At 67.2% G+C, this 56,308-nt stretch carries 47 protein-coding genes, 3 tRNA genes and 2 pseudogenes (1 of these 52 cut by a window edge); 19 read left to right on the top strand and 33 right to left on the bottom strand.

Annotated features, from left to right (window positions below):
• Window positions 1-1,466 carry the 3' portion of an asparagine synthase B gene (gene asnB, locus AC5P7R_RS00260; RefSeq protein WP_478436302.1) on the top strand. 226 nt of this gene lie to the left of the window's left edge, so only the last 1,466 of its 1,692 coding nucleotides appear in the window; its start codon lies off the left edge, out of view; it ends in the stop codon at window positions 1,464-1,466.
• 123 nt (window positions 1,467-1,589) lie between these two features.
• On the top strand, window positions 1,590-2,978 hold the full coding sequence (locus AC5P7R_RS00255) for a cation:proton antiporter domain-containing protein (RefSeq protein ID WP_021204135.1): 1,389 nt from the start codon (window positions 1,590-1,592) through the stop codon (window positions 2,976-2,978).
• Between the two features lie 82 nt (window positions 2,979-3,060).
• On the opposite strand, the gene AC5P7R_RS00250 is transcribed toward AC5P7R_RS00255, so the two are convergent.
• Window positions 3,061-5,391, bottom strand: coding sequence for a penicillin acylase family protein (locus AC5P7R_RS00250; RefSeq protein ID WP_495213690.1), 2,331 nt, complete (start codon window positions 5,389-5,391; stop codon window positions 3,061-3,063).
• A 123-nt stretch (window positions 5,392-5,514) separates the two neighbouring features.
• Between AC5P7R_RS00250 and bfr the strand changes: the two genes are divergently transcribed.
• A complete protein-coding gene (gene bfr / locus AC5P7R_RS00245; RefSeq protein WP_005415872.1) occupies window positions 5,515-6,003 on the top strand; it encodes a bacterioferritin in 489 nt (162 codons plus the stop codon).
• Window positions 6,004-6,365: 362 nt separating this feature from the next.
• On the opposite strand, the gene AC5P7R_RS00240 is transcribed toward bfr, so the two are convergent.
• From AC5P7R_RS00240 to AC5P7R_RS00230, 3 genes are all read right to left on the bottom strand, one after another.
• A complete protein-coding gene (locus tag AC5P7R_RS00240; protein WP_021204133.1) occupies window positions 6,366-6,788 on the bottom strand; it encodes a hypothetical protein in 423 nt (140 codons plus the stop codon).
• Window positions 6,789-7,004: 216 nt separating this feature from the next.
• Window positions 7,005-9,248 (bottom strand): DNA topoisomerase IV subunit A, encoded by a 2,244-nt coding sequence (parC, locus tag AC5P7R_RS00235; protein ID WP_021204132.1) that lies wholly within the window; start codon window positions 9,246-9,248, stop codon window positions 7,005-7,007.
• A 59-nt stretch (window positions 9,249-9,307) separates the two neighbouring features.
• Window positions 9,308-10,189 carry a helix-turn-helix domain-containing protein gene (locus tag AC5P7R_RS00230; RefSeq protein ID WP_026346921.1) on the bottom strand — a complete coding sequence of 294 codons (882 nt, stop codon included), beginning with the start codon at window positions 10,187-10,189 and terminating at the stop codon, window positions 9,308-9,310.
• 172 nt (window positions 10,190-10,361) lie between these two features.
• Here AC5P7R_RS00230 and emrR point away from each other — a divergent pair, with 172 nt between their 5' ends.
• The 4 genes from emrR to emrB are packed head-to-tail and all read left to right on the top strand — an operon-like array spanning window position 10,362 to window position 15,082.
• On the top strand, window positions 10,362-10,805 hold the full coding sequence (gene emrR / locus AC5P7R_RS00225) for a multidrug efflux system transcriptional regulator EmrR (protein ID WP_019659100.1): 444 nt from the start codon (window positions 10,362-10,364) through the stop codon (window positions 10,803-10,805).
• Entirely contained in the window at window positions 10,802-12,295 is a 1,494-nt protein-coding gene (gene emrC / locus AC5P7R_RS00220; protein ID WP_346483495.1) for a multidrug efflux transporter outer membrane subunit EmrC, read from the top strand. Before emrR ends, emrC begins: the two co-directional genes overlap by 4 nt.
• 11 nt (window positions 12,296-12,306) lie before the next feature.
• On the top strand, window positions 12,307-13,488 hold the full coding sequence (emrA, locus tag AC5P7R_RS00215; protein ID WP_478436308.1) for a multidrug efflux MFS transporter periplasmic adaptor subunit EmrA: 1,182 nt from the start codon (window positions 12,307-12,309) through the stop codon (window positions 13,486-13,488).
• A 7-nt stretch (window positions 13,489-13,495) separates the two neighbouring features.
• Window positions 13,496-15,082, top strand: coding sequence for a multidrug efflux MFS transporter permease subunit EmrB (gene emrB / locus AC5P7R_RS00210; RefSeq protein ID WP_019659097.1), 1,587 nt, complete (start codon window positions 13,496-13,498; stop codon window positions 15,080-15,082).
• A gap of 111 nt (window positions 15,083-15,193) precedes the next feature.
• Here emrB and AC5P7R_RS00205 read toward each other — a convergent pair whose 3' ends face one another.
• From AC5P7R_RS00205 to AC5P7R_RS00195, 3 genes are all read right to left on the bottom strand, one after another.
• Window positions 15,194-15,472, bottom strand: coding sequence for a hypothetical protein (locus tag AC5P7R_RS00205; protein WP_019659096.1), 279 nt, complete (start codon window positions 15,470-15,472; stop codon window positions 15,194-15,196).
• Window positions 15,473-15,795: 323 nt separating this feature from the next.
• Window positions 15,796-15,880, bottom strand: a tRNA-Leu gene (locus tag AC5P7R_RS00200).
• Between the two features lie 50 nt (window positions 15,881-15,930).
• Window positions 15,931-16,830, bottom strand: coding sequence for a LysR family transcriptional regulator (locus tag AC5P7R_RS00195; RefSeq protein WP_021204128.1), 900 nt, complete (start codon window positions 16,828-16,830; stop codon window positions 15,931-15,933).
• A gap of 99 nt (window positions 16,831-16,929) precedes the next feature.
• Between AC5P7R_RS00195 and AC5P7R_RS00190 the strand changes: the two genes are divergently transcribed.
• Complete coding sequence (locus AC5P7R_RS00190; protein ID WP_087803314.1) at window positions 16,930-17,676, top strand: sulfite exporter TauE/SafE family protein; 747 nt, start codon at window positions 16,930-16,932, stop codon at window positions 17,674-17,676.
• A 56-nt stretch (window positions 17,677-17,732) separates the two neighbouring features.
• Here AC5P7R_RS00190 and AC5P7R_RS00185 read toward each other — a convergent pair.
• Window positions 17,733-17,817, bottom strand: a tRNA-Leu gene (locus AC5P7R_RS00185).
• A gap of 204 nt (window positions 17,818-18,021) precedes the next feature.
• A tRNA-Leu gene (locus tag AC5P7R_RS00180) sits at window positions 18,022-18,106 on the bottom strand.
• A 359-nt stretch (window positions 18,107-18,465) separates the two neighbouring features.
• On the opposite strand from AC5P7R_RS00180, the pseudogene rnr reads away from it, so the two are divergent.
• The 3 genes and pseudogenes from rnr to rlmB all read left to right on the top strand — a co-directional run.
• Window positions 18,466-20,694, top strand: a pseudogene (gene rnr / locus AC5P7R_RS00175) (ribonuclease R); the annotation flags it as partial.
• A gap of 85 nt (window positions 20,695-20,779) precedes the next feature.
• The gene (locus AC5P7R_RS00170; RefSeq protein ID WP_111097784.1) at window positions 20,780-21,274 is read left to right on the top strand and encodes a GFA family protein; all 495 of its coding nucleotides are present in this window, start codon (window positions 20,780-20,782) and stop codon (window positions 21,272-21,274) included.
• Window positions 21,275-21,367: 93 nt separating this feature from the next.
• A complete protein-coding gene (gene rlmB, locus AC5P7R_RS00165) occupies window positions 21,368-22,111 on the top strand; it encodes a 23S rRNA (guanosine(2251)-2'-O)-methyltransferase RlmB (RefSeq protein ID WP_019659091.1) in 744 nt (247 codons plus the stop codon).
• A gap of 82 nt (window positions 22,112-22,193) precedes the next feature.
• Here the strand turns inward: rlmB and AC5P7R_RS00160 are convergent, their stop codons facing one another.
• Genes AC5P7R_RS00160 through AC5P7R_RS00150 form a run of 3 tightly spaced genes read right to left on the bottom strand, consistent with a single transcriptional unit; the run spans window position 22,194 to window position 26,829 of the window.
• Window positions 22,194-23,633 carry an efflux transporter outer membrane subunit gene (locus tag AC5P7R_RS00160; RefSeq protein ID WP_456115420.1) on the bottom strand — a complete coding sequence of 480 codons (1,440 nt, stop codon included), beginning with the start codon at window positions 23,631-23,633 and terminating at the stop codon, window positions 22,194-22,196.
• Complete coding sequence (locus tag AC5P7R_RS00155; protein WP_134729469.1) at window positions 23,630-25,588, bottom strand: MacB family efflux pump subunit; 1,959 nt, start codon at window positions 25,586-25,588, stop codon at window positions 23,630-23,632. Before AC5P7R_RS00155 ends, AC5P7R_RS00160 begins: the two co-directional genes overlap by 4 nt.
• Window positions 25,585-26,829: an efflux RND transporter periplasmic adaptor subunit gene (locus AC5P7R_RS00150; protein WP_188250066.1), complete on the bottom strand. Its 1,245-nt coding sequence runs from the start codon at window positions 26,827-26,829 to the stop codon at window positions 25,585-25,587. Before AC5P7R_RS00150 ends, AC5P7R_RS00155 begins: the two co-directional genes overlap by 4 nt.
• A 204-nt stretch (window positions 26,830-27,033) precedes the next feature.
• On the opposite strand from AC5P7R_RS00150, the gene AC5P7R_RS00145 reads away from it, so the two are divergent.
• The 3 genes from AC5P7R_RS00145 (at window position 27,034) to AC5P7R_RS00135 (ending at window position 32,382) form a co-directional block, all read left to right on the top strand.
• Window positions 27,034-27,762, top strand: a complete 729-nt coding sequence (locus tag AC5P7R_RS00145; RefSeq protein WP_019659087.1) for a response regulator — start codon at window positions 27,034-27,036, stop codon at window positions 27,760-27,762.
• Window positions 27,763-27,768: 6 nt separating this feature from the next.
• Window positions 27,769-29,178: an ATP-binding protein gene (locus AC5P7R_RS00140; protein ID WP_021204122.1), complete on the top strand. Its 1,410-nt coding sequence runs from the start codon at window positions 27,769-27,771 to the stop codon at window positions 29,176-29,178.
• Between the two features lie 177 nt (window positions 29,179-29,355).
• On the top strand, window positions 29,356-32,382 hold the full coding sequence (locus AC5P7R_RS00135) for a ligand-binding sensor domain-containing diguanylate cyclase (protein WP_021204121.1): 3,027 nt from the start codon (window positions 29,356-29,358) through the stop codon (window positions 32,380-32,382).
• A gap of 95 nt (window positions 32,383-32,477) precedes the next feature.
• Here AC5P7R_RS00135 and rnt read toward each other — a convergent pair whose 3' ends face one another.
• The 15 genes from rnt to AC5P7R_RS00060 form a co-directional block, all read right to left on the bottom strand.
• Entirely contained in the window at window positions 32,478-33,062 is a 585-nt protein-coding gene (rnt, locus tag AC5P7R_RS00130) for a ribonuclease T (protein ID WP_005408782.1), read from the bottom strand.
• 186 nt (window positions 33,063-33,248) lie between these two features.
• On the bottom strand, window positions 33,249-33,770 hold the full coding sequence (locus AC5P7R_RS00125; RefSeq protein ID WP_227854349.1) for an HvfX family Cu-binding RiPP maturation protein: 522 nt from the start codon (window positions 33,768-33,770) through the stop codon (window positions 33,249-33,251).
• Window positions 33,771-33,801: 31 nt separating this feature from the next.
• Entirely contained in the window at window positions 33,802-34,557 is a 756-nt protein-coding gene (locus AC5P7R_RS00120) for an HvfC family RiPP maturation protein (RefSeq protein ID WP_111097779.1), read from the bottom strand.
• Window positions 34,550-35,425 (bottom strand): HvfB family MNIO-type RiPP peptide maturase, encoded by an 876-nt coding sequence (locus AC5P7R_RS00115; RefSeq protein WP_227854350.1) that lies wholly within the window; start codon window positions 35,423-35,425, stop codon window positions 34,550-34,552. The genes AC5P7R_RS00120 and AC5P7R_RS00115 overlap by 8 nt, the downstream gene beginning before the upstream one ends.
• Window positions 35,412-35,768 (bottom strand): hypothetical protein, encoded by a 357-nt coding sequence (locus tag AC5P7R_RS00110; protein WP_021204117.1) that lies wholly within the window; start codon window positions 35,766-35,768, stop codon window positions 35,412-35,414. The genes AC5P7R_RS00115 and AC5P7R_RS00110 overlap by 14 nt, the downstream gene beginning before the upstream one ends.
• A 259-nt stretch (window positions 35,769-36,027) precedes the next feature.
• Complete coding sequence (gene phoU / locus AC5P7R_RS00105) at window positions 36,028-36,735, bottom strand: phosphate signaling complex protein PhoU (protein ID WP_005408787.1); 708 nt, start codon at window positions 36,733-36,735, stop codon at window positions 36,028-36,030.
• A 65-nt stretch (window positions 36,736-36,800) separates the two neighbouring features.
• A complete protein-coding gene (pstB, locus tag AC5P7R_RS00100) occupies window positions 36,801-37,631 on the bottom strand; it encodes a phosphate ABC transporter ATP-binding protein PstB (RefSeq protein WP_005408788.1) in 831 nt (276 codons plus the stop codon).
• A gap of 19 nt (window positions 37,632-37,650) precedes the next feature.
• Window positions 37,651-38,514, bottom strand: coding sequence for a phosphate ABC transporter permease PstA (gene pstA / locus AC5P7R_RS00095; protein ID WP_005415894.1), 864 nt, complete (start codon window positions 38,512-38,514; stop codon window positions 37,651-37,653).
• Complete coding sequence (gene pstC / locus AC5P7R_RS00090; RefSeq protein WP_019659079.1) at window positions 38,514-39,482, bottom strand: phosphate ABC transporter permease subunit PstC; 969 nt, start codon at window positions 39,480-39,482, stop codon at window positions 38,514-38,516. Before pstC ends, pstA begins: the two co-directional genes overlap by 1 nt.
• A gap of 82 nt (window positions 39,483-39,564) precedes the next feature.
• Window positions 39,565-40,653, bottom strand: coding sequence for a phosphate ABC transporter substrate-binding protein PstS (gene pstS / locus AC5P7R_RS00085; RefSeq protein WP_019659078.1), 1,089 nt, complete (start codon window positions 40,651-40,653; stop codon window positions 39,565-39,567).
• Between the two features lie 409 nt (window positions 40,654-41,062).
• Window positions 41,063-42,079 (bottom strand): phosphate ABC transporter substrate-binding protein PstS, encoded by a 1,017-nt coding sequence (gene pstS, locus AC5P7R_RS00080; RefSeq protein ID WP_019659077.1) that lies wholly within the window; start codon window positions 42,077-42,079, stop codon window positions 41,063-41,065.
• A gap of 222 nt (window positions 42,080-42,301) precedes the next feature.
• The gene (locus AC5P7R_RS00075) at window positions 42,302-43,513 is read right to left on the bottom strand and encodes an OprO/OprP family phosphate-selective porin (protein WP_021204115.1); all 1,212 of its coding nucleotides are present in this window, start codon (window positions 43,511-43,513) and stop codon (window positions 42,302-42,304) included.
• 196 nt (window positions 43,514-43,709) lie between these two features.
• Window positions 43,710-44,399, bottom strand: a complete 690-nt coding sequence (gene nth, locus AC5P7R_RS00070; protein WP_021204114.1) for an endonuclease III — start codon at window positions 44,397-44,399, stop codon at window positions 43,710-43,712.
• Window positions 44,399-44,752 (bottom strand): hypothetical protein, encoded by a 354-nt coding sequence (locus AC5P7R_RS00065; protein WP_005408795.1) that lies wholly within the window; start codon window positions 44,750-44,752, stop codon window positions 44,399-44,401. Before AC5P7R_RS00065 ends, nth begins: the two co-directional genes overlap by 1 nt.
• Window positions 44,753-44,756: 4 nt before the next feature.
• Window positions 44,757-45,539, bottom strand: a complete 783-nt coding sequence (locus AC5P7R_RS00060; protein WP_134729477.1) for an enoyl-CoA hydratase/isomerase family protein — start codon at window positions 45,537-45,539, stop codon at window positions 44,757-44,759.
• A gap of 168 nt (window positions 45,540-45,707) precedes the next feature.
• Between AC5P7R_RS00060 and AC5P7R_RS00055 the strand changes: the two genes are divergently transcribed.
• The 3 genes from AC5P7R_RS00055 to AC5P7R_RS00045 all read left to right on the top strand — a co-directional run bounded on the left by AC5P7R_RS00055 (window position 45,708) and on the right by AC5P7R_RS00045 (window position 48,289).
• Window positions 45,708-46,409 carry an FKBP-type peptidyl-prolyl cis-trans isomerase gene (locus tag AC5P7R_RS00055; protein WP_019659072.1) on the top strand — a complete coding sequence of 234 codons (702 nt, stop codon included), beginning with the start codon at window positions 45,708-45,710 and terminating at the stop codon, window positions 46,407-46,409.
• Between the two features lie 177 nt (window positions 46,410-46,586).
• The gene (locus AC5P7R_RS00050) at window positions 46,587-47,390 is read left to right on the top strand and encodes a CoA pyrophosphatase (protein WP_058979482.1); all 804 of its coding nucleotides are present in this window, start codon (window positions 46,587-46,589) and stop codon (window positions 47,388-47,390) included.
• Window positions 47,387-48,289: a sulfurtransferase gene (locus tag AC5P7R_RS00045; protein WP_478436311.1), complete on the top strand. Its 903-nt coding sequence runs from the start codon at window positions 47,387-47,389 to the stop codon at window positions 48,287-48,289. The genes AC5P7R_RS00050 and AC5P7R_RS00045 overlap by 4 nt, the downstream gene beginning before the upstream one ends.
• Before the next feature lie 443 nt (window positions 48,290-48,732).
• Here the strand turns inward: AC5P7R_RS00045 and AC5P7R_RS00040 are convergent, their stop codons facing one another.
• Window positions 48,733-49,299, bottom strand: a complete 567-nt coding sequence (locus AC5P7R_RS00040) for an N-acetylmuramoyl-L-alanine amidase (protein ID WP_021203541.1) — start codon at window positions 49,297-49,299, stop codon at window positions 48,733-48,735.
• Between the two features lie 72 nt (window positions 49,300-49,371).
• Here AC5P7R_RS00040 and AC5P7R_RS00035 point away from each other — a divergent pair, with 72 nt between their 5' ends.
• Both AC5P7R_RS00035 and rlmKL read left to right on the top strand, forming a co-directional pair.
• Complete coding sequence (locus tag AC5P7R_RS00035; protein ID WP_019659068.1) at window positions 49,372-49,899, top strand: alpha/beta hydrolase; 528 nt, start codon at window positions 49,372-49,374, stop codon at window positions 49,897-49,899.
• A gap of 145 nt (window positions 49,900-50,044) precedes the next feature.
• Window positions 50,045-52,183, top strand: a complete 2,139-nt coding sequence (gene rlmKL, locus AC5P7R_RS00030; RefSeq protein ID WP_227854351.1) for a bifunctional 23S rRNA (guanine(2069)-N(7))-methyltransferase RlmK/23S rRNA (guanine(2445)-N(2))-methyltransferase RlmL — start codon at window positions 50,045-50,047, stop codon at window positions 52,181-52,183.
• Window positions 52,184-52,338: 155 nt separating this feature from the next.
• On the opposite strand, the gene AC5P7R_RS00025 is transcribed toward rlmKL, so the two are convergent.
• The 5 genes and pseudogenes from AC5P7R_RS00025 to AC5P7R_RS00005 form a co-directional block, all read right to left on the bottom strand.
• Window positions 52,339-52,668 carry a DUF3325 domain-containing protein gene (locus AC5P7R_RS00025; RefSeq protein ID WP_019659066.1) on the bottom strand — a complete coding sequence of 110 codons (330 nt, stop codon included), beginning with the start codon at window positions 52,666-52,668 and terminating at the stop codon, window positions 52,339-52,341.
• Complete coding sequence (locus AC5P7R_RS00020; protein WP_180832768.1) at window positions 52,665-54,293, bottom strand: PepSY-associated TM helix domain-containing protein; 1,629 nt, start codon at window positions 54,291-54,293, stop codon at window positions 52,665-52,667. Before AC5P7R_RS00020 ends, AC5P7R_RS00025 begins: the two co-directional genes overlap by 4 nt.
• Window positions 54,290-54,604 carry a DUF3649 domain-containing protein gene (locus AC5P7R_RS00015; RefSeq protein ID WP_021203544.1) on the bottom strand — a complete coding sequence of 105 codons (315 nt, stop codon included), beginning with the start codon at window positions 54,602-54,604 and terminating at the stop codon, window positions 54,290-54,292. Before AC5P7R_RS00015 ends, AC5P7R_RS00020 begins: the two co-directional genes overlap by 4 nt.
• A gap of 243 nt (window positions 54,605-54,847) precedes the next feature.
• Window positions 54,848-56,134: a DUF445 domain-containing protein gene (locus tag AC5P7R_RS00010; protein WP_227854352.1), complete on the bottom strand. Its 1,287-nt coding sequence runs from the start codon at window positions 56,132-56,134 to the stop codon at window positions 54,848-54,850.
• 62 nt (window positions 56,135-56,196) lie between these two features.
• Window positions 56,197-56,308, bottom strand: a pseudogene (locus AC5P7R_RS00005) (IS110 family transposase); the annotation flags it as partial.

Here is a 56,308-nt window from a genome sequence, read left to right as displayed (position 1 = left end):
TGAACGGCGAGATCTACAACCACCAGCAGTTGAAGGCCACGCTGACCACCGCCTACGACTTCCAGACGGGTTCGGACTGCGAGGTGATCAACGCGCTTTACCGCCAAGGCGGATCGCCGGCGCAGTGGCTGGAGCAGCTCAACGGCATCTTCGCCTTCGCGCTGTGGGACCGTGATGCCGGCCGAGTGCTGGTGGCGCGCGATCCGATCGGCGTGGTGCCGTTGTACTGGGGCCACGATGCCCAGGGCCGCCTGCGCGTGGCCTCGGAAATGAAGGCGCTGGTCGATACCTGTGCCGATGTCGCGCAGTTCCCGCCGGGCCACTATTTCGACAGCGCCAGTGGCGAGCTGGTGCGCTACTACCAGCAGTCGTGGCGCGCCTACGCTGACGTGCAGGGGCGCCAGGCCGATCTGGCCGAACTGCGCCAGGCCTTCGAGCATGCGGTGGAACGCCAGTTGATGAGCGACGTGCCATACGGCGTGCTGCTGTCCGGTGGCCTGGACTCGTCGCTGGTGGCGGCGGTGGCTGCGCGCTATGCACGTCGCCGCATCGAGGATGGCGGGCAGACCGAAGCCTGGTGGCCGCGCCTGCATTCGTTCGCGATCGGCTTGAGGGGCTCGCCGGATCTGGCTGCCGCTGCCATTGCTGCCGAAGCGCTGGGTACCGTGCATCACGGCTTCGAGTACACCTTCGAGGAAGGCCTCGATGCGTTGCCGGAAGTGATCCGCCACATCGAAACCTACGACGTCACCACCATCCGCGCCTCGACGCCGATGTTCCTGCTGGCGCGGCGGATCAAGGCGATGGGGGTGAAGATGGTGCTCTCCGGCGAGGGCAGCGACGAGATCTTTGGTGGCTACCTGTATTTCCACAAGGCGCCGGATGCGCGTGAATTCCACGAGGAGCTGGTGCGCAAGCTCGACGCGCTGCACAACTACGACTGCCTGCGTGCCAACAAGTCGATGATGGCCTGGGGCGTGGAGCCACGCGTGCCGTTCCTCGACCGCGAATTCCTCGACGTGGCGATGCGCTTCGATGCCGCGCACAAGATGGTGGGCGCCGGCTTTGGCGGTCGCCGCATCGAAAAGGCGGTGCTGCGCGAGGCGTTCGACGGCTACCTGCCGGACAGCATCCTGTGGCGGCAGAAGGAACAGTTCAGCGATGGCGTCGGCTACGGCTGGATCGACGGGCTGAAGGCACATGCCGAGGCGCAGGTGAGCGACCGTGTACTGGCTGCGGCCGACAAGCGCTTCCCGCACAACCTGCCGCAGACCAAGGAGGCGTACTACTACCGCCACCTGTTCGAGCAGTTCTTCCCCAGCCGCGCAGCCGCAGAGACCGTGCCGGGTGGCAAGTCCATCGCCTGTTCGTCGCCGGCGGCCATTGCCTGGGACGCCAGCTTCGCCGCGGCTGCAGATCCCTCGGGCCGCGCGATCGCCGGCGTGCACGAGCAGGCACTGGCGTAATGCTTCCGCCGGGCACGGCCCGGTGCTACCGAGCGATGGTAGCGCCGGGCCATGCCCGGCGGGCACAAACGACTTAATCCCCTCCGTCCCCTTTTTGTATGATCGCCCCCTGCGCATTGGGGAATGTTCATGGACGCACAGCGCGGGGGGCACCCGTCGCCGACGAAGTGGGGATGGCGCTACCTGGCCTGGGCTGGGGTGCCGTTGCTGGCCGGCGTGCTGCTGGCGCGCTATGCCGGGCCGGCCGCCCCCGAGGCGGTTGCGCGTACCACGGTCGCTGCCGAAGGCAGCTGGGCACGGCATCTGGCGTCACCGCTGGGCCTGTTCCTGCTGCAGCTGCTGGTGCTGTTGCTGGTAGCCAAGGGCGCCGGTGCGCTGCTGAAGCGGCTGGGGCAGCCGGCGGTGATCGGCGAGATGGCCGCCGGCCTGATGATGGGGCCGCTGGTGCTCGGCAGCCTGCTGCCGCAGCTGCAGGGTGCGCTGTTCCCGGCCAGTTCGCTGGGCCCTCTGGGCATGCTCAGCCAGCTGGGCGTGCTGATGTTTCTGCTGGTGGCCGGTGCCGAACTGGACCTGGCGGCACTGCGCGGCCGCCGGCGTTTCGCCTTCACGGTCAGCCATGCCGGCATCGCGGTGCCGTTCGTGCTCGGCGTCGCGTTGGCGATCTGGCTGTACCCGCAGCACGGCCCGCAGGGCGTGGGCTTCACCGCATTCGCGCTTTTCGTTGGCATATCGATGAGCATCACCGCGTTCCCGGTGCTGCTGCGCATCCTCGCCGACCGTGGCATCACGCAGACGCCGCTGGGCCAGACCGCCATCGCCTGCGCGGCTTTGGGCGATGCCACCGCATGGTGCCTGCTGGCACTGATCGTGGCGGCGGCACAGGCCAGCGGCTGGCTGCCGGCCAGTCTCAATCTGCTGTGCGTGGTCGCCTTCGTGGTGCTGATGCTGGGGCTGGTGAAGCCGTGGTTCGCTCGCCAGGAGATTGCGCCGGGCCGTGAGGGGCGCTGGCTGCTCGGCATCCTGCTGCTGTCGCTGGGTAGTGCCCTGATCACCGAAATGCTGGGCATCCACGCGCTGTTCGGTGCGTTCGCTGCGGGCGTGGCGGTGTCGTCCAACGCGCAGCTGCGCGGCCTGTTGATGGCCCGCGTCGAACCGTTCGCGGTGACCCTGCTGCTGCCGCTGTTCTTCGCCATGACTGGCCTTCGCATGCGCGCCGACGCGCTGCAGGCCAGCGACATCGTGCTGTGTGGTGTGGTGATCGCAGTGGCCACGACCGGCAAGCTGCTGGGTACCTTCAGCGCCGCGCGCAGTGCCGGCATGCCCACCCGTGAGGCGTGGCGGCTGGGTGCACTGATGAACACCCGTGGCCTGATGGAGCTGATCGTGCTCAACCTGGGTTACGAACTTGGCCTGCTCGGTGACCGCCTGTTCGCGGTGCTGGTGATCATGGCGCTGGTGACAACGGCGATGACCGGGCCACTGCTGAACCTGATCGAGCGGCGCAGGGGCTGAGCGTCGAACGGTAGTGCCGGCCGCTGGCCGGCAACCTCATGATGCTGGACGCACCTACATGGATGCCGGCCAGCGGGCGGCACTACCGCGATGCCGGCACCAGCGTCATCGTGTGCTGCGGCTTGCCCGGCAGGAACGGCGTCGGCCGCCCATGCACCCAGTCTTCGTGGCCGGCGCCCCAGTACGGCGACAGCGGGTGCCCGCTCTGGCCGCCGGGCATATGCACGATGCCGTCGGCCTCGTGCCCGGGCGAAACCACCATGCGCTCGGAAGCACCGAAGCCCGGCGTCTGCACGCGCGGCATGTCGCGGTCGCCGGGCAGGCGGTCGGCCGGCATGCACAGCCAGTGTTTGGCGATGTCCGGCAGCGCCCGTGCGATGGGGTGGCAGATCGCCGCCGTATTGCGTTCGCCCCAGCTGCGCTTGGCCAGTGGGCCTTGCCTGGCCAGCTCGCTCTCGGTGCGGCGTGCGGCGTCGATCAGCAGCGCATCCCAGCTGTCGAAGGCCGGTGGCAGCAGATTGGCCGGACGCTGCTGCAGCATCGGCCAGGCCACGCCTTCCAGCTGCGCCAGGCGCGGCTCCAGATAGTCATCGCCCAGCTGCGCATTGGCCGGTGCCAGCAGTGCATTGGACAGTGTTGTCATCACCTGCGTACGGAACTCGCGCACCACCCGGTAGCTGACCGAGCTGGCCGAGGCACGGCCGTCCCATTGATGGCTGGCCTCCTTCAAACGCTTCAGTGCAGGGTCGTCACTGCGCTCGATGACGTCGTGCAGCAGGGCCCACCAGCGCTGCAGGAACACCGCGCGATCGTCGAGCTGGATCGCCAGCAGGTCGTGCTCGTCGAAGCGCTCCTGGATCGCCAGCAGGTCGCGGATCTGCCGCGCCCGTGCTCCCAGGTCATAGCCACCGTTGCCGACGCTGACCAGTGCCTCGCCGTCGAGGACGCGGCCGTTGGCGGTCCACAGGCGGTGGTTGGGAGGATCGATCAATGCCGGTGAAGCATCGCTGCGGATCGGCCACGGCGCACAGTCCTGGTTGTTGCCGGCACTGAAGCCGGCCGGCGCGCAGCCCGGACCGCGATCCGGGCGGGCGCCGATCAGCCGCCAGGCGATGCGTCCGCTGCGGTCGCCGACCACCAGGTTCTGCGCGGGGATGCCGGCGCGGTCGGCGAACTTCAGTGCAGCGTCCAGATCGCCAGCGTGGGCCAGGTCACCGAAGTCCAGCCGCACCGCGCCGGGCAGGTGGGCGACCCAGCGCAGCGCGTCGCCACTGCCATCTGCATGCGTGTGCAGGATCGGCCCCCAGTCGGTTTCGCGTACCGTCAACAGCACGTCGGCCTGGCCGGCCACCGCAATTCGCTCTTCATTCACGGTCACTGCGGCGTTGGCCGGTTCGGTGCGGTAGTCCGCCGTGTCGATGTAGCTGTTGGTGAAGCCCCAGGCCACGTGCCCGTTGCTGCCGACGATCACCGCCGGCAGGCCGGGCAGCGAGAAGCCGGTGACATCGACCTGGCCGCCGGCAGCCTGTGGATCGGGGTAGCGCAGGCGCACGCGGAACCACAGGCCGGGGGCACGCAGGCCCAGGTGCATGTCGTCGGCGACGATCGCGCGGCCGTCGGCGGTAAGCGCCCCGGCCACCGCGAAGTTGTTGCTGCCGACGACGTCGGCTTCTTCCTGCTCGGTGCCCGACTTTCCCTTCAATGTGCGCAGATCGAGCTGGCTGGCGTCGGGCAGGGCAGCATTGCCGCTCGGTTCGCCGAACAGCGGTGCATCCCATTCCGTACCGTCGTGGGCAATCAGCGCGTAGAGCGCTGGCGGCACCACAGCGCGGATGCGGCTCAGCGCAAGCTCGGTCTGATTGCCCGGATCCTGCAGGTCGGCATACATGGCCAGCCCGGCCAGCACGCTGTCGCTGGCCTGCCAGGGTTGTGGCGATTGCCGCAGCAGCAGGTAGGCCCACGGGCGCACGGAGAGATCGGTCAGGCCTTCGTTGACGCCGTCCACGTAGGCACGCACGGCATCGCCGTTGTCGCCCAATGCAGCGTCCAGCTGCGCTTCGGTGCGTTCACGCAGGCGATGCACGCGCATGCGTTTGTCGGCGTCGATGGCCTTCGGCCCGAACAGCGCTGACAGTTCGCCGGCGGCACTGCGGCGCATCAGGTCCATTTCGAAATAAAGTTCCTGCGCGTGCACGCGGCCGAGTGCGCGCATCGCATCGGCCTGGCTGCCGGCGGTGATGGTGACCACGCCCAGCGCATCGCGCTCGAGGGTGACCGGCGCGGCCAGCCCCGGCAAGGCATGCTCGCCGTCCAGGTCGGCCAGGCTGCCCCGCAGCAGGAGCCACAGGACCAGTGCGGCGATCAGCACGATGGCGATCACTACGCCCAGCACCCAACGCCATGTACGTCGCATCGCACGTCCTTTCCGAACTCGTGGGCCGATTGTAGCCGCAGGCGCAACTGCGACTGATTCCGATTAGATCACCGTACTTTGAAATGCGGCACCCTATGCCGCATCGATTCACAGGAGCCCCCCATGAAAGGCAACCCGGACGTCATCGCCTGCCTGAAGGAACTGCTGCGCGGCGAGCTCGCTGCCCGCGACCAGTACTTCATCCATTCCCGCCGCTACGAGGACCAGGGCCTGTTCGCGCTGTACGAACGCCTGAACCACGAGATGGAAGAGGAAACCCAGCACGCCGATGCGCTGCTGCGCCGGATCCTGTTCCTGGGCGGGGACCCGGACATGCGCCCGCACGCCACCGAGCCGGGCAAGACCGTGGAAGAGATGCTGCAGAAGGATCTCGACACTGAATACGCGGTTCGGAACAATCTCGCCGCCGGCATGAAGCTGTGCGAGGAGAAGGGCGACTACGTGAGCCGCGACATCCTGCTGGCGCAGCTGAAGGACACCGAGGAAGACCACGCCTGGTGGCTGGAGCAGCAGCTGGGCCTGATCAAGCGCATCGGCCTGGAGCTGTACCAGCTGAGCAAGATCGACGGCAGCGGCGCCCCGGCGCACTGACCGGCACCGCTTTTTGTAGAGCCGAGCCAATGCTCGGCTGCCTTCCGGTAGAGCCGACCGCTGGTCGGCCGCTTTTCGGTAAAGCAGCCGACTGACAGTCGGCTCTACCAAGAGCAAAGAGCAGCCGACCAGCAATCGGCTCTACCAGAAGCACGGCGTTCTGTCGCCCGCCAGCACCGGAGCATCGCCAGCCAGCCTTCGCCAGCCAGCTGCTCCATCGCCCGCCAGCCGACAACGAGAAAGCCGGGGAATGCCCCGGCTTTTTCGTGTCCGGGGTCAGATCCGTTTTCAACGAAAACGGCTCTGACCCCTCACTCCTGTCGGATCGCGCGACGACGGAGATTCAAGTCAGACAGGGGAAATCACAATTCGTCAGCGTCGGAGAGATCCTGATAGCCCACAGGAGTCGTCCCATTGAAGTCGACCAGAACCCCGTAGGGGTGGCAGATTGTCAGTCGTCCCTCTGCAAAGAGAATCGACCACCTTTTCTGTTCCCAGAACGTAAGTTCTGGCTCGGATGCCAGCGGGCCTTCCCCCGAAGAAGCTTCGGCCGGGAAGTGAACGGCGAGATGTTCCAAGGCTTGTTGCTGCAGGGCTGGCAGCTTCGAGAGCTGCCCCATCACGAAGCCCACCTCTGGGATCAGTTGACCGTCTTCGGACGTCTGGATCGAGAAGAATGTGCCGTCCTTTGCAGGCAAGCGTCCTTGGGCGAACCAACCTGTATCGGAGTCGCCGACGATGTGCAGTTCGCCAAGGCCTTGAACCTGAATTATTGAAGGGATCATTCGGCAGTTGGTCGTGGTAGCAATCGTCTGAGTGTGAGGCAAAAACGCAAATAGCCAGGATCTCCCCGGCTATTTGCGTTCAATTGGTCAACGATTGTCGCTTATGCCCTGTTCGTCTATCGAGGCAAAGCGTGTCAACCAAGGTTGACACCTACCAGGGGCGGTGTCCGGGGTCAGAGCCCTTTCCGGTGGAAAGGGATCCGACCCAAGTGCCCCTCATTCCACCGACAACCCTTCCACCTTCTGCCAGCCGCGCGGCAGCAGGTGGCCGCGGGTGGCGCGGGCGCCGAGGTAGGCATCCAGCTCGTTGAACTTCAGGCCCATGGTGCGCTGGCCGCTGCGCACCTGCAGGGTCTGCCCCGGGCTGATCGCCACGATGGCGACCACGCGTTCGGTGGCGAGCTTGGCCTTCGGGATCTCGATGATCTTGTTGCCCTTGCCCTTGTCCAGTTCCGGCAGGTCGTTGGCGGCGATCGCCAACAGGTTGCCCGAACTGGTCACCGCCACGATGCGGTCGGTGGCGACGTTGGCGACCACCGACGGGGTCAGCACCGACGAGCCCGCCGACAGGTTCAGCATCGCCTTGCCGGCCTTGTTGCGGCCGATCAGGTTCTCGAAGCGGGTGACGAAGCCATAGCCGTGGCTGGAAGCCAGCACGAAGCGGGTGTCCGGCTCGGCGCTGGCCAGGGTCACGAAGCTGGTGCCCGGTGCCGGCGAGAAGCGGCCGGTCAGCGGTTCGCCATTGCCACGCGCGGAGGGCAGGGTGTGCACCGGCGTCGAGTAGGCGCGGCCTTCGCTGTCGAGGAACGCGACCTGCTGGGTGCTGCGTGCGCGCACCGCGCCCTGCAGCCCGTCGCCTTCACGGTACGACAGTGCGGATGCATCGACGTCGTGGCCCTTGGCGGCGCGGATCCAGCCCTTCTCCGACAGCACCACGGTCATCGGTTCGCTCGGCACCAGCTCGGTCTCGTCGATGGCCTGCGCCGCCTGGCGCTGCACCAGCGGCGAACGGCGTGCGTCGCCGAACTTCCTGGCGTCGGCGGTCAGTTCATCGCGGATCAGCTTCTTCAGCTTGGCCTTGCTGTCCAGGATGCCGAGGATCTTCTCGCGCTCCTTGGCCAGTTCATCCTGCTCGCCGCGGATCTTCATTTCCTCCAGGCGGGCCAGCTGCTTCAGCTTGGTTTCCAGGATGTACTCGGCCTGTTCCTCGGACAGGCCGAAGCGCGCGATCAGCGCGGCCTTCGGCTCGTCTTCGGTACGGATGATGTGGATCACCTCGTCCAGGTTGAGGAAGGCGACCAGCAGGCCTTCCAGCAGGTGCAGGCGACGCTCGACCTTCTGCAGGCGGTGCTGCAGGCGGCGGGTGACGGTGTTGCTGCGGAAGGTCAGCCATTCGCTGAGCAGCATCTTCAGGTTCTTCACCTGCGGACGGCCGTCCAGCCCGATCACGTTGAGGTTGACGCGGTAGCTGCGCTCCAGGTCCGTGGTGGCGAACAGGTGGCCCATCAACTGGTCGGCGTCGACGCGGTTGGAACGCGGCACCAGCACCACGCGCACCGGATTGGCGTGGTCGGATTCATCACGGATGTCCTCCAGCCACGGCAGCTTCTTGGCGCGCATCTGCGCGGCGATCTGCTCGATCACCTTCGACGGCGACACCTGGAACGGCAGCGCCGTGATCACGATGTTGCTGGCTTCCTTGGTGAAGGTCGCGCGTGCACGCACGCTGCCGTTGCCAGTCTCGTAGATGTTGCGCAGGTCATTGGCCGCGGTGATGATCTCGGCGCTGGACGGGTAGTCCGGGCCCTGCACGTGTTCGCACAGGTCGCGCACGGTGGCGTCGGGGTTGTCCAGCAGGTGCAGCAGCGCACTGACGATCTCGTTGAGATTGTGCGGCGGCACGTCGGTGGCCATGCCCACGGCGATGCCGGTGGTGCCGTTGAGCAGCAGGTGCGGGAGCCGCGCCGGCATCCAGGTCGGTTCCTGCAGGGTGCCGTCGAAGTTCGGTGCCCAGTCGGTGGTGCCCTGGCCCAGTTCGCCCAGCAGCACTTCGGCGATCGGGGTCAGCTTGGATTCGGTGTAACGCATCGCCGCGAACGACTTGGGGTCGTCGCTGGAGCCGAAGTTGCCCTGGCCCTCGATCAGCGGGTAGCGGTACGAGAACGGCTGTGCCATCAGCACCAGCGCCTCGTAGCACGCGCTGTCGCCGTGCGGGTGGTACTTGCCGATGACGTCGCCGACGGTGCGCGCGGACTTCTTCGGCTTGGACGCGGCATTCAGGCCCAGCTCGCTCATCGAATAGATGATGCGGCGCTGCACCGGCTTCAGGCCGTCGCCGATGAACGGCAGGGCGCGGTCCAGGACCACGTACATCGAGTAGTCGAGGTAGGCGCGTTCGGCGTACTCGCGCAGCGGCAGTTGTTCGAATCCGTGGAACACGGGACGGGCAAGTTCGGTCATGCGGCGTTGTTACCTATGTCGGGAGGCGGCGACGGCGGTCGCCGCTCGCAATCCTGTGATTATCCGGATGCGGCGGGGGATGCCAAGCCGCGCGCAGGGTCCAGCCCGGTTTCCAGGCCGTGGCCGGCCCGCGCCAGGTAGCGCCCCGGCGGCAGCCCGAAGTGGCGGCGGAACACGGTGACGAACGCGCTGGCGCTGCTGAAGCCCAGTGCGTGGGCGATGTCGGCCACGCTGCGGCCCTCGGTCAGCTGGCGCAACGCCTCGGACAGGCGGGCCTGTTGCCGCCACTGGGCGAAGCTGAGCGTGGTCTCGTCGCGGAAGTGACGGGTCAGGCTGCGCGGCGACAGGCCGGCCCAGTGGGCCCATTCGGCCAGGCTGCGCTCGTCGGACGGGTCGGCCAGCAGCTGCGAGGCGATCTTCAGCAGGCGCCGGTCGTGGGGCATCGGCAGATGCATGCGCTGACGCGGCGCGGTGCGGATCTCGTCCAGCAGCACCTCGATGATGTGCTGGCGCTCGGGCGTGGTGTCATAGCCCAGCGGCCATTCGCAGATGCGCTCGGCCAGCGCCTGCGCCAGCTTGGACAGGCCCAGCACGCAGGGGTCGGCGGGCAGGGTGGCACAGGCGGGTGCGGCCAGCGCCATGCCCCAGCCACGCAGCGGCCCGTCGAGGGTGACCGTGTGCGGCTCCAGCGGCGGCATCCAGCCGGCCGAACCCGGCGCCAGCGACCAGGTGCCGTGCGAGGTGCGGGTGGTCAGCAGGCCACGCTCCACGTAGATCAGTTGCGCGCGCTGGTGATGGTGCCAGTCCACCTCACGGACCAGTCCCTGCGGGCTGTCGAAGCGGTAGGCGACCACCGATGGGCCGTCGTTGCGCTCGAACCAGTCCAGCGCGTCGTCGCGCAGCAGGCGCTTGGGAGGGGGAATTTCTGCCTTGTTCATCATATCCGCTGGCTGAAATGTGTCATCCATTGGCTGAATTGTACTACCGGGCCAGCTGACCAGGTCATTAAGGTAGGCGCCTTCACCGATCCAGCCCATTGCTGCAACACAGCATTCGATGCCAGATCGAATATTTCCATTGAGAAATATTTTTTTTGGAAGAGAATGCTCCCCCATGATCTGTCCTGCAACCACTCCTCCCAGCTTCGGCCTGCTGCTGCGCCAGGTGCGCGACGGGCTGGTCCGCCAACTCGACGCGTCCATGGCGGAAGAAGACCTGGGCATCGGCTTCACCCACTACATCGGGTTGAAGGTGCTTTCCAACATGGCGCCGTGCACCGCCAACGAACTGGCCCAGGCCATCGACCAGGTGCCCAGCGCCGTGACCCGGCTGCTGGACAAGCTGGAGGCACTGGGCTGCGTCCGTCGCCAACCGCATGCCCAGGACCGTCGTGCGCTGCAGATCGTGCTGACCGATGAAGGCCGCGCGTTGTGGGCGCGGCTGAAGCTGCGCGGCGACGCGGTGATGGATTACGCCCTGCGTGATCTCTCAACCGACGAGCGCACGCTGCTGCTGTCCCTCCTTACCCGAATCCGCGATTCCTTGACGACCCCATGAACCCGATCCCGCATTTCAATTTCCGCCGGTCCGGGCGCACGCTGCTGGTGTCAGCGCTGGCCCTGGCCCTGGGCGCCTGTGCCAGCAGTCGTGGCCTCAATCCGCAGGGCCACGTGCTGGATGTGGACAGCCTGCACAGCGAACGCACCCTGGCCGACACCGACCTGAGCGCCACCGGCTTCCCGGCGCAGGACTGGTGGAAGGCGCTGGGCGATGCGCAGCTGGACGCGCTGGTCGCCGAGGGCCTGGCCGGCCACCCGAGCCTGGACGCCGCCGACGCGCGCCTGCGCCAGGCCCAGGCCCAGGTCGGCACTGCGCGTGCCGACGAACTGCCGAGCCTGTCGGTGTCCGGTGGCTACACCGGCCTGCGCCTGCCTGAGTCGATGGCAGGCAGCGAGATCGGTGGCCATTACGCCGGCAGCAGCCAGGTCGCCTTCGACTTCAGCTACGGCGTGGACCTGTGGGGCGGCAAGCGCGCCGCCTGGGAAGCCGCCGTGGACGGTGCGCACGCCGCCACCGTTGAAGCGCAGGCCGCCCGCCTGAACCTGTCCACTGGCATCACCCAGGCCTATGCCGACCTGGCCTACGCGTGGCAGCTCAACGACGTGGCCGAGGAAGAGCTGAGCCGTTCGCAGAAGTCACTTGAGCTGACCCGCCAGCGCCGCCGCGCCGGCATCGACAGTGATCTGCAGGTGCGCCAGGCCGAGGCCCGCGTGCCGGCCGCACAGCAGCAGGTGCAGGCCGCACAGCAGCGCATCGACGCCGCCCGCACCGCACTGGCCGCGCTGGTCGGCAAGGGCCCGGACCGTGGCCTGTCGATCCAGCGCCCGCAGCCGTTGAACCCGGTGGCACTGCAGCTGCCGGGCGTGCTGCCCAGCGAACTGCTTGGCCGCCGCCCCGACATCGTGGCCGCACGCTGGCGCGTTGAAGCAGCCGACAAGCAGATCAAGGTTGCCAAGACCAAGTTCTACCCGAGCTTCAACCTGACCGCGCTGGCCGGCGTGGTCGCCCCGAATGTGGGCGACCTGCTGAAGAGCAGTTCCACCTTCGCCTACATCGGCCCGGCGCTGAGCCTGCCGATCTTCGAAGGCGGCAAGCTGCGCGCCAACCTGGCCAATACCGATGCGCAGTACGACCTGGCGGTGGCCAACTACAACCAGACCGTGCTCGATGCGCTGCGTGATGTGGCCGACCAGGTCAACGCGGTGCGCTCGCTGGCACAGCAGGCGCAGTCGCAGCAGCAGGCGGTGGACACCGCACGCGCTGCCTTCGACCTGGCCCAGCAGCGCTACCGCGCCGGCATCGGCAGCTACCTGGACGTGCTGACCGCGCAGTCCACGCTGTTGCAGTCGCAGCAGCAGCTGGCCGGCCTGCAGTCGCAGCAGGTGCAGACCTCGGTGCGCCTGAGCAAGGCGCTGGGCGGTGGTTTTCAGCCCGCTGACGCCGACCGCGCACCGATCGCCTCCCATTCCGATTCCTCGCATTCCTGAAGACTTCCGCCATGAGCCAGACCCAAGACACCGCGGCCCCGGCCGCCCCCAACCGCCGCGGCAACCTGCTGCGCGGCCTGTTCGTGATCGTCGTGCTGCTGCTTGCCGCTCTGGCGCTGTGGTACTTCATGTTCGGCCGTTGGTTCGAAGAGACCGACGATGCCTACGTGCAGGGCAACCAGGTGCAGATCACCCCGCTGGTGGCCGGCACCGTGGTCGCCATCAATGCCGATGACGGCATGCGCGTGGAGCGCGGCCAGCTGCTGGTGCAGCTGGACCCGTCCGACACCGCAGTGGCGCTGCAGCAGGCCGAAGCCAACCTGGCCAAGACCGTGCGCCAGACCCGCGGCCTGTACCGCAGCGTGGAAGGCGCGCAGGCGGACCTGAACGCCCGCCAGGTGACCCTGAAGCGCGTGCGCGAAGATTTCGCTCGCCGCAAGGATCTGGCCGCCACCGGCGCCATTTCCAATGAAGAACTGGCCCATGCCCGTGACGAGCTGGCCGCTGCCGAAGCGGCCGTGGCCGGTTCGCGCGAGACCGTCGAGCGCAACCGCGCGCTGGTCGACGACACCGTGATCGCCACCCAGCCGGACGTGCAGGCCGCCGCCGCACAGCTGCGCCAGGCCTTCCTCAACAACGCCCGCGCCGGCATCGTCGCGCCGGTCTCCGGCTACGTCGCCCGTCGTTCGGTGCAGGTCGGCCAGCGCGTGCAGCCGGGCAACGCCCTGATGGCCGTGGTGCCGACCGAGCAGATGTGGGTCGAGGCCAACTTCAAGGAAACCCAGCTGCGCCACATGCGCCTGGGCCAGGAAGTGGAACTGAAGTCGGACCTGTACGCCGGTGATGTGAAGTACAAGGGCCGCATCCAGAGCCTTGGCCTGGGCACCGGCTCGGCGTTCTCGCTGCTGCCGGCGCAGAACGCCAGCGGCAACTGGATCAAGATCGTGCAGCGCGTGCCGGTGCGCATCGCCATCGATGCCAAGCAGCTGGCCGAACACCCGCTGCGCATCGGCCTGTCGATGAAGGCTGAAGTGAGCCTGCGCGACCAGAAGGGCGAAGTGCTGCCGAGCACTCCGGCCAAGGGCACGGTGTTCGACACCGACGTGTATGCCAAGCAGCTGCATGATGCCGACGAGGTGATCCACACGATCATCCAGGGCAACCTGCCGCAGCAGCAGGCGAAGGTGGGCTGAGGTCGCCATGTCCGCACAAGCTCCAGCCGCGCCCGGCGCTCCGGGCGCACCGGCGGCGCCAGGTGCGGCCTCCGGGTTCCTGCCGCCCAGCGTCGCACTGTGCACTGTCGGCCTGGCGATGGCCTCGTTCATGCAGGTGCTCGACACCACCATCGCCAACGTCTCGCTGCCGACCATCGCGGGCAATCTCGGCGCCAGTTCGCAGCAGGCGACCTGGGTCATCACCTCGTTCGCGGTCAGCACGGCCATCGCGCTGCCGCTGACCGGCTGGCTCAGCCGCCGCTTCGGCGAACGCAAGCTGTTCGTCTGGGCCACGCTGGCCTTCGTCATCACCTCGCTGCTGTGCGGCCTGGCGCAGAGCATGGGCATGTTGGTCGTGTCGCGTGCACTGCAGGGCTTCGTGGCCGGCCCGATGTACCCGATCACGCAGTCGCTGCTGGTTTCGATCTACCCGCGCGAGAAACGCGGGCAGGCATTGGCGCTGCTGGCGATGATCACGGTGGTTGCGCCGATCTGCGGGCCGATCCTCGGTGGCTGGATCACCGACAACTACAGCTGGGAATGGATCTTCCTGATCAACGTGCCGCTGGGCATCTTCGCTGCGCTGGTGGTGGGCAACCAGCTGAAGGGGCGGCCGGAGCAGATCGAGAAGCCGAAGATGGACTACGTCGGCCTGATCACCCTCGTGATCGGCGTCGGTGCGCTGCAGCTGGTGCTCGACCTGGGCAACGACGAGGACTGGTTCGCGTCGATGAAGATCGTGGTGCTGGCCTGCGTGGCCGTGGTGACGCTGACGGTGTTCCTGATCTGGGAGCTGACCGACAAGGATCCGATTGTCGACCTGAAGCTGTTCCGGCACCGCAACTTCCGCGCCGGCACGCTGGCGATGGTGGTGGCCTACGCGGCGTTCTTCAGCGTGGCGCTGCTGATCCCGCAGTGGCTGCAGCGTGACATGGGCTACACCGCGATCTGGGCGGGCCTGGCAACGGCGCCAATCGGCATCCTGCCGGTGATCATGACCCCGTTCGTGGGCAAGTATGCATCGCGCTTCGACATGCGCATGCTGGCCACGATCGCCTTCATCGTGCTGTCGATGACCAGCTTCCTGCGCTCGAACTTCAACCTGCAGGTGGACTACATGCACGTGGCCGGCGTACAGCTGATCATGGGCATCGGCGTCGCGCTGTTCTTCATGCCGGTGCTGCAGATCCTGCTGTCGGACCTGGATGGGCGCGAGATCGCGGCGGGCTCCGGCCTGGCCACGTTCCTGCGTACGCTGGGCGGCAGCTTCGCGGCGTCGCTGACGACGTGGCTGTGGGCGCGGCGCACCCAGGTGCACCATGCCGACCTGACCGAGCATATCTCGGCCTATCAGCCGGGCATGCAGGACCAGGTCACGGCGATGGGGCAGGGCGACCTGCAGCACGGCGCAGCGGTACTGAACAACATGATCAACCACCAGGCATCGCAGATGGGCTTCAACGACATCTTCTTCCTGCTGGGCTGGATCTTCCTGGCGATCATTACGTTCCTGTGGCTGGCCAAGCCGCCATTCGGCGCAGGTGCGGGTGCGGCCGCCGGTGGTGGGCACTGAAAACTCCCTGGAAACACGTGCTGTATTTTGACCCCGCCGCAAGGCGGGGTTTTTGTTTGTGCAACGTGGGTCGCACGGGCCCTGCCGTTGGGGGAGTGCAGCGGCGCAGGTTCAGCGCGTGCGATAGACGCGCTTGAACACCACCCGATCACGGAACAATCGGGAAATGGCCCACATTCCCGCCACAAGTACGGCGCCGCACGTGATCCAGCCGGCAGTGGCCTGCAATCGGCTGCCGACCAGTGCGCCGCAGATGATGGCGGCGACAAAGACGAACATTACGGCCTCCTTCGATGCGCCGTAGTGGACCTCGGCCTGGCATCCCACGCATACGCGTACGCCGTGGTTCGAGCCGGTGTGGCAGTGAGGGCAGATGATGCTGCGCTGCATTGGGGCGTCCTTTGGGGAAAGGGGGGGCGCTGGTCCGGTCGTGTCGATAGACCTGCAACCGGCTCCGGTAAATCTGCCTCCCACCGAAAAGGAATCGGGTGGATCTCGACTAGGAAAAGTACGAATTGAACGGGGAACGTGAAATGCGCCCCAAAAGGGGGGCGTTCAAGGTCTGGTGACGGCGCGCCGGGAGGAGGTATACACCCGCAGGCGACGCCCGGGTGGTGCGAGATACGACAGTCCGAGTGGCGGTTGCGATGCCACGCTCGCCAGGCCCCGGAAACGAAAAAACCCGCTTTCGCGGGTTTGATCATCTTGAGTCGTGGTGCCCAGGAGAGGACTCGAACCTCCACGGTTTTACCCGCTAGTACCTGAAACTAGTGCGTCTACCAATTCCGCCACCTGGGCGACTCAGGAGATGAATTGTGCGGGACGGCAGAGGATGTGTCAACAACATTTCACAGCTTTTTCTGTGGCTGTACGCCCAGGTGAAGCAGCAGGCTGCGCATTGCCGATGACAACTGCGCCCACTCGGCAAAACAGGCGCACAGGCGACGCTGTGCCCACGCATCGGCGAGCGGTACGGCGACGGTATGCGTGCTGCGCCGGTGCTGGCGGGCGATGGTCCGCGGCACGATGCCGATACCAATGTCGTGGCCGACCATGATGCACACCCCTTCGAAGGTCTTCATGCGGATGCGCACGTCCAGGCGCCGCCCGATGTCGCGCGCCTGGTCTTCGATGTAGGCCTGCAGTGCATTGCCGTCGGCCAGCGCGACGAAGGTCTCGCCGGCAACATCGGCGAAGGCCAGGCTGCGCCGCGATGCGAGGCGATGGTCTGCGGGCAGCAGCATCACCAGTGGATCTTCGGCGACCACGTGCTGCTGCAGGCCGGCAGCGTCGACCGCATCACTGATGATGCCGGCCTCGGCCTGGCCAGCGTTGATCGCACGCACGACTTCGGGGCTGGTGCGCTCCAGCAGTTCCACGTGCAGGCGCGGGCGTTCGGCCAGCCACGGTGCCAGCCGCGAAGGCAGGTAGTTGGTCAGTGCTGCGGTGTTGGCATACAGATGCAGTGTGCCGCGCGCGCCGTGCGCGAACGCCTGCAGTTCACCGCGCAGCTGCGCCTGCTGCTGCAGGATCAATCGTGCATGGTGGGCGAGGGCGGCGCCGGCTTCGGTCAGGCTGACGCCGCGGGGGTGCCGGTTCAACAACGCGGTGCCGGCATCGGCTTCGATCGTGCGCAGGCGTTCGCTGGCCGACGCCAGTGCCAGGTTTGCCTGCGCTGCGCCGGCCGTGATGCTGCCCGCCTCGGCAATCGCCAGGAACAGGCGCAGGTCGGCGATATCCATCCGCATGTGATGCCCTCATCGCAACGGCTGCGCCTTCGGATCAGCCGAAGGCAAGGCCGGAAACACCGCATTGTGCGCCGAGCGGCCGGCCGATCCAATGAAGGCATGAATGAATCGATGTACTTCTACGTGCTGCTGGTGGTGGTGTTCGTGCTGGCCGGTGTGGTCAAGGGCGTGACCGGCATGGGGTTGCCGACGGTGGCGATGGGGCTGCTGGGCAGCACGCTGTCGCCGGTGTCGGCGGCGTCGATGCTGTTCATTCCCACCTTCGTCACCAATGCGTGGCAGCTGTTGTCCGGGCCGTCACTGGACCGCATCGTGCGGCGCCTGTGGCCGATGATGCTGGCCGTGGTGGTGGTGACGCTGGGCTCGGCGGCGCTGCTGGTGCGGGTCGATCGCACTTGGTCGCGCGTTGCGCTGGGCGTGGCATTGGTGGTCTATGCCGCCTATGCGTTGCTTGCGCCGGTGTTCCGCGTGCAGCAGCGGCGCGAGCGTTGGCTGGGGCCGCTGGTGGGGGCGTTGTCGGGCGTGGTGACCGGCGCCACCGGCGTGTTCGTGATGCCGGCGGTGCCATACCTGCAGTCGCTGGGGTTGCAGCGCGAGGAGCTGGTGCAGGCGCTGGGGCTGGCGTTCACGGTGTCAACGATTTCGCTGACCGCCGGCCTGGTGCTGCACGGCGCATTCGGCATCCAGCAGCTGGGGCTGAGTGCGCTGGCGGTGCTGCCGGCATTGCTGGGCATGTGGCTGGGGCAGGTGATCCGGCAGCGCATCAGTGCGCGGGTGTTCCGGGGCTGCTTCCTGGGTTTCCTGCTGTTGCTCGGGCTGGAGCTGGTGCTGCGGCCGCTGCTCTGATGCCGGATTCCGGGCATGAAAAAACCCGCTCTCGCGGGTTTTTCTCATTCTCGACGTGGTGCCCAGGAGAGGACTCGAACCTCCACGGTTTTACCCGCTAGTACCTGAAACTAGTGCGTCTACCAATTCCGCCACCTGGGCGTCGAGGAGCGAGATTATGGGGCGTTGTTATGGGGGTGTCAACACTTTTTCTGGATCCGGTGTCGGACCCCGTTTCGCGTGCGGAGCGGGCTCTGACGCCATCTCAATCGCTTGGGTCGGAGCCCTTTCCTTCGGAAAGGAATTCGGCCCCGCTGCTGGATTGCAGGCAAAAAAAATCCCCGCCGAAGCGAGGAGTTTTTTCGTTGGTGCCCAGGAGAGGACTCGAACCTCCACGGTTTTACCCGCTAGTACCTGAAACTAGTGCGTCTACCAATTCCGCCACCTGGGCGTTCCAGAGGCGCAATTGTGAAGATGAATCTGCAGGCTGTCAACGACTTCCTGAATATTTTTCACGCAAGGCCTTCAAGACGGCCACTGACCCGTTCTGCACGCCGTCAACGGCTACCATGTAGGGCGATGACTACCAAAAAACCAAGCAAGGGCGGGAGCACCTCCCGCGGCCAGGCCCCGAAGAAGGGCGCCAAGGCGGGCACGGCCCGCACCACCAAGCCGGGCAAGCCGTTGCCGGGCTGGTTCCCCGAATTGAATGAAGGCGGCGCACCGCCGCGTGGCCGCAAGGTCCGCAGCAGCGACGCACCGGGCCCGGCGCCGGGCCGCAAGTTGCCGCCGACCGGCAAGGTGATCGACGATCCCTATGCCGCCCGCGAAGCCGAGAAGTACGAACAGCCCATCGCCAGCCGCGAAGCCATCCTGGCCCTGCTGGAGCGTTGCGAAGGGCCGCAGACGGCAGAGGAACTGGGCGCACGCTTGGGCCTGACCGCACCGGACCGGGCCGAGGCGCTGTCGCGCCGGCTCGGTGCCATGGTCCGTGATGGCCAGCTGGTGCAGAACCGCCGTGGCGGTTTCGCCCCGATCCAGACCCTGAACCTGGTCACCGGCGTGGTGATCGCCAACCCGGAAGGATTTGGCTTCCTGCGCCCGGTCGAGGGTGGCGACGACCTGTTCCTGCCACCGTATGAAATGCGCAAGGTCATGCATGGTGACAAGGTGCTGGCCCGTGTGACCGGCATCGACCACCGTGGCCGCCGCGAGGGCAGCATCGCCCGCGTGCTTGAGCGCGGCATGACCCGCCTGATCGGCCGTTTCAGTGTCGAGATGGGCATCAACTACGTGGTGCCCGATGACAAGCGCGTGCAGCGCAACGTACAGGTGCCGCCGGACCAGATCGGTGGCGCGCGCGACGGCCAGCTGGTGGTCTGCGAACTGACCCAGGCGCCGGATAGCCGCCGTCCGCCGATCGGCCGCATCATTGCCGTGCTCGGCGACAAGCTGACCGCCTCGCTGGTGGTGGAGACCGCCATCCACGGCCATGAACTGCCGTTCGAATTCCCGCAGGAAGTGCTGGATGAAGCGGCCTCGGTGCCGCTGGTGGTCGAACCGGCGATGATCGGCGACCGCGTCGATCTGCGCAGCATGCCGCTGGTCACCATCGACGGTGAAGATGCCAAGGACTTCGACGACGCGGTGTACTGCGAGCCGAACGTCGATGGCTTCCGGCTGGTTGTGGCGATTGCCGATGTCTCCAACTACGTCCGGCCCGGCACGCCACTGGATGAAGAAGCGCAGAAGCGCGCCACCTCGGTGTACTTCCCGGGCTTCGTGGTGCCGATGCTGCCGGAGACGCTGTCCAACGGCATCTGTTCGCTGATGCCGAAGGTCGACCGCATGTGCTTCGTCTGCGACATGCAGATCGACCGCGACGGCCTGGTCACGCATTCGCGCTTCTACGAAGCGGTGATGAACTCGCATGCGCGCCTGACCTACACCCAGGTGTGGAAGGCGGTGGGCGAGGACGATGCCGATACCAAGGCCTGGATGGGCGACCTGCTGCCGCAGGTGCAGCGCCTGCACCAGCTGTACAAGGTCCTGTCCAAGGCGCGTGCCAAGCGTGGCGCCATCGAGTTCGAGAGCAGCGAAGTGCGCTTCGTGCTGGACAACCGCGGTGAAGTGACCCAGGCCGGCATGCTGGTGCGCAACGACGCGCACAAGCTGATCGAGGAATGCATGATCGCGGCCAATGTGGAGGCGGCGAAGTACCTGCTGTCGCGCCATGTGCCGGCCCCGTACCGCATCCACGAGAAGCCGCCGGAAACCAAGTACGCCGACCTGCTCGAATTCCTCAAGGAGTTCAAGCTGAGCCTGCCGCCGTGGTCGAAGGTGCGCCCGGGCGATTACACCAAGCTGCTGAAGAAGATCCGCGACCGCCCCGATGCCACGCTGCTGGAATCGGTGCTGCTGCGCAGCCAGAGCCTGGCGATCTACAGCCCGGAAAACCACGGTCATTTCGGCCTGGCACTGGAGGCGTACGCGCACTTCACCTCGCCGATCCGCCGTTACCCCGACCTGCTGGTACACCGCGCGATCAAGCACGCGTTGTCCGGCAAGCCGCTGGACAAGTTCACCTACAACGCGCGCGAAATGGCTGCGCTGGCGCTGCAGTGTTCCGAGCGTGAGCGCCGTGCCGACGAGGCCGAGCGCGAGGTCGACGAGCGTTACCGCGCGGCGTGGATGGAAAAGCACGTGGGCGGCCAGTTCGACGGCGTGATCAGCGGCGTGACCAGCTTCGGCCTGTTCGTCGAGCTGGATGAGTCGAAGGTGCAGGGCCTGGTGCACGTGACCCAGCTGCCGCAGGACTATTACAAGTTCGACGCGACCCGCAAGACGTTGACCGGCGAGCGCCGCGGCGGCAGCTACCGGTTGGGCGACCGCGTGCGCATCCTGGTGCTGAAGGCCAGCATGGAAGAGCGCAAGATCGACTTCCGCCTGGTCGAGCACAAGGGTGAGGACGAGGGCGATGGCCTGCCGCCGCTGCCGGAGCGTGGCAAGCCGGCCAAGCGTACGAAAAAGCAGTATTGAGAGACGTGCCGACCAACGGTCGGCATCCCACGTTACCTGGTAGGTGCCAACCGTTGGTTGGCACGACGCTTTGGAGGAACGCACCATGCAGGGCCAACCCGAATACAGCGGCGGCTGCCAGTGCGGCGCGATCCGCTTCCAGGCCCGTGGCGAGCTGACCCACAGCTCGATCTGCCACTGCCGCATGTGCCAGAAGGCCTTTGGTGCGTACTACGCGCCCTTGGTGTCGGTGCGGGGCGTGCAGTTCAGCTGGACCCGCGGCCAGCCGCGCTATTTCCAGTCCTCCAACGTGGTGCGGCGCGGGTTCTGCGCCGACTGCGGCACGCCGTTGACCTACGAAGCGCCCGATGGCGTGGCGGTGGCTGCCGGTGCGTTTGACGAACCCGAACGCCTGCCGCCGACGATCCAGTACGGAGTGGAGCGCAAGCTGCCCTTCGTCGACAGCCTGGCCAGCCTGCCGGCGCGACGTACCGAGGAAGACATCGCCGCGCTGGATTTCCTGGCCAAGATCGTGTCCCACCAGCACCCCGACCACGACACCCCGCACTGGCCGCCGCGCAGCCGTTCAGCCGGGGGATGAACGGCCGGTAGCGCCGGGCCATGCCCGGCGAGCGCGAAGCGCGGCCGCCGCCGATGCTCTACCATAGCCACCCCCTTTCCGGTCCCCGCCCGCATGAGCAAGAACAGCCAGTGGATTGTCGGCGTCAACGCCGTCGCCTCCTCCATCGAGAACGACGCCGAGAACGTCCGCGAAGTGCTGGTCGAGGCCGGTGCGAAGAACCCGCGCCTGACCGAGATCGAGGAAAACGCCCGCCGCAAGGGCATCGACGTGCGCAAGGTGAACAGCCAGGCGCTGGACGGTGTCGGCGGTTCGGTACGCCACCAGGGCGTGGCCGCGCGCTATGCCGCCGCCCGCACTTACAGCGAGAACGAGCTGGAAGGCCTGGTCACCGCAGCCGAGGGCAAGGCCCTGCTGCTGGTGCTGGACGAAGTGCAGGACCCGCACAACCTTGGCGCCTGCCTGCGCTCGGCCGCTGCGGCCGGTGCAACCGCAGTGATCATCCCCAAGGACAAGTCGGCCACGGTGAACGCGACCGTACGCAAGACTTCGGCCGGTGCCGCCGATCTGATCCCGGTGGTGGCGGTGACCAACCTGTCGCGCTGCCTGAAGGACCTGCAGAGGCAGGGCGTGTGGATCTATGGCCTGGCCGGCGAAGCCACCGCTTCGCTGTACCAGCTGGACCTGAAGGGCAACATCGCCCTGGTGCTGGGGGGCGAGGCCGATGGCCTGCGCCGCCTGACCCGCGAGAACTGCGATGGCCTGGTCAAGATCCCGATGCCGGGTGAGATCGAGAGCCTGAATGTCTCCGTCGCCGCCGGCGTCAGCCTGTTCGAGGCCGTGCGCCAGCGCGGCTGATCTGTAGAGCCGAGCCCACGCTCGGCGATCGCATACCCGATCAAGGAAGCAGCCGAGCATGGGCTCGGCTCCACAGTAGCCGCTACCCCGCGCTGCCGCCCAGCGCCTTGAACAGGGTCACATCGTTGTTCAGCTGGCCCTGCCGCGCGCGCGCCAGTGACAGCTCGGCATCGCGCCGGGTCTGCTGCGCTTCCAGCCAGGTGCGCAGGTCGGTCGCGCCCACGCGGTAACGCACTTCCTGCGCGCGTTCCACTTCCACCGCTTCGTCATACGACGCCTGCGAGGCCGCCACCTGCCGCGCCAGCTGCTCGCGTGCCGACAGCGCGTTGTCCACTTCCGAGAGCGCGGTGTACAGCGTCTTGCGGAAGTTGGCCGCGGCGATCTGGTAGGCGGTGCCGGCGATGTCGGTATCCAGCTGCGTGCGCTGCAGGTTGAGGAACGGCAGTGACAGGCCCGCGCCCAGCGTGGCCACCGGATTGCGCAGCACATTGCCTAGCGAGGTGGCGCTGGAACCGAGGCTGCCGGTCAGGCTCAACGCCGGGTAATACTGGGTTGCCGTGACCTTGATCGTCTTCAGGCTGTTGCGCAGGCGCAGCTCGGCCGCGCGCAGGTCGGGACGGCGGCCCAGCAGGTCGGCCGGCAACCCCTCGACGATGTCCGGGCTGCGTGCGCCCAGCAGGTCCTGCGGTTCGTCCTGCTGCGGCCAGGGCGTGCCATCCAGCAGTACGGTCAGTGCATTGCGCACTTCCACCCGCTGCTGTTCCAGCGCGCTCTGCGCCGAGCGCTGCGACTGCAGGTTCTGCAGCGCCTGGCGCACTTCCAGGCGCGATACCGCGCCGGCGTCGAAGCGGGCCTGCACCAGTTCGCGGGTACGTTCCAACCGCTCCAGGTTGGCCTGGCCGGTGGCGATGGACTGGTTGAGATAGGCCAGGTTCCAGTACTGGGTGATGGTGTCGCCGATCACCAGCAGCGCGGTGTTCTGCCGGTCTTCCTCGCTGGCTTCGGCTTCCCAGCGGGCGATGTCGCGCTGGGTGCGCAGGCGCCCCCACAGGTCCACTTCCCAGCCCAGCGAGACGCCGGTGGAATAGCTGCGGCGCCAGTCATCGGCCTGGTCGGTGGCGCGGCTGGCACTGCCGCTGACGCCCGATGACGAAGGCTGCGGCCACAGCGCATTGCTGGCCAGGCCGGCCTGCAGGCGTGAACGCTGCACGGCCAGGCCGGCGGCGGCCAGATCGCTGTTGGCGGCCAGCGCCTGCGCCACCAGACGGTCGAGGCGTTCATCGCCGAAGCCGGTCCACCAGGTGTCCTGCCGGATGTCGCGGCCGGGTGTATCCAGGCTGCTGCGCGGGCCGTCGGCCGGTGCATTGAGGGTGGCATCGCCACGCCCATACTGCGCCGCCACGGCCGGGTCATGCACCGGATAGCGGCCGACGGAGGCGCAGCCGGACAGGGCGAGTACAACCGCACCGGCCGGCAGCAGGTGCCGGGGAGCGGGGAAGGGCAGTCGGATCATCTTCTTCATTCGCGGGCCAGGGCCTCCACCGGATCGAGTTGCGCGGCGTTGCGTGCGGGCAGGAAGCCGAACGCCACGCCGATCAAGGTCGAGCAGGCGAACGCGGCAACGATCGAGGCGGTGGAGAACAGCACCTGGAAATCGCTGGCGAAGCGGCCGATCATCGAGCCCAGCAGCAGCGCCAGGCCGATGCCGAGCACGCCGCCGAGCAGGCACACCAGCACCGCCTCGATCAGGAACTGCTGGCGGATATCACTCTGCCGTGCACCCACCGCCATGCGCACCCCGATCTCACGGGTGCGCTCGGTCACCGACACCAGCATGATGTTCATCACGCCGATGCCACCGACCAGCAGTGCGATGGCGGCGATGGCACCGATCAGCAGGGTCATCGTGCGCGTGGTCTGCTCGATGGTCTGGCGGATCTCCGCGCTGTTGCTGAGGAAGAAGTCCTCGGTGCCATGGCGCAGGGTCAGCAGGCGGGTGATTGCTTCCTGCGCCGCATCCATCGGTGTGTCGTCGTCCACGCGTACGGTGATGCTGGAGACGTGGCTCTGGCCGAGCATGCGCGACATCACCGTGGTGTACGGCACCCACACGCTGAGGCTGGTACTGCCACCGAAGCCGAAACTCTGGCGCTTGGCCACGCCGACCACGCGTGCCGGCACGTTGCCGAGCAGGATCACCTGTCCGACCGGGTCGACATCGGGGAAGAACTGGGCCTGGGTGTTCTCGTCGATCACCGCCACCTGGCCCAGGCCCTTGACTGCATCGGCATCGAAGAAGCTGCCGCTGAGCAGAGTCACGCCCTTGACCCGGAAGAACTGCTCGCCGACGCCGCTGACCTGGGCGGTCGACGACTGGTTGCGATAACGCGCGGTGACCGAGGTCGATACGCTGGGGGTGGCGCTGTCCACGTAGCTCTGCTTTGCCAGTGCATCGGCATCGCTGGCCTTGAGCGTCTGCACCCGGGCCGAGCGCATGTCGCCGAAACCACGGCCGGGATAGACGTCGATGGTGTTGGTGCCGAGCGCGCTGATGTTCTGCAGGATCTGCTGCTGCGAGCCGTTGCCCAGCGCCACCACCGACACTACCGAGGCGATGCCGATGATGATGCCGAGCATGGTCAGGAAGGTCCGCAGCCGATGGGCGTTCATCGCCAGCAGCGCCATGCGGAACGCTTCGGAGAAGCGGTCTCGGGCCGCCCGCCAGCTGTTGCCGTGGGCGGCCCCGGTACTGGCTTCGCGCTGCGCACGGTAGGCCGGCGCATTCGGGTTGGCGCGGTCGGCGATGATCTCGCCATCGCGGATCTCGATGATGCGCTGTGCGTGCTGGGCCACGCTCATGTCGTGGGTGACGATGATGATGGTGTGGCCTTCGGCATGCAGTTCGCCGAGGATCGCCATCACTTCCTCACCGGATTTCGTATCGAGCGCGCCTGTGGGTTCGTCGGCCAGGATCACCTCGCCGCCGTTCATCAGCGCGCGTGCGATCGACACGCGCTGCTGCTGGCCACCAGACAGCTGGCCGGGCTTGTGATGCATGCGGTCGCCCAGGCCCAGGCGTTGCAGCAGCTGCTCGGCACGCGCATTGCGCACTGCGCCCGGGCTGCCGGCGTACACCGCCGGCACTTCCACATTGCCGCGCGCGTCGAGGTCGCCGAGCAGGTGGTAGCGCTGGAAGATGAAACCGAAATATTCGCGGCGCAGTTCGGCCAGTTCGTCCGGCGCCATCTTTCCGGTCTCGCGGCCGGCCACCTGGTAGCTGCCGCGGGTGGGGCGGTCGAGGCAGCCGAGGATGTTCATCAGTGTCGACTTGCCCGAGCCGGACTGGCCGACGATGGCCACCATCTCGCCAGCATGGATGTCGAGATTGACGTCGCGCAGCACGGCGATCACATCATCACCGGCCGGGAACTCGCGTCGCAGGTCGCGCAGGCGCAGCAGCGGCGCCGTCGTGCTCATCGGCGCGGCCCCATGCCCGGGCCGCCGACCCGCATCTGCATGCCGCCTCGGTTCCCGCCACCGGCACCGGCACCGGCGGCGCTGGCTTCGCCGACCACCACGCGCTCGCCTTCCTTCAACCCGGACAGGATCTCGGCGGAGGCGCCATTGTTGATGCCCACCGTGACCTTGCGCGGCTGCGGCTGGCCCTTGTCGTCCAGCACCCGCACCATGCGCTCGTCGCCACGGCGCTTCGGCCCCAGCGCCACCGCCGGCACCATCAGCACGCCCTTGGCCTGCTTGAGCAGTACCGAGACCTGCGCGGTCATGTCGATGCGCAACGTGCCGTCCGGATTCTCCACGTCGAACAGCGCGTTGTAGTAGACCGCGCTGCTGGAACTGGAACTGGACGAACTGCTGGAGCTGGAGGAGCTTTCGTTGGCGATCGAGGCCGGCGCCGGATTGATCTGGCGCAGCGTGGCGTGGTACTTGCGGTCCGGGTCACCCAGCGTGGTGAAGTACACCGGCATGCCGGGCTTGATCTTGACCACGTCGGCCTCGGAGATCTCGGCATTGACGGTGACCACGTCCAGCCGCGCCAGCATCACGATGGTCGGTGCGGTCTGGTTGGCGTTCACGGTGCGGCCTTCCTCCGCCACCACCGCCACCACGGTGCCGTCCATCGGCGCGGTGATGCGGGTGTAGGCCAGGTTGGCGCGGGCGGTGCCCAGTTCTGTTTCGCGGCCCTTGATCTGCGCCTCGTAGGACTGCAGCTGGGCACGGGCGGTCTTCAACTGCGCCTCGGCGGCATCATATTCCTGGCGCGAGGTGGCTTCGGCAGCCAGCATCTGCTGCTGGCGCGCGAATTCCAGTTCGGCCTGGCGCAGGGTGGCCTGCTGCACGGCACGCTGCGCGGTGACCTGGTCCAGCGAGGCCTGCGCGTTGAGCACCTGGTTCTGCTGGGTGGTGGCATCGATCTCGGCGATCAGGTCGCCTTCCTTCACGGTGTCGCCCAGCTGTACCTTCAGCGACTTGATCTGGCCCGAGGCCTGGGCGCCGACGCTGACCAGCTTGTAGGCGTCGATCACACCGGTGGCCTCCACTGTCTGCTCGATGTCACCACGGCTGACGGGCGCGGTCGCCACCGCCGGGACGGCCGGCTTGCGCAGCAGCCACCAGGCGGCTGCAACGACGGCAAGGGCAAGCAGGGCGACCAGTATCAGGCGACCCCGGCGGGTCGCGGGCAGCAGGCGGAACATCACGTCGTGGCTTCACTCTCGGGGCCGCGTGGGCGGCGTTGGCGGGCATTGTGAAGACCGGGCGACAGGCGGCTCAATCCTCGGGGTATGTCTCTATGTAACACTGTCGGCAAATAGGCGTAACCACAGGTATCCCGACCATCGGTGGATACACTGGTACGCATTGCCCCGGATGCGGTTCAGCTGCCGACACGGGATGATCGCGACATGGAGACTGAAAACACGATGCATCGACTGCTGATCGTCGACGACGACAATGACATCCGCACCCTGCTGGCCGAGCAGCTCGGCCGCGCCGGCTACCAGGTGAGCACGGCGGCTGATGGCACCGCCATGCGCCAGCTGCTGGACCGTGAGCACGTGGACCTGATCGTGCTCGACCTCAACCTGCCGCGTGAGGATGGCTTGACCCTGTGCCGCGACCTGCGCGCGCGCTCGAACACGCCGGTGATCATGCTGACGGCTCGTGCCGAGCCGATTGACCGCGTGCTGGGCCTGGAGATGGGCGCCGATGACTACCTGGCCAAGCCGTTCGAGCCGCGCGAGCTGCTGGCGCGCATCCGCAATGTGCTGCGCCGGACCGAGGCGCTGCCGGCCAACCTGGAGCCATTGGCGATTCGCCGTGCGCGCTTCTCGCGCTGGGTGTTCGACCTGGAACACCGCCATCTGGTTGACCCGGACAATCGCGTGGTGGTGCTGTCCGGCGCCGAGTTCCGGCTGCTGCGGGTGTTCATTGCCCATGCCAACAAAGTGCTGTCGCGCGAGCAGCTGGTCGCGCTCAGCAGCGGGCGCAATTACGAGGCACAGGACCGTGCCATCGATCTGCAGGTCAGCCGGCTGCGCAACAAGCTGGGCGACGACGGTGGCCCGGATGGGCTGATCAAGACCGTTCGCAACGAAGGCTATGTACTGGCCTCCTCGGTGAACCTGGAATAGGCCGCGATGAAACGCCTGCGCCATTTCCTGTCCTCGATGGTCGGGCGGTTGTTCGTGATCCTGCTGCTGGGCATGAGCGTGGCCGCGATCGGCGCGACCATGCTCGCCACCTCCAAGCGGCAGCAGGAGTTCGAGCGGCAGAACCTGAACCGCATCGCCGACCGCCTGCAGGGTTACGTCAACCTGCTGGACGGCAATCCGGAACTGCGCGAGCGCCTGCTCGAGATCGGTGGGCCCAGCGTCCGCGCCCTGCAACCCGGCGCGCGCCTGGGGCGGGCCGATACAGCTCTGATGGAAGTGCTGGATGACCGGCCAGGCCCGGTCGCACGCGCGCACGTGCACTTCGCTTCATTCCGCTCCTGCATCCCCAAGCTGCAGGAACTGCTGCCGCCGCCGCCGCCCGGGCATCGCAAGCACCCGCGCGAGCGTGATCCGGCGTTCATTCCGCCCAAGTGCCGCGCGGTGGACGTAACGCTCACCGATGGCACGCTGCTGAAGCTGGCGCTGGATTCGCCGGCGGTAGCGCACAACGGCATCCTCGCCGTTGACCCGTGGTTCCTGACCCTGCTGGTGTTGGCGATCGCGGTGCTGGCCTATATCGTCGCGCGCATTGCAAGCGCGCCGCTGCAGGAGTTGGCCGCTGCCGCCGAAGACCTGGGCGACGACCTGCAGCGCGATCCCTTGCCGCTGCGCGGGCCGCGCGAAGTGCAGCGCGCCGCCGAAGCCTTCAACGCCATGCAGCACCGGCTGCAGCGGCATCTGGCCGAGCGCACGCAGATGCTGGCAGCGATCACCCACGATCTGCAGACGCCGCTGACGCGGCTGCGGCTGCGGCTGGAGAATGTCAGCGACGAGGCCCTGCGTGAGCGCCTGATTGGCGATCTGGCCGCGATGCAGGCACTGGTGCGCGAGGGCCTGGAGCTGGCCCGCAGTGCCGAGAGTGCCGAGCAGCGTGCAGCACTGGACCTGGATTCGCTGCTGGAGAGCATTGTCGAGGACACCGCCGAAGGCGGCGCCGATGTGGTCTTCGAAGGCGGCAGCGGGGCGGTGCTGATGCTGCGCCCGCTGGCCATGCACCGCCTGTTCTCCAACCTGGTGGACAATGCGGTGATGTATGCGCAACGGGCGCGGGTACGGGTCGAGCGCAGTGGGGGTGCGATCACCGTGGTGGTGGCCGATGATGGCCCGGGCCTGGCCGAGGAGCAGCTGGAGGCGGTGTTTGATCCCTTCGTGCGGGTGGAAACCTCGCGTTCGCGGCAGACCGGCGGGGCCGGGCTGGGCTTGACCATCGCCCGCGCCCTGGCCGAGAAGGATGGGGCGCGGCTGTGGCTGCGCAACCGTGCCGAAGGCGGGCTGGAGGCGGTGGTGCAGTGGCCGGCCAGCGCCCAGGTGACGCCGCCGGGGCGCGCCGGCTGAGCCTTCGCAGCTGGCGATGGTGACGCGGTGGGCCGGCTTTGGCCTATCATCTGCCCAACTTCCCAGTTCCCCCCCGATGAGCCAGCCCGTTCCCGCCGGCATGCCGCTCCGCGCTGCCCGGCCGTTCCCGCACGCTGCCAGGCACGGCAGCCCTGCCTGGCCGCCGCCGCTGCACTGATGGCCGCACAGGGGGACATCCGGCGCTGGGCGGAGCGCCGCGGATCAGATATCGGTCGATGGCTGCGACAGGGCCTGCTGTGCCTGCTGCTGGCCCTCGCGCTGCCGGTGGCTGCGCAGGAAGGGGCGCCGCCGCTGCGCGACTATGCCATTGATGTATGGACCTCGCGCAATGGCCTGCCGCACAACTCGCTGCGTGACATCGCGCAGACCCCCGAAGGCCACCTGTGGTTCGCGACCTGGGAAGGCCTGGTGCGCTACAACGGCCTGGATTTCACCGTGTTCGACCGCAGCACCCGCCCGGGCCTGCGCGACAACGGCATCGGTGCGCTGTTCGTCGACCGCCAGGGTGGCTTGTGGATCAGTGATTCGCGCGGCAACGTCAGCCACCGTGGCAGCGATGGCCAGTGGCGCGTCTGGGAGCACCAGGCCGATACGCCGCAGGTGCTGATACAGTCCATGCAGATGGACAGCCAGGGCCGGCTGTGGCTGCTGTACGAGGGCAAGGGCATCGGCTATCTGACACCGGACAATGGCATCGTCTACCAGGCGCCGGCGGCGGACCTTCCGATGGCGATGAGTTTCACCAAGCTGGTGGTCGATGCGCAGGACCGGGTCTGGGTCGGTACGCTGGACGGGCTGGTGCTGCGCGACAACGACGGCGTGCTCAAACGCGCGCCCGCAGCCTGGGGACTGGGGGCCGGCAGTGGTCTTTCATGGCCCTACCGTGCGCCGGATGGTGCGCTGTGGATCGTCGCCGGCGAGCGCCTGTACCGGGTGGAAGATGACCAGCTGGTGCTGATGCACCGTCTGCCGGGACAGCTGCACATGACCTCGATGCTGCAGGATCGCCATGGTGACCTGTGGCTGGGCACCGAGAACCAGGGCCTGCTGCGCATCTCCGCACATGGCCTGGAGCGGCTGCCGGCAGGCCTGAACCTGCCGGGCGGACGCGTGGTCAGCCTGCGCGAGGACGCCGAGGGCAGCATCTGGGTGGGCGCCAACGGCGGGCTGTACCGCCTGCGCGAAACGCTGTTCAGCAGTTACACCGAGCGCGATGGGCTCAGTGGCGACTATGTGCGCACCGTGTTCGAGGACCGCGACCGCCAGCTCTGGGTGGGCAGCGCCAGCGGCCTCGATCTGCAGACGGCCGACGGCCGCTTCCGTGCGATGCCCCTGCACAACCGCGGTGGCAAGGCACCTTCGGTGCTCAGCCTGGCGCAGGGACCGGACGGTGACCTGTGGGTCGGCACGTTCGGCGATGGCGTCTACCGTCTTGGTCCCGACGGCCGGCTGCGGCACAACTACGCCGCTGCCGATGGCATGCCGGGCGGCAACATCCGCGCGATCAGCGTAGACCCGCAGGGCGTGGTCTGGGCCGGCACGCAGAAGGGCGTGGTCCGCATCGACGGCGACCGTGTGCAGGTATCAAGCATGGCGGGCATGCCCGGCGGCCTGATCACCGCGCTTGAGCACGATCATCAGGGCAACCTGTGGATCGGCACCATCGAGGGAATCCGCGTGCTGCGCGGCGACCACGTGCAGTCGATCGACCTCGCGCCGATGGGCGGTGGCCGCAGCGTGTTCGGCTTCCACCAGCTGGGCGACGCGATGTGGATCAGCAGCGACCGTGGCCTGTACCGCTGGCGGAACGGGATGCTGGCGCGGGTGGGGCTCGAGCAGGGTATGCCGGTGGACGCGGTGTTCCAGCTGGTGCCTGATCGTCTTGGCAACGTGTGGGTCAGCAGCAACCGAGGCGTGCTGCGCACCGACATGGCTACCCTGAACGCGGTGGCCGATGGCCGAGCACCCCGGGTGATGGTGGAGCGCTACAACGAGATCGACGGCATGGCCAATGCGCAGGCAAACGGCAGCTCGGGGCCTTCGGCGATCCTGCGCCAGGACGGCACGTTCTGGGTGGTGACTGCCGGTGGCCTGAGCACGGTTGATCCGCAGCGCCTGCAGCGCTTCCGCGAGCGGCCATCGCCGCCCGCCGCGATCGAGAGCGTGCAGGTGGATGGCGCGCCGGTGCATTGGGAAGGACCGGATCGCAACGCCATTCCCGGTGGCCGCCGCCTGGCGGTCAGCTATGTCGGCCTGAGCTACCTGATGTCTGACCGGATCCGTTACCGCACGCGGTTGGATGGGCTTGATGCCGGCTGGGTCGAGCGCGGCCCGCAGCGCAGCGTGGAGTTCGTCGGCCTGCCGCCGGGCGAATACACCCTGCACGTGGCGGCGGCACATCCCGGTGGCAGCTGGGGCCAGCAGGAGGCGGTGTGGAGCTTCACCGTGGAGCCGTTCTGGTGGCAGCGACGCAGCGTGCAGGTGCTGGGGGCACTGGTGCTGCTGACCGGGCTGGTGGCGCTGTACCGCTTGCTGCTGCAGCAGTTGAAGGCCAGCAACCTGCGCCTGGCACGTCGGGTGGACGAAGCAACTTTCGACCTGCAGGCCAAGACCGTGCACCTGCAGGCGTTGAACCAGGAAAAGACCGAACTGGCCGAGCGCCTGGCACGCCAGGCTGAGGCATTTGAACGGCAGGCCCGCGAGGATGCACTGACCGGCCTGCCCAATCGCCGCGCCTTCGACGAAACCCTTGCCCGCGACTTCGCCCGTTCGCAGCGCAGTGGTCATCCACTGTGCCTGGTGGTGCTGGATATCGACCACTTCAAGGACGTCAACGACCGCCACAGCCACAGCATCGGCGATGCCGTGCTGGTGCAGGTGGCGCGCTTGATCGCCGCGGCCTGCCGCGATTCGGACCTGCCGGCGCGCACCGGCGGTGAAGAGTTCGCGCTGCTGCTCAACGACACCCGCCTGGAAGAGGCCGCACAGCTGTGCGCACGCCTGCGCGGCCTGTTCCATGACCACCCGGACTGGGCCGGTGTGGAAGGCCTGCGCGTGACCTTCAGCGCGGGCCTGGTGGAGCTGGATGCCGACGACCGCACCCCGGCGCTGCTGTACCAGCGCGCAGACCGCGCACTGTACCGCGCCAAGAGCGATGGCCGCGATCGTACGAGTATTGGTTGATCGCATCCAGGCGTGGCCTGGATCTACCGTGCGGTGAGTGGTGGGTGCGGACCGTTGGTCCGCACTGCGTGGATGCGGTTGCGCCGTTGGCTGCCTTACCGCGGCCAGGCGTTGGCGATGGTGCAGAACAGCCGCGCGGTCTGTTCGGTGTCATACACCGCGCTGTGTGCCTCGTTGGCATCCCAGCCCAGCCCGGCGGCCGTGGCGGCGCGCGCCAGCACGGTCTGCCCGTAGGCGATGCCGGCCAGGGTGACCGTGTCGAACACGCTGAACGGATGGAACGGGTTGCGCTTGTGACCGGTGCGGGCCACGGCGGCGTTGACGAAGCCAAGGTCGAAATGGGCGTTGTGGCCGACCAGGATCGCGCGCTGGCAGCCGTACTTCTTCATTGCTGCGCGCACCGGGGTGAAGATGTGGTCCAGTGCGGCCTTTTCTTCCTTGGCCAGCCGGAACGGATGGTCGAGGATGATGCCGGTCACTTCCAGCGACTTCGGGTCGATCTCCAGGCCTTCGGCCGGCACCACATGGGCGCTGGCGGTCTGGCCCGGGTACAGCAGGCCGTTCTCGTCCATCTCGATCGGCACTGCGGCTATTTCCAGCAGCGCGTTGCGCTGGCTGTCGAAGCCGCCGGTTTCCACATCCACCACCACCGGCAGGAAACCGCGGAAGCGTTGTGACATCGCGCGCTGCGCCTGGGATACTGCGGAATCGGGAGCGGCGGCAGGTGCGGGAATGGGGTCGGTCATGCGTGAATTCTAGCAGAGCGACCCTGAGCGCCCGGCCACGCAGCCCATGCCCGCCACCGTGGCAGAACCCGGTAGGTGCCAGCCTTGGTTGGCACGCGATGCGCCGACCAAGGTCGGCATCTACCGGATCGCGGGACGTGCCGTCGTACCCGACGGATGCCACCGCCACAGCAACGCATCCACGCTCAGCCTGCCTGCGCCGGTGAAGACCAGCGGCAGCAGCATCGCCATGAACAGCACCGGCAGCTTGAAGTTGCCGTAGCCCTGGTCGCTGATCGCATACCCCATCGCGAGGTCGCCCAGCGAGTTCCATTGCATCGGCCAGTGCACGGCGTAGGTGGCCACCACGGTCAGCACCAGCAGGCTGGCAGCGGCAAAACGGGTACCAAAACCGAACAGCAGGCAGGCTGCGCCGAGCAGTTCAAACCAGGTGGCCAGTTGCCAGTTCAGGGCAGCGGGCAACTGGTTGAACGGAAACGGGAAGGCGTCCTGCAGATCGGCGAACCAGTTCTGGCCTTGCAGTTTCTCGCGGCCGGATTCGAAGTATTCCCAGGCCAGCAGCAGCCGCAGGCCGAGCGGGGCCAACCAGGGGGCGAGACGGTCCAGCTGGCCACGCGCGGTGGCCAGGGGCGGGAGCTTCATCGGTGCATCTCCGGGGCGGGGAAGGGAGGTGTCAGGCAGGTGCGGTCAAAGGGCCGATCACGCCGGCCCGCAGGAACTGCTGCAGCAGCGCGGCACCGGGTTCGGCCAGCGCCTGTTCGGCCAGGTCATGCGCGGCGGCCAGTTGCTTCAGATAGGCATGTCCATCGAGGCCGGGCTGCTCCCCGATGCTGGACAGCAGGTACACCGCCAGCGGGCTGAGTACGGCGAAGCGCACCTCGCCATCGGCCTCGCGACGCACCAGCAGGCCGGTCGGCTCGGCCGGCAACTGGGTAGGTGCGTCCTCGGCGCCGAGGCGGTGCACCGGCCATTGGTACAGCAGCGGCCACGCCAGCGGTGAGCGCTGCAGCGGCACCCGCAGCGGGTCGATGTCCGCTACGACCGGCAGCGGTTCGGCGTCCAGTTGGTACAGCGCGGTTTCCACCCACTCGTAGTGGGCCAGTTCGGCCAGCGCAGGGTGTGGCAGCTGCGGCTGTGCCTGCAGCCACTGCACGAATTCGGCGGCCAGTTCGGTGAACAGCGGCGTCTGGCAGCGATGGGTTGCGAAGTAGTGGCGCACCAGTCCGCTCCAGGCTGATACGCCGAGCAGGCGCACGCAGACCGGAAAGCCGTTGCTCAACAGGCCGAGCAGGTTGTTGAACAGCAGCCGCTGGTAGACCGCGACGCGCCGTGGCTCCAGCCCGCCCGGTGGCGGCACGCCCTGGGGATCTCGCAGAAAGGCGGTGAATGCGTGCTGCTGCGCACGCAGCGTGGCGGGGGTATCAGCCATATGCCGCCTCCGCGTGTACGGCCTGCAGGCGGCGGATGGTCTGCAGTTCGCCGCGCAGTTCGGCATAGGGCGGGAAATTGAAATCGCGTTCGAGCAGGGTGGGGCGAGCGCCGATGCGCGCATAGGTGCGTGCCAGCAGCTCCCAGACCGGGTCGATCACCGCGCTGCCGTGGGTATCGATCTTCAGATCCGGTGCCTCGTCCAGGTGCCCGGCCACGTGCAGGCAGACGATGCGGTCTGCGGGCAGGCCAGCGATGAACGCGTCGGCGTCGTAACCGTGGTTGCAGGCGTTGACGTAGACGTTGTTGACGTCCAGCAGCAGGTCGCAGTCGGCTTCGGCAAGCACGGCGTTGGTGAAGGCCAGTTCGTCCATCGCCGGTTCCGGTGCCAGGTAGTAGGACACGTTTTCCACCGCGATGCGGCGACCCAGCACGTCCTGCACGCGGGCGATGCGTGCGGCGGTATGGCGCACCGCTTCATCGGTGAAGGGGATCGGCAGCAGGTCGTACAGGTGGCCGTCGTCGCTGCAGTAGCTCAGGTGTTCGCTGTACAGCGGCACGCGGTGTTTTTCCAGGAACTGGCCAACCTGCTCCAACAACTGCGTATCCAGTGGCGCAGTGCCGCCCAGCGACAGGGACAGGCCGTGGCAGCTCAGCGGATGGCGCTGTGCCAGCTCGGCCAGTGCGTCACCGGCGGGGCCGCCGACATGGATCCAGTTCTCCGGCGCGCATTCGAGGAAATCCAAATCGCTAGCCGGTGCATCGCGCAGTTCCTGCAACAGCGCCCGGCGCAGCCCCAACCCGACGGCCGCCGCACGAAGCGGCGACCGCAGGTTGGCGATGCTGGCGCGGACCTCAGTGCTTGCCACCGCACTTGCCTTCGCCACACTTGCCTTCGGCGGCCTTCTTGTCGCCGGCCTGAGCCTTGGCGCCTGCTGCCGCACCGGCAGCCTTGCCCTTGTCGGCGCCGCACTTGCCTTCGGCGGACTTGCCATCTGCGCCACACCTGCCTTCGGCATGCTTGGCGGCCTCTGCGGAGGTCTTGGCTTCGGCGCCCTTGGCATCGGTGCTGGCCTTGGCAGCCTGGCCAGCCACCAGATAGCCCTGGGCCAGGTCGCTCATGCTCAGCGCCGAAGCATTGGCGGTGATGCCAAGGCCGGCGGCCAGGGCGGTAGCAGTCAGCAGGGACAGGGTCTTGTTGGAACTGCTCATCGGTCGTGCTCCTGGGTGGTGTGGGCGGGTGCCCGGGTGGCCGGCAGGGATGCCGGTGGAAACGATGGTGCAGCGATCCTACTCAACGAATCCTCGCCAAGACCTCAAATTTTCGTGAGGTTTGTTACAGAAGGGGAACACGGTTCCCGGTGGATCCACGCCATGCGTGGATGAATCGCCGGAACGCCCAGAAACAAGAAGGCCGCTGTCACCAGGACAGCGGCCACCTTGGAGTCGACTCCGGTGTTGCAGTGCAGCGTCAGGGCTGGCCGGTGCTGGAGGTCTCGTCGCGCTTCTCGCGCGGCGGCAGCGGCTGCTCCCCGTGCACCAGGAACCATACGTTCTCGGCGATGTTGGTGGCGTGGTCGCCCACGCGCTCCAGGTTCTTGGCCATGAACAGCAGGTGCGTGCACGGGGTGATGTTGCGCGGGTCTTCCATCATGTAGGTCAGCAGCTCGCGGAACAGCGCGGTGTACTGTGCGTCCAGGCGGGCGTCGTCCTCGCGCAGTTCCAGTGCGGCGTCGGCGTCATTGTCGCGGTAGGCGGCAATGGCACGACGGACCTGCTGCGCGGCCAGGCGGCCCAGCGCACGCAGGCCCTGGATCTGCGGCAGCGGCGGCACCTTGCCCAGCGCGATCGAACGCTTGGCCACGTTCGCTGCATAGTCGCCGATGCGTTCGATGTCGGCCGGGATGCGCAGGCCAGCGAGGATCTCGCGCAGGTCGCGCGCCATCGGGCCACGCAGGGCCAGGCGCATCACGTCATGGCTGATCTGCTGCTCCAGCGCATCAATGGCTTCGTCGTTGGCGATGATGCGATGGGCGGCGTTCTCGTCGCGCTTCTCGATCACGTCCATCGACGCTTCGAGCTGGGCGACGGCCATCTCGCCCATGCGCACGATTTCGGCCACCAGGCGCTGCTGCTCTTCGTCGTAGCTCTTGACGATGTGGTCGTTGGGAAGGTTCATGGTCTGCAATCCGGGTGGAGCCAGGCCGTGCCTGGCTGGGACATGTGGCGAAGGATCAGCGTCGATCAGCCGAAGCGACCGGTGATGTAGTCCTCGGTCTGCCGCTGCGACGGCTGCGAGAAGATCACTTCGGTGCGGTCGTGCTCGATCAGGTCACCCAGGTACATGAAGGCGGTGTAGTCGGAAACGCGCGCGGCCTGCTGCATGTTGTGGGTGACGATGACGATGGTGTACTCGTGCTTGAGCTCTTCCACCAGCTGCTCGATGCGGCTGGTCGAGATCGGATCCAGCGCCGAGGTCGGCTCGTCCAGCAGCAGCACCGACGGGCGCAGCGCCACGGCACGGGCGATGCACAGGCGCTGCTGCTGGCCACCGGACAGGCCCAGCGCGCTCTGCCCCAGCTTGTCCTTCACTTCGTCCCACAGTGCACCCTGGCGCAGTGCCTGCTCGACGCGGTCGGCCATGTCGGCCTTGCTCAGCTTCTCGTGGTGGCGGATGCCATAGGCCACGTTCTCGAAGATGGTCATCGGGAACGGCACCGGCTTCTGGAACACCATGCCGACCTTGCTGCGCAGGCGGTTCATCGGGTACTTCGGCGACAGGATGTTCTCGCCGTCCAGCAGCACTTCACCGCGCGCTTCCAGCTTCGGGTACAGCGCGTAGATGCGGTTGAAGATGCGCAGCAGGGTCGATTTGCCGCAACCGGAAGGACCGATCAGCGCGGTCACGCGCTTTTCCGGAATTTCCAGGTTGATGCCCTTCAGGGCGTGGAACTTGTCGTAGTAGAAGTCCAGTCCACGCGCAGCCAGCTTCACCGGCGACGGTGTGTGCAGGCTCTCGTGCGAGGACGGCACGGCGATGCGCTGCATCGGCACGGCGTTGGAAAGGTCGTTCATGGCGTTGTCCACGGAAAGGTCAGTCATGGGAGATACGGTTGCGCAGCAGGATGCCGCGGGCGGCAAGGCTGACCAGCAGCACGAAGACAGTCAGCACCAGGGCACCGGCCCAGGCCAGTACCTGCCAGGATTCGTACGGGCTGCCGGCGAACTGGTTCATCACCACCGGTACCGAAGCCATCGGCTGAAAGATGTTGTTGTTCCAGTACTGGTTGCCGAAGGCGGTGAACAGCAGCGGAGCGGTCTCGCCGGAGATGCGGGCCAGCGCCAGCAGGATGCCGGTGATGATGCCGGCCGAGGCACTGCGGTACAGCACCTGCACGATCACCTTCCACTGCGGGATGCCCAGCGACAGGGCCGCTTCGCGCATCTGCGAGGGCACCAGGCGCAGCATCTCGTCGGTGGTGCGCACCACCACTGGCAGCACGATGAAGGCCAGCGACAGGGCGCCGGCGAACGCCGAGAAATTGCCGCCGGTCTGCATTACATACAGCGTGTAGACGAACAGGCCCAGCACGATGGACGGCGCCGACAGCAGGATGTCGTTGACGAAGCGGACCACGGTGCCGGCCTTGCGGGCGTTGCCATACTCGGCCAGCCAGGTGCCGGCCAGCACGCCCAGCGGGGTGCCGATGCCGATGGCCAGTGCACACATCACGGCACTGCCGAAGAAGGCGTTGGCGAGGCCGCCGTCCTGCATCGGCGGTGGCGTCATCTTGGTGAACAGATCCCAGTTGATGCCGGCCAGGCCCTTGGCAGCCAGGGTGAACAGGATCCAGCCCAGGAAAAACAGGCCGAACAGGGCGGTGGCGCAGGACGCAGTGATCGCAACGACGTTGCCGATGCGGCGGCGCAGGTACAGCGAATCAGCGGTGGTGGACATCAGTTGCCCTCCTTGCGGGACAGGCGCATCAGCATCAGGCGGGCGATGGCCAGCACCACGAAGGTGACGATGAAGAGGACGAAGCCGAGCAGCAGCAGGGCCGAACGGTAGGTTTCAGTGGCTTCACCGAAATCGTTGGCGATCAGCGCAGCGATGGTGGTGCCCGGTTCCAGCAGCGACGGCGACAGGCGCACGCTGTTGCCGATCACGAAGGCCACCGCCATCGTTTCGCCCAGCGCGCGGCCCAGGCCGAGGAAGATGCCGCCGATGACCGCCGAACGGGTGTAGGGCAGGACGATGTCCCAGCTCACTTCCCACTTGGTGGAGCCCAGCGCATAGGCCGATTCCTTCAGGCGGGTCGGCACGGTCAGGAACACTTCGCGCATCACCGAGGAGATGAACGGAATGACCATGATGGCCAGCACGAAACCGGCGGTGAGCATGCCGATGCCCAGCGGCGGGCCCTGGAACATCGGGCCGATCACCGGCCATTCGCCCAGGGTCTCGTTGAGGAACGGGGTGACGTACTCGGTCATCACCGGCACCAGCACGAACAGGCCCCACATGCCGTAGATGATCGACGGGATGCCGGCCAGCAGTTCGATGGCGGTACCGACCGGGCCACGCAGCCAGCGCGGCGCGACTTCGGTGAGGAAGAAGGCGATGCCGAAGCTGACCGGCACGGCGATGACCATCGCGATGACGGCGGTGACCAGGGTGCCGTAGATCGGAGCCAGAGCGCCGAACTTGTTTTCGACCGGATTCCAGTCAGCGGAGAAGAAGAAGCTCAGGCCCTGCATCTGCAGGGCGTGGCGACCGCCCCACAGCATCGACAGCGCGGCGCAGGCCAGGGCGATCAGGACGAAGATGACGGTGCCGACCAGCACCCATCGGAACAGTGTGTCGTTGCGGGCATCACGCGCATCACGCGTGGACGGGGCGGCTACAGGCTGGGCGATGGCATTCATGGGGACGGCTGGGCCAGGAAGGGGCGGGGCGGCACGGCGTGGAACAAGCGGTGCCCGCGCGGGGTGGGCACCGTCGTGTCCATCACTTCAGGTCGGTCGCCCAGTAGGCCTCGATCTGCTTGACCAGTTCGGCCGGCAGCGGCACGTAGTGCAGTTCGTTGGCCTGCGCCTGGCCGTTTTCGAAGGCCCACTTGAAGAAGGCCAGGGTGTCCTGGTTGCGCTTGGCATCCTTCGGCTTCTTCTGCATCAGCATGAAGTTGGTGGCGGTGATCGGCCACGCCTGCTCGCCCGGGGCATTGGTGATGACCAGGTTGAAGTCCTTGGCGCTGGCCCAGTCGGCGCTGGCGGCCGCGGCGGCGAAGGTTTCCGCGCTCGGCTCGACCCAGTTGCCGGCCGCGTTCTGCATGGCGGTGTACGGCATGCCGTTCTGCAGCGCGTAGGCCAGTTCGACGTAACCGATCGAGCCCTTGATCTGCTTCACGTAGGACGCGACGCCTTCATTGCCCTTGCCACCGACGCCGTCCGGCCACTGCACCGAGGTGCCTTCGCCGACCTTGCTCTTCCACTCCGGGCTGACCTTGGACAGGTAGTTGGAGAAGTTGAAGGTGGTGCCCGAACCGTCCGAACGGTGGACCAGGGTGATCTTGCCATCCGGCAGCTTCACGCCCGGGTTGGCGGCGACGATGGCCGGGTCGTTCCAGGTCTTGACCTTGCCCAGGAAGATGTCGGCCAGCAGGGCGCCGCTCAGGCGCAGCTTGCCGGCTTCCAGGCCTTCGATGTTGACCACCGGCACCACGCCGCCGATGGCCGACGGGAACTGCGCCAGGCCGGCCTGGGCCAGCTCCTCGCTGCTCAGCGGCTTGTCGGACGAACCGAAGTCGACGGTGCCGGCCTTGATCTGGGCGATGCCGCCGCCGGAGCCGATCGACTGGTAGTTGATCTTGGCGCCGGTGCTGGCGTTGTAGTCAGCCGACCACTTGGAGACCAGCGGGAAGATGAAGGACGCGCCGGCACCGGACACTTCGGCGGTCACCTTGGCACCGGCAGCGGCCGGGGCAGCGGCAGCGTCGGTGGCCGGCTGCTGCGCGGCCTGCTTGTCGCCACCGCAGGCCGACAGGCCCAGGGCGATGGCCAGGGAAAGGGCGGCAAGGCCGGCCGAGTGCAGTTTCATGGTCACTCCATAGCGGGGAAGAGCCGACGTGGTCGGCGGATGCGGCTATGAAATGATGTTTTTGTTACAGCCGTATTACGACCATGACAGAGGTGCCCTGGATCACGTTCTGACAAGGGTTTCACAGGATTGGCGCCGATCCGGCAGGTGCCCGGAAACCCCCGATCTGCGCACCGATATGACGGTCGGGGCAAGGTAGAGCCGAGCCCGCGCTCGGCTGTTCCCTGCCCTCGGTAGCTGCGGACCGTTGGTCCGCACGCTCCAGAGCGCAGCCGAGCGTGGCTCGGCTCTACAGAGTCAGGCGCATCCCCAAGAACAAGAAGAGCGCGAGATCTCGAGGATCTCGCGCCCGGGTGGGAGCGGCGGGGGAGAGAGGACCCGCCGCCCCCGTTCCTGCGGGGGAACGCGCTTACTTCAGGTTCTGCGACCAGTAGGTCTCGATCTGGCGGACCAGGCTGTCCGGCAGCGGCACGTAGTCCAGCTGGCGGGCCTGGGCATCGCCGTTCTTGTAGACCCAGCGGAAGAATTCCTGGGTCGCCTTGCCATTGGCAGCATTCTTCGGCGTCTTCTGCACCAGGATGAAGTTGGTGGCAGTGATCGGCCAGGACTCGGCGCCCGGCGCATTGGTCATCACCAGGTAGAAGTCGCGGGCGCTGGCCCAGTCGGCACTGGCGGCAGCGGCAGCGAACGAGGTGTCGCTCGGCTGCACGAACTTGCCGGCGGCATTCTTCATCGCGGTGTAGGAGAGCTTGTTCTGCAGCGCGTAGGACAGTTCGACATAGCCGATGCCGCCCTTGATCTGCTTCACATAGGCGGCAACACCTTCGTTGCCCTTGCCGCCGATGCCGGCCGGCCACTGCACCGAGGTGCCTTCACCGACCGAGCTCTTCCACTCCGGGCTGACCTTGGACAGGTAATTGACGAAGTTGAAGGTGGTGCCCGAGCCGTCCGAACGATGCACGACGGTGACCTTGGCGTTGGGCAGGGTCACGCCCGGGTTCAGCGCGGCGATGGCCGGGTCGTTCCAGGTCTTGATCTTGCCCAGGAAGATGTTGGCCAGCACGGCGCCGTCCAGCTTCAGCGCGCCCGGCGCGATGCCGGCCACGTTGACCACCGGCACCACGCCGCCGATCACCGACGGGAACTGCGCCAGCCCCGCAGCAGCCAGGTCTTCCGGCTTCAGCGGCGCGTCGGAGGAGCCGAAATCAACGGTCTTGGCCTTGATCTGGGCAATGCCGCCGCCGGAACCGATGGACTGGTAGTTGACCTTGTTGCCGGTTGCGGCGCTGTAGTCGGCCGACCACTTGGACATGACCGGGTAGATGAACGATGCGCCCGCGCCGGTGATATCGGCGGCGTTGGCGGCGAACACGGACGATGCAGCCAGGATGGCGACAGCGGCGCGCGACTTGAAGGCGTGGATCACGGGGAGACTCCTGGGGTGGTGGTCGAAGGGCGGTTGCCCGACGTTTCGGTGCACATTCCATAACGGTTGCGTGACACGCCCGCGTCTGTCATATGACGCGGGCGTGACATGCGTCATGAGGGATGTCACGTCCGCTGCGCCGGCTGGGCAGCGCGGGTGCCGATGCAACGACGAAGGCACGGCCGGTGCCGTGCCTTCGCGGTTCAATGCAGGTGGCGGGACTTACCAGAAGAACTGCGCGCGGGCTTCCAGGATGTTGGGATCGTCGTTGACGAAACCGCGCGCCGTGGAGCTGTACTTCTTGCTGTCGACCATCACGTAGTTGAGCATCAGCTTGAAGTTGGAACGCAGGTACCAGTTCGCGCCCACGGTCCAGATGTCCATCTTGCCACCCAGCACGCCATCGACGATCGGCGGGCGACCGGCGACCGGGTTGGCGGCGAGGTTGCCGTCATTGAGGTCCATGTGGTCGTAGCGCACGCCCAGCTGCCACTGACCGCCGGCCGGGTTGTTCGGCAGGCCGGTGCCCGGGGTGCCGCCCTTGTAGCTCCAGGTCTCGCCGGTCACGTTCCACACGCCGCTGATGTAGTAGCCGTCGCTGGTGTAGTTGTCGTGGTCGTAGCGCTTGGCCTTGCTGGTGTAGTACTCGGCCTGGGCCTTGAAGGGACCCTGGAAGTACATCGCTTCGGCACCGATGGTGCTGACGCGGTCGGTGTCGGTCAGGTTGCCGCTGTCGACCAGGCGGGCAGTGGCGAGGTCGGCATTCGGACGCGCACGCACGCGCAGGGTGTCGGCGTCGGCGTCGTAGTTGACGTAGCTCAGGCCGAAGTGCAGGACCTGGCCCTTTTCATTGATCGGGGCCCAGGTGCCACGCGCGCCGTAGCCGCTGCCGTGGGCCAGATTGCGGGTCAGCTCGCGGCCGAAGGCGCTGGCGGTCACCGACCAGTTGTCCTGGCCGTAGCTGTACGCGCCGCCCAGGCGGCGGGCGATGGCATAGGTATTGGTGACCGCTGCCTTGGAAATGAAATCGTTGTTCTTGGTGCTGGACAGTTCTTCCAGGCTGTTGGGCTGCTTGAACTGGCCCAGCTGCAGGAAGTGGTTGGCGTTGCCCAGCAGCTTGTACTTCACGTTGGTGTCGAGGAACTTGTCGGCCTTGGCGTCATAGCCGACCACCCACTCCATGTTGCCCGGGCCCTTGCCCTTGAGCACCAGCTCGGCGCGACGCAGTTCGAATTCGCTGTTCTTGCCGTTGCCGGCGTCGCCACCGTTGAGGTCCACCACATCGTTGTGGAACCAGTTGCCGTCGGCCTGGACCAGGCCTTCGAAGGTGATTTCCGAACCGCCGATCACGTCGATGGCGACTTCGGCGTGTGCAGCCGGCACATACAGCGCAGCAGCCACGGCCACCGTCAGGAGTTGGTGATGCAGTTTCATGGAGAGGAGCCTTGCAGGCAGGTGGGAAGATGCGCGCAGGCTAGAAGGTAAAGATTGCGTAAATGTGACAGTTCACGCGCGGCAGACATCCACCGCAGGCCCCGTCACGGCAGGGCCTCCCATTGAAACCGCTTGCGTATGACGCCCGGATTGCGCCTTGGTTGCAGTCGATCCACGCCCTGCATGGATGTGGCCGTCACTCGGCCGCGGTCTTGTCCTTGAACCGGCACAGGTCGGCGATCACGCAGCCCGGGCAATCCGGCTTGCGCGCCTTGCACACGTAACGTCCGTGCAGGATCAGCCAGTGATGCGCGTCGAGCAGGAACTCGGCGGGGATCACCTTCACCAGCTTGTCTTCCACTTCGCGCACATTCTTTCCCGGGGCCAGGCCGGTACGGTTGGCGACGCGGAAGATGTGCGTGTCCACCGCCATTACCGGCTCGCCGAAGGCGGTGTTGAGCACCACGTTGGCGGTCTTGCGGCCCACGCCCGGCAGTGCTTCCAGCGCATCGCGATCGCGCGGCACTTCACCGCCATGCTTTTCCAGCAGGATCGCGCAGGTGGCAATCACGTTCTTCGCCTTGGCATTGAACAGCCCGATGGTGGAGATGTACTGCTTCAGCCCGTCCTCACCGAGCGCAAGGATCTTTGCCGGGGTGTTGGCGACCGGGAACAATCGGCGCGTGGCCTTGTTGACGCCGACGTCGGTGGCCTGCGCCGACAGCGCCACCGCCACCAGCAGCTCGAACGGCGAGCTGTACTCCAGTTCGGTCTTCGGGTGCGGGTTGAGTTCGCGCAGGCGGGTGAACATCTCCACCACGTCGGCGCGCGGCATCGTGCCGCCACGCCGCGCCGGGGCGCGTGCGGTTTTCTTCGTGGTCGCCATTACTGCTCCTTGCCGCTGGCGCGGGCCTTGGCCCGGGCGAGGATGGCGGCTGCCGCGGCGGGCAGGGCGGGCTTCACGTCCGGCGCCGGGGCGGGCGTGCGCCGCGCGTCGCGTTCGGCTTCGCGGCGGGCCAGTCGCACCGCACGGGCGCGGTAGCGTTCGCGTGCCGCCCAGGCGGCCTGAAGCTGCTGCTGGGCCTGCTGCAACCGCTGCGGGAGTTCCGGGTGGCCGGGCAGCAACTGCGCGTCGTCAGCGCGGGCGACATAGTCCATCAGCCCGGCTTGCAGGGCGCCATCAAGATCGTCTGCCTGGACCCGGGCGAACAACTGCGCGGGATTGGGTCGGGAAGCCATGGCGTCAGCGGTTCTGGAACGCCGGCGGGCGGCGCTGCAGGAAGGCGCTGGTGCCTTCGCGCATGTCCTCGGTGGCGAACAGCAGGCCGAACTGCGCGCTTTCGTACTCCAGCCCGGCGTCCAGGCTGCATTCGCCGCCCACGTGCACCGCATCGAGCAGGCCACGCAGGGCCAGCGGGGCCGAGCGTGCCAGCTGGCGGGCAATGTCCTGCACGCGATTGTCCAGCGCGTCGGCGGGCACCACTTCGTTGACGATGCCCAGTTCGAGCGCACGCGCGGCGGTGATCGGCGCCCCCAGCAGGCACAGCTCCAGGGTGGTGGCGCGGCCGCACAGGCGCAGCAGGCGCTGGCTGCCGCCGAAGCCGGGGATCAGGCCGAGGTTGATTTCCGGTTGGCCGACCTTGGCGGTATTTGCGGCGATGCGCAGATGGCAGGCCATCGCCAGTTCCAGCCCACCGCCCAGTGCGAAACCATTCACGCGTGCGATGACCGGCTTCGGCATCCGTTCAATCTGGCGCATCAGGGCCTGGCCCAACAGCGAGAAATCACGTCCCTGAACCGCGCTGAGTGTGTTCATCTCGGCGATGTCGGCGCCAGCCACGAAGGCCTTCGGACCGGCCCCGGTCAGTACCACGACGCGCACCTCCGGATCGGCGGCGGCGTCGCTGAAAGCGCCGGCAAGGGCCTGCAGGGTCGCGGCGTTGAGGGCGTTGAGCTTGTCCGGGCGCTGGACGGTCACGGTGCGGATGGCGCCGTCGTCGGAGACAGCGATCAGAGCATCGGCCACGGGGAAAACTCCTGAAACGTTAAAAAAAAGTGATATTGAACTCTGCAAACGCAGGCGGGTCATAGCCTGCATCGTGAGTAGCGGTTACACGTTGCGCCCGTTATCCTAACCCGTCGCCTCAGGGCGGCGCAGAACGTCCCTGAGTTACCACCCCTGGAGAACTGTTTGATGAAGTTGCGTTCTATCGCGGTCGCCGTCGCGGCCCTGGCCCTGACGGGCAATGCCTTCGCCCAGGACGTCTCGTCCGAAAAGGGCAAGCTGAGCTACTACTTCGGTTACGACTACGGCAACAACCTGGCGGAGCTGACCGGTCGTGGTGAGCAGCTGGACATCAACTCGGTGGTGAAGGGCCTGCAGGATGCCTACGCCAAGAAGCAGCCGGCGATCACCGCCGAGCAGCTGAAGCCGGCCGTTGAAGCGTTCCAGAAGCGCGAGCAGGGCCGTGCCCAGGCTGCCAAGGCCGAGTACGAGAAGGCTGCTGCCGAAAACAAGACCAAGAGCGATCAGTTCATCGCGGCGAACAAGGCCAAGGCCGGCGTGCAGTCGCTGCCGAGCGGCGTCCAGTACCGCGTGATCGAAGCCGGCAAGGGTGCCAAGCCGACCCAGGCCAGCACCGTGCAGCTGGAAGTGGCCGGTCCGTTCCCGTACGGCCAGCGCCCGACCGAAGCCCGCCCGGCCCAGCAGATCCCGTCGATCAAGGTCAGCGACGTCGAAATGAAGGCCATGCGCGAGACCCTGTTGCAGATGCCGGCCGGCTCGAAGTGGGAAGTCACCCTGCCGCCGGACCAGGCCTACGGTGCCGATCCGCGCACCCCGTTCCCGCCGAACGTGGCTGTGCAGTTCGAGATCAAGCTGGTCAGCGTCAAGTAAATCGAAACAGCAAACGAAACGCGCCGGTGATCCCACCGGCGCGTTTCTGTTTGTGCAGCCCCTGGCGGTGAAACGCCTGCGCTGCGCGCGAGCGTCGACTGACAGTCGACTCTTCCGTTGGGCCGGGCCACCCGCGCAAATTCAGCCCGATCGCGCTACTGTTGGCGGGTGCAAACAATGGAAGAAACGGCGCGTGTTGTCGCAAGTCCCTGCATCGGAGTGTGCACGCTGGATCCGGACCGGCAATGCACCGGCTGCGGGCGGCATCTCGAAGAAATCGCGCGGTGGTCGTCAATGAACAACGAGGAACGCAGCCGCATCCTGCACCGCGTGCAACCGTTGCGTGCACAATTGCAGCAATCGCTACGCGGATCGCTGGCCGACCACGAGCGCTTGGTGCGCGCGTTGCATCCTTTGGCCGAACCGCCGGCCGGCGACGGCTGGAACCGCAGCGAGCTGATCGACCTGCTGCCACCGGGGCCGCCTGTGGAGGCGGCGGTGCTGGCCGGCATCGTGCCGCGCGCCAACGGCGCGCAGGTCATCCTCACCCGTCGCACCGAAACCCTGCGCACCCATGGTGGCCAGGTCGGGTTCCCCGGTGGCCGCACCGAACCCGATGACCGCGACGCGCTGGCGGCCGCCCTGCGCGAGAGCCAGGAAGAAATCGCATTGGCGCCCGGCCAGGTGCAGCCACTTGGCTATCTCGACCCCTTCGTGACGATCACCGGCTACCGGGTCACGCCGGTGGTGGCGGTGGTCGATCCGGAGTTCGTGCCGGTGCCGCAGCCCAGTGAAGTGGCCGAAGTGTTCGAGGTGCCGCTGGACTACCTGATGGCCCCTGACAGCCTGCGCCAGGTCGAAATCAATCATCGCGGCCGCATCCGCCACGTTCTTGAGTATGGCTGGCCCGGTCAGCGCATCTGGGGGGCGACCGCGGCCATCCTCTACAACCTGCGTCGCCGCCTGGAGCAAGTGCAATGAACCCGATCAAGCAGCCGTGGACCACCCTGGTCGATGTCGACACCCTGGCCGCTGCACTGGGCGAAGGCGTACGCGTGGTCGACGCGCGTGCCACCGCCAGTACCGCCGTGCGCGTGGTCGATGCGCGTGCTTCGCTGGCCGACCCGCAGGCTGCGGGCGGCCAGTACCTGGCAGGACACATACCGACTGCGGTGCATGCCGATCTCAACCGTGATCTGTCCGATCTCAGCCGCGTCGGCCATGGTCGCCATCCATTGCCCGACAGCGATGCTTTTGCCGCGAAACTGGGGCAGTGGGGCATCGGCCTCGACACCCAGGTGGTGGTCTACGATGGCAGCGACGGCAGCATGGCCGCCTCGCGCCTGTGGTGGCTGCTGCGCCTGATCGGGCACACCAAGGTGGCTGTGCTCGACGGCGGCATCGCTGCCTGGCAGGCCGCCGGTAACGCGTTGGAAAGCGGCCAGGCTGAAGTGACAGCGCTGCCTGCCTACCCGGGCCGCTTCGACACCTCCCAGGTCGCCAGCGCCGATGAAATCACCGCGCGCCTGAAACATGCACCGGGCTGGTTGGTCGACGCACGCGCAGGTGAACGCTTCCGCGGCGAAGTGGAGCCGCTGGACCCGGTCGCTGGCCACGTACCCGGCGCGGTCAACCGCCCGTTTGCGTTGAACGTCGCCGACGGCCGCCTGCGCGATGCACAGGAACTGCGCGCCGAATTGCAGGGCGTGATCGGCAACCGCGATCCGCAGCAGGTGGTGCTGATGTGCGGCTCCGGCGTGACCGCCTGCCACCTGCTGCTGGCGATGGAAAGCGCAGGACTGAGCGGCGCGCGCATCTATGCCGACTCCTGGAGCGGCTGGGTGAGCGACAGCAGCCGCCCGGTGGCGACCGGCGCCTGAGCGATCCGAGCAGAAAGCAGTCGAGCGCGGAGCCTCTCCAGAGCCGAGCGGCCGGCTCCACGCGCATGGCGATGCCTTCAAATCATCGGCGCCCGCAGGTCATGGAGCGCGGCTCGACTCTACAAAGGCACCCTCCGATCGATTCGACTCCGTGCCGACCAACGGTCGGCACCCACCAACAGCGGCAGAAATCTGTCGAAGGCGGGGGGGGCGGTTGCGGGTGTCCGCGGCATGGATGCCGCGGCCAAGCCCCCAGGGGTGAGGGCGCTTTGCTTGCGAAGCACTGCTTCGCGAGCGCCCGAACGCACAGCCGCCAGCGGCTGGGCCGGCCTGGGGATTTACGGCGTCCCCCGCAACCGGGCCCACCCTGCCATCCCACGGATAGCCTGCTGTTGCCGGCCAGCGGCCCGCACTACCGCAGGTGCAGGGCGCAGCCCTGCCGCTTACCCAACCGGCTGCAGCGGCACCTTCGCCAGCACCCGCGCCCAAGGGAACAACGGGCCCGGGTCGCGTTTGCGTGCCACCCTCAGCGTCGGATCATCGCTGGCCGGCACCTGCTCCAGGTCCAGCTGGTCATGCCCGGCAATCCGCTGCAGCGACGGATAGCGCACCACCAGCGCCTGCAGCAGCCGCTCCAGCGCTTTCAGTTGCGCCTCGGTGTAGGCCTCGTCCATCGCCTGGTGACGGCTGTCGAACCAGTGCGGGTAGCGCCCGGTATTGACCAGCTCGATGCCCAGCGTATGCGCGTTCATGCCGCGCACGTGGTGGGCCACGCGTTCGGGCGCAACGTACTGCACCACGCTGCCATCGCGGTCGATGTAGAAGTGCCCGCTGTTGCCGGCACCGCTGTCATACAGCACGCGCTCGCCGTACTCGCGGGCCGTCGCCAGATCGGGCAGCTCGGTGCAGTGGATCACCACCATCTCCAGCGTGGCCGGATCGCGCAGCGGCAGTCGGTCGTGGTAGGGCAGGGGCTGCAGCTGCAGGCCGGGCAGGAGCGGGTTGGGCATCCGGCGATGCTAGCATTGCGGCATGAACCTGCCTTCTCTTTCCTGGTTGGCCCGCGCCCACGGAGCACGCGCATGAGTCGCGGCCACTGCATCCTCTCCCATGGCTTCGAAAGCGGCCCGGAGGCGACCAAGGTCACCGCGCTGGCCGAGGTGGCCCAACGCCTGGGCTGGACCCACGAGCGCCCCGACTACACCGATCTGGACGCGATGAGCGAGGTCAGCCGGGTGGGCGACGTGCCGACCCGCCTGCGCCGTCTGGTTGAACGCGCCGCCATCGCTGCCCGTCAGGGGCCGGTGGTACTGGCCGGCTCCAGCCTGGGCGCCTACATTTCCGCCATCGCCTCGCTGCAGGTGCCGGTAGCCGGCCTGTTCCTGATGGTGCCGCCGACCACCATGGGCCCGATGCCGGCGCTGGACGCCGCTGTGGTGCCGACCACGGTGGTGCAGGCCTGGCATGACGACGTGGTACCGGCTGCCGGCGTGATTGCCTGGGCGCAGGCGCGTTCGGCGCAGTTGCTGCTGGTTGACGATGGCCACCGCCTGGAGCGCCACGTGGAGGCCTCTGCGCAGGCCTTCGAGCGCCTGCTGCGGCAACTGTGAAGCCGGGGCGCACGGCGCGCCTGCCCGCATTGACTACAATGGCAGCCCCGCCGCCCCCGGCGCGGGCCTGCCGGCCGTGCCTACGGCCCTCCTTTCCGACCGGCCCGGCCCCTGTGCCGCGCCCGACCACCTGCGAACCGACCCCGTGAAATTCTTCGTCTCCTGCGCCAAGGGCCTGGAATACCTGCTTGCCGATGAACTGTCGGCCCTGGGCCTTGGCAAGGCCACCGCCACCATTGCCGGCGTCAACGCCGAGGGCGAACTGGCGCAGGCGCTGCGGATCGTGATGTGGTCGCGCCTGGCCAGCCGCGTGCTGTGGCCGATCGCCGAGTTCGACTGCCCGGACGAGCAGGCTCTGTATGACGGCGTGCGTGCGCTGCCGTGGCACGAGCACATCACGCCGGAGATGACCCTGGCGGTGGACGCACACGTGTCCGGTGACAAGATCACCCATGCGCGCTTTGCCGCGCAGCGGATCAAGGACGCCATCGTCGACCGGATGCGTGATGAAGGCCTGGAACGCCCCTCGGTCAACACCGACCTGCCCGATGTGCGCGTCAACCTGTCGCTGCGCAAGGGCCGTGCTTCGCTGTCGATCGACCTCGGCGGTGGCCCGCTGCATCGCCGTGGCTGGCGCGGTGCCGCCCACGAGGCGCCGCTGAAGGAAAACCTGGCCGCCGCGCTGCTGCTGCGCGCGCAGTGGCCGCGCCTGCACACCGCCGGAGGCGGCCTGCTGGACCCGATGTGCGGCAGCGGCACGCTGCTGATCGAAGGTGCACTGATGGCCGCCGACGTCGCCCCTGGCCTGATGCGGCATGGCAGCCTGCCGCCGAGCCGTTGGCTGGGCTTCGACAAGGCGGCCTGGAAGTCCATCCAGAGCGAAGCACGCGAGCGCGAAGCGGCCGGCCTGGCCGCGCTGAAGCCGGTCATCCATGGCAGCGATATCGACCCGGCCGCGATCCAGGCCGCCCGCGAGAATGCAGAGGTTGCCGGCGTCGCCCACGCGATCCGCTTCACCCGCGCCGATGTCGCCGACCTGGCCGCGCCCGAACAGGAGATCGGTGCGGTGGTCTGTAACCCGCCGTACGACGAACGCCTGGCTGCCGATCCGGCGTTGTACCGCGCGTTGGGCAATGCCCTGCAGAAGGCCGTGCCGCAGTGGCGTGCCAGCCTGCTGTGCGGCAATGACGAGCTGGCCTTCGCCACTGGCCTGCGCGCCAGCAAGAAGTACCAGATGTTCAACGGTGCGCTGGAATGCGCGCTGATCGTCTGCGATCCGATTGCCGTGCCGGGTCGTGATCCGGCACAGCCGCGCGAGCTGAGCGAAGGCGCGCAGATGGTGGCCAACCGGCTGCGCAAGAACCTGAAGAAGTTCAAGAGCTGGCGTGCCCGCGAGGACATCACCTGCTTCCGCGCCTACGACGCCGACCTGCCGGAGTACGCGGCGGCCATTGATGTCTACGAGGAAGACGGGGGCAAGCGCCGCACCTTCCTGCATGTGCAGGAGTACGCGGCACCGGCGGCGATTCCCGAGAACGACGTGCGCCGCCGCCGCAACGAGCTGCTGGCCGCCGCGCGCGAAGTATTCGGCGTTCCGCCGGAGCAGGTGTCGATGAAGTCGCGCGAGCGCGGCAAGGGCGGCAGCAAGTACGGCCGCTTCGAGCAGCGTGACGAGTTCATCGTGGTGCGCGAGAACCATGCACTGCTGCAGGTGAACCTGTTCGACTACCTGGACACCGGCCTGTTCCTTGACCATCGCCCGCTGCGCCGGATGATGGCCGAGCAGGTGCGTGGCAAGCGTTTCCTGAACCTGTTCTGCTACACCGGCGTGGCCAGCGTGCAGGCCGCCGTGGCCGGTGCCGCCAGCACCACCAGCGTCGACCTGTCGGCCACCTACCTGCAGTGGTGCTACGACAACCTTGCGCTGAACGGGCAGGGGGGCAGCCAGCACCTGCTGGTCCAGGCCGACGCGATGGCCTGGCTGGAAGGCGACCGCGGCCAGTACGACGTGATCTTCTGTGATCCACCGACTTTCTCCAACTCCGCCCGCGCCGATGATTTCGACGTGCAGCGCGAACAGGTGAAGCTGCTGCGGGCGGCGGTGGCCCGGCTGGCACCGGGTGGCTTGCTGTACTTCTCCAACAACTTCCGCCGCTTCAAGCTGGAAGAGAACGCCATCGCCGAATTCGCCCAGTGCCGCGAGATCACCGCACGCACCATCGGTCCGGATTTCGAGCGCAACGCGCGCATCCACCGCGCATGGGAACTGAAGCGGCTGGGGTAAGCCCGGTAGTGCCGGCCGCTGGCCGGCAACGGTGTCAGATCCGCAAAGGGTTCATGAGGTGCCGGCCAGCGGCCGGCACTACCCCTGTCTGGCCGGTGGATCCACGCCACGCCTGGATGGTTGTTCAGTAGATCCACGCCATGCGTGGATGGCGGTTACAGCAACGCCACCACCAGCCCCAGCGCCGGCAGCGTGATCGCCAGCGGTGCGATCCACTTCGGCCGGTACGGATACAGCCCGAACGAGAGTGCCACGCCGCACATGGTCATTGCGCCCAGCCACAGCACCGGGCCCATCGCCCAGCCGTGATCGGCCACGCACAACGCGAACGCCACCGTCAGCAGGGCCCAGCCCAGCACCCGCCACTGCGTGCGCCGTGCCGGGCTGGCCGCAGCCTTGCCGTGCAGGTCGTACTGGTGTCTTTCCATCGCCAGCGACAGCGCGGTGAACGCGGAAAACGACAGGGTCAACGCCAGCAGCATCATGCACTGGCCTCCGCTTCGGCGGCTTCGACCACAGCCACTGGCGCCGCAGCCGCCGCCGCACGCTTCTTCTTCTCGGCCGCGCTCAGCGGTGGCGTCCAGCGCTGCATGCGCCAGCCGCACATCGCCAGCATTGCGCCGAAGACGATCATCGAAAGATCGACGCCGGCCAGTACCCAGTCGCCGTTGCGCAGGGTGTTGCCCAGGTGCGCATGCGTGGTCAACGCATTGACCACCGGCACCAGTGCGAACGCGGCCGCGCCCAGGTAGAGCTGCCACGCCCACATCATTCGCTTCGGCCAGATGAAGGCGGCCAGCAGCGCGCCGGCCCAAGCGTAGAAGAATACGTTGGCCTCCGCACTCGCGCGCTCGGCGATGTCCAGCGGCAGCAGGCGGTTGCCCCAGAAGTACGCCGCGAAGGCGATCGGCAGGCCAGCCACGGTGCCGATGTTGAGCGCATCGACCAGGCGAAGGCCGAAGCCGGTGCGTCCACTCTTCGCATGCTTCGGTCGTTCCTTCACCGCCCACAGCACCACGCCGCTGGCGACCATCAGGCAGCCCACCAGACCGGACAGGAAGAACAGTGCACGCAGGCCCCAGTCCGCAAAACGTGCCAGGTGCAGGCCGTACAGCACACCACGGGTGGCGGTGGCACCGCCCGATGGCGGCGTTTCCTCAAGCAGAGCACCGCTGACCATGTCGTAACGCACGGCCGGGGTGTCGATGGACAGGCGCTTGCCATCGCGCTGGCGGATGTCGATCACCGCATTGGCCGCCCCCGGATTGGACACGGTGAAACCGGCCACCTCCACGCCGTGCCAATGCGCGCGTGCGCTGTCCAGCAACTGTGCGATCGGCAGCGGCGTGGCGCGGCCCTCGGCGGGCGAGGTCACTTCCGGAAGGCCGCCGAAAGCCTCGCTGATGAATTTGTCCTCGTCCTGGGGGTAGGCGACCTTCACTCCCCACGGCAGGTACATGATCATCAGGGTGACGATGCCGGTGTAGGTGATCATCGCGTGGTACGGCAGCGCCATCACCGCGCTGACGTTGTGGAAGTCGAGCCAGGAGCGCAGGCCCTTGTCCTTGCGGAAGGTGAAGAAGTCCTTGAAGATCTTCTTGTGGGTGATCACGCCGGTGATGATCGCCACCAGCATGAACATCGCGCAGAACCCGACCAGGTAGCGCGCCCAGTACACCGGGATGTAGTGCAGGTCGAAGTGCAGGCGGTAGAAGAAGTCGCCTCCACGGGTCTCGCGCGCCTTCAGTGCCTGGCCGCTGTTCGGGTCCAGCGTGGCGTCGCCGAAGCCACCGCGGCGGCCACGGCTGGGGTCGGCCAGTTCCGGTGGCAGCCGCCAGAACATCTGCATGGCCGGGTTGCGCGGCTGCGGCAGGGTGACGAACCAGTTCTCGGCGTGGCTCGCATTGGCCTGCAGGTAGGCCACCGCGCGCTGCGCGGCCACGTCGATGCTGACGTTGCTGGACGGCAGCTCCGGGCGCATCCAGCGGCTGATTTCCTCGCGGTAATAGCTGGCGGTGCCGGCCATGAAGATCAGCAGCAGCAACCAGCCGACCAGCAGGCCGGTCCAGGTGTGCAGCCAGGCCATCGACTGGCGGAATCCGTTCTTCATGCCCAGGCCCCCAGCATGCGCGCGATGGCAGCCATCAGCAGGGCGGGAGCGAGAATGCCGACCCACGCACGCAGCGCGCTGCGGGTGGCGAACGCCCACAACGCCGCGCAGGCGGCGACCAGGATCGCCAGCAGCATGCCGGTCAGCACGGTCTGGCCGCGCGCGCCGGGCAGCGCCACTGCGCAGAACACACTGGTCATCGAGGCCAGCGCGTAGCCACCGAAGATCGCAGCCAACGAGCGTGACAGCACGCCCCAGCGCGGGTTGGAGAACAAGGTGCGGGGGCTGGCGGTTACGGGCGAGCGGTCCAAGGAGGTCCTGCAGGTTGGAGGAGGGATGGAATGCGTCCGCGGCCCCTGCGCCCTGCGCATGTTGCCCAGCGTGTCCCATCGACACGAGGCACGTCCCGCGCGGGCGGTCAGCGCGGAAGGCGGGGATGTACACGGGCGATGGGCACGTTTCCGTGCCATCTGACTAAGCGCACAACCGATCAGTAAATGATAGGCATTCGCATTTCATGAATCAAGCATGACGATGCCGTGGAGCGCTGGCGGCTAGAACCTGAACACCACGGTTGCCGCGTGCAGCAGCAGGCCGATCAGCCCGCCGACCAGGGTGCCGTTGAAGCGGATGAACTGCAGGTCACGGCCCACGCTCAGTTCCAGCTGTTCGACCAGGTGCAGCTCGTCCCAGCCCTTCACGGTCTGCGCGATATGCGTGGTGACGCCCTCGCGCAGGCGCCCGGTCAGGCGCTGCGCACCTTCCATCAGATGCTGGTTCAGTGCCTCGCGCAGCGCCGGGTCGGCCTGCAGGCTGGCACCGAGCGAACCCAGGCTACGCTGCAGGTGGCCGACCAGCGCCGAATCCTCGCGCTGCAGGTCCGCCCGCAGGCTGGCGTGGATGCGCGCCCACAGCCCCTGCACGTACTCCTGCAGGGCCGGGTGGTCGATCATTTCCTGCTTGAGCTGCTCGATGCGCTCGGCCAGCGCCGGATCCTCGCGCAGGCGCTGCACGTAGTTCTGCAACCAGGTCTCGTAGTCCTGGCGCAGCGGATGCTGCGGCTCGGCCAGCACCTGCTGCAGCTCTTCCAGCACCGCGCGGGCCAGGCGTTCGGCCAGGCTGTCGCCGATCTCGTCGATCGGCTTGACCCAGTTCACCGTGCTCGACAGCGTCGGCCATTCGCGCTGGATGTAGCGCACGATCAGCTGCGAGGCGCGTTCCTTCACCTCCGGCTGTTCCAGCCAGCGGCCCAGGCGCTGCAGGCCCTCGTCCAGCACGCGTTGATGGCGGCCATCGGCGGTCAGCAGGGCCAGCAGTTCACCGGCAGTGGCAGCGGCATTCCACTGCCGCAACTGCTGCACCACGAAGCCGTGCAGCTGCCGGCGCACGGCGGTTTCGTCGAAGAAATCCAGCGCCTGCAGCGCCCAGCCGCGGGCCATGTCGGCCAGCATGCGCGAGCGTGCCGGGTCGGCCAGCCAGCTGCCGAGGCGGCTGGCCGGATCGAACACCTGCAGCTTGGCCAGCAGCACCCCCGGCTCCAGGAACTGGTCGCGCACGAACAGCGCCAGGCTGTCGCCGATGCGCTCCTTGCTGCGCGGGATGATCGCGGTGTGCGGAATCGGCAGGCCCATCGGCCGCCGGAACAGCGCGACCACGGCGAACCAGTCGGCCAGCGCGCCCACGGCTGCGGCTTCGCAGAAGGCCGAAACCCAGGCCCAGATGCCGCGTTCGCCCTGCCAGTGGCTGACCGCGAAACCGACCAGCATCAGCAGCAGCAGGCCCAGTGCGAGGGCTTTCAGGCGCCGCAGCTGGGCGCGGCGCGGATCGTGGGCAGGCGTCATTGCAGGAGTCTAACCGCAGCCCGGTGATGCCTGCCTGTAGAGCCGAGATCCTATGTTCGTGGTCAAGCCTGCTGGAAGCAGGCTTGACCCACTTTCAGCATGGCCGGGTCAAAGTCCCGGCCGCTCTTGAAGACGCCCCAAGCGATCCTGGCCAGCTTTCTGGCCAGGATGTTG

Source organism: Stenotrophomonas sp. YJH_SMC_27, from assembly GCF_059369815.1.
Note: the sequence above shows the minus strand (reverse complement) of the source record. Positions and strands in the feature narration are given on the sequence as shown.

What these genes read in the sequence shown, in the direction of transcription:
- AC5P7R_RS00050 (WP_058979482.1), top strand. Translation starts at nt 46,587, where the DNA reads ATGGAAGAAACGGCGCGTGTTGTCGCAAGTCCCTGCATCGGAGTGTGC.
- AC5P7R_RS00250 (WP_495213690.1), bottom strand. Translation starts at nt 5,391, where the DNA reads ATGCGACGTACATGGCGTTGGGTGCTGGGCGTAGTGATCGCCATCGTG.
- pstS (WP_019659078.1), bottom strand. Translation starts at nt 40,653, where the DNA reads ATGAAACTGCACTCGGCCGGCCTTGCCGCCCTTTCCCTGGCCATCGCC.
- parC (WP_021204132.1), bottom strand. Translation starts at nt 9,248, where the DNA reads ATGACCGAACTTGCCCGTCCCGTGTTCCACGGATTCGAACAACTGCCG.
- AC5P7R_RS00045 (WP_478436311.1), top strand. Translation starts at nt 47,387, where the DNA reads ATGAACCCGATCAAGCAGCCGTGGACCACCCTGGTCGATGTCGACACC.
- emrB (WP_019659097.1), top strand. Translation starts at nt 13,496, where the DNA reads ATGTCCGCACAAGCTCCAGCCGCGCCCGGCGCTCCGGGCGCACCGGCG.
- AC5P7R_RS00020 (WP_180832768.1), bottom strand. Translation starts at nt 54,293, where the DNA reads ATGAAGAACGGATTCCGCCAGTCGATGGCCTGGCTGCACACCTGGACC.
- AC5P7R_RS00065 (WP_005408795.1), bottom strand. Translation starts at nt 44,752, where the DNA reads ATGGCTTCCCGACCCAATCCCGCGCAGTTGTTCGCCCGGGTCCAGGCA.
- AC5P7R_RS00160 (WP_456115420.1), bottom strand. Translation starts at nt 23,633, where the DNA reads ATGAAGAAGATGATCCGACTGCCCTTCCCCGCTCCCCGGCACCTGCTG.
- AC5P7R_RS00025 (WP_019659066.1), bottom strand. Translation starts at nt 52,668, where the DNA reads ATGATGCTGCTGGCGTTGACCCTGTCGTTTTCCGCGTTCACCGCGCTG.
- rnt (WP_005408782.1), bottom strand. Translation starts at nt 33,062, where the DNA reads ATGTCACAACGCTTCCGCGGTTTCCTGCCGGTGGTGGTGGATGTGGAA.
- AC5P7R_RS00120 (WP_111097779.1), bottom strand. Translation starts at nt 34,557, where the DNA reads ATGGCTGATACCCCCGCCACGCTGCGTGCGCAGCAGCACGCATTCACC.
- emrA (WP_478436308.1), top strand. Translation starts at nt 12,307, where the DNA reads ATGAGCCAGACCCAAGACACCGCGGCCCCGGCCGCCCCCAACCGCCGC.
- AC5P7R_RS00055 (WP_019659072.1), top strand. Translation starts at nt 45,708, where the DNA reads ATGAAGTTGCGTTCTATCGCGGTCGCCGTCGCGGCCCTGGCCCTGACG.
- pstB (WP_005408788.1), bottom strand. Translation starts at nt 37,631, where the DNA reads ATGAACGACCTTTCCAACGCCGTGCCGATGCAGCGCATCGCCGTGCCG.
- AC5P7R_RS00140 (WP_021204122.1), top strand. Translation starts at nt 27,769, where the DNA reads ATGAAACGCCTGCGCCATTTCCTGTCCTCGATGGTCGGGCGGTTGTTC.
- AC5P7R_RS00075 (WP_021204115.1), bottom strand. Translation starts at nt 43,513, where the DNA reads ATGAAACTGCATCACCAACTCCTGACGGTGGCCGTGGCTGCTGCGCTG.
- AC5P7R_RS00205 (WP_019659096.1), bottom strand. Translation starts at nt 15,472, where the DNA reads ATGCAGCGCAGCATCATCTGCCCTCACTGCCACACCGGCTCGAACCAC.
- AC5P7R_RS00255 (WP_021204135.1), top strand. Translation starts at nt 1,590, where the DNA reads ATGTTCATGGACGCACAGCGCGGGGGGCACCCGTCGCCGACGAAGTGG.
- AC5P7R_RS00110 (WP_021204117.1), bottom strand. Translation starts at nt 35,768, where the DNA reads ATGAGCAGTTCCAACAAGACCCTGTCCCTGCTGACTGCTACCGCCCTG.
- AC5P7R_RS00010 (WP_227854352.1), bottom strand. Translation starts at nt 56,134, where the DNA reads ATGACGCCTGCCCACGATCCGCGCCGCGCCCAGCTGCGGCGCCTGAAA.
- nth (WP_021204114.1), bottom strand. Translation starts at nt 44,399, where the DNA reads ATGGCGACCACGAAGAAAACCGCACGCGCCCCGGCGCGGCGTGGCGGC.
- emrR (WP_019659100.1), top strand. Translation starts at nt 10,362, where the DNA reads ATGATCTGTCCTGCAACCACTCCTCCCAGCTTCGGCCTGCTGCTGCGC.
- phoU (WP_005408787.1), bottom strand. Translation starts at nt 36,735, where the DNA reads ATGAACCTTCCCAACGACCACATCGTCAAGAGCTACGACGAAGAGCAG.
- bfr (WP_005415872.1), top strand. Translation starts at nt 5,515, where the DNA reads ATGAAAGGCAACCCGGACGTCATCGCCTGCCTGAAGGAACTGCTGCGC.
- AC5P7R_RS00230 (WP_026346921.1), bottom strand. Translation starts at nt 10,189, where the DNA reads ATGATGAACAAGGCAGAAATTCCCCCTCCCAAGCGCCTGCTGCGCGAC.
- AC5P7R_RS00170 (WP_111097784.1), top strand. Translation starts at nt 20,780, where the DNA reads ATGCAGGGCCAACCCGAATACAGCGGCGGCTGCCAGTGCGGCGCGATC.
- AC5P7R_RS00240 (WP_021204133.1), bottom strand. Translation starts at nt 6,788, where the DNA reads ATGATCCCTTCAATAATTCAGGTTCAAGGCCTTGGCGAACTGCACATC.
- AC5P7R_RS00035 (WP_019659068.1), top strand. Translation starts at nt 49,372, where the DNA reads ATGAGTCGCGGCCACTGCATCCTCTCCCATGGCTTCGAAAGCGGCCCG.
- AC5P7R_RS00040 (WP_021203541.1), bottom strand. Translation starts at nt 49,299, where the DNA reads ATGCCCAACCCGCTCCTGCCCGGCCTGCAGCTGCAGCCCCTGCCCTAC.
- emrC (WP_346483495.1), top strand. Translation starts at nt 10,802, where the DNA reads ATGAACCCGATCCCGCATTTCAATTTCCGCCGGTCCGGGCGCACGCTG.
- pstC (WP_019659079.1), bottom strand. Translation starts at nt 39,482, where the DNA reads ATGAATGCCATCGCCCAGCCTGTAGCCGCCCCGTCCACGCGTGATGCG.
- AC5P7R_RS00195 (WP_021204128.1), bottom strand. Translation starts at nt 16,830, where the DNA reads ATGCGGATGGATATCGCCGACCTGCGCCTGTTCCTGGCGATTGCCGAG.
- pstA (WP_005415894.1), bottom strand. Translation starts at nt 38,514, where the DNA reads ATGTCCACCACCGCTGATTCGCTGTACCTGCGCCGCCGCATCGGCAAC.
- AC5P7R_RS00125 (WP_227854349.1), bottom strand. Translation starts at nt 33,770, where the DNA reads ATGAAGCTCCCGCCCCTGGCCACCGCGCGTGGCCAGCTGGACCGTCTC.
- rlmB (WP_019659091.1), top strand. Translation starts at nt 21,368, where the DNA reads ATGAGCAAGAACAGCCAGTGGATTGTCGGCGTCAACGCCGTCGCCTCC.
- AC5P7R_RS00155 (WP_134729469.1), bottom strand. Translation starts at nt 25,588, where the DNA reads ATGAGCACGACGGCGCCGCTGCTGCGCCTGCGCGACCTGCGACGCGAG.
- AC5P7R_RS00145 (WP_019659087.1), top strand. Translation starts at nt 27,034, where the DNA reads ATGGAGACTGAAAACACGATGCATCGACTGCTGATCGTCGACGACGAC.
- AC5P7R_RS00135 (WP_021204121.1), top strand. Translation starts at nt 29,356, where the DNA reads ATGGCCGCACAGGGGGACATCCGGCGCTGGGCGGAGCGCCGCGGATCA.
- AC5P7R_RS00190 (WP_087803314.1), top strand. Translation starts at nt 16,930, where the DNA reads ATGAATGAATCGATGTACTTCTACGTGCTGCTGGTGGTGGTGTTCGTG.